Source organism: Bacillus sp. IBL03825 (assembly GCF_024712505.1).
Classification (GTDB): Bacteria; Bacillota; Bacilli; order Bacillales; family Bacillaceae_G; genus Bacillus_A; species Bacillus_A wiedmannii.
Genome location: NZ_JAMXKE010000003.1, coordinates 115,343 through 173,013 on the forward strand (window position 1 = coordinate 115,343; position 57,671 = coordinate 173,013).

45 protein-coding genes, 9 pseudogenes and 2 CRISPR repeat arrays (1 of these 56 cut by a window edge) are annotated in these 57,671 nt (G+C 34.5%); of the genes and pseudogenes, 34 read left to right on the plus strand and 20 right to left on the minus strand.

Features of this window, described 5'->3' with window-relative positions; genetic code table 11:
• From NHG49_RS31570 to NHG49_RS30085, 3 genes are all read right to left on the minus strand, one after another.
• Positions 1-113: the 5' portion of a hypothetical protein gene (locus tag NHG49_RS31570; RefSeq protein ID WP_308665792.1), read on the minus strand. Its footprint begins 556 nt before the window's first position; 113 of the gene's 669 nt are visible here — the first part of the coding sequence; it begins with the start codon at positions 111-113; the stop codon falls past the left edge of the window.
• A gap of 17 nt (positions 114-130) precedes the next feature.
• Positions 131-901 carry a hypothetical protein gene (locus NHG49_RS30080; RefSeq protein ID WP_258127100.1) on the minus strand — a complete coding sequence of 257 codons (771 nt, stop codon included), beginning with the start codon at positions 899-901 and terminating at the stop codon, positions 131-133.
• A gap of 240 nt (positions 902-1,141) precedes the next feature.
• Positions 1,142-1,315: a hypothetical protein gene (locus NHG49_RS30085; protein ID WP_258127101.1), complete on the minus strand. Its 174-nt coding sequence runs from the start codon at positions 1,313-1,315 to the stop codon at positions 1,142-1,144.
• A 671-nt stretch (positions 1,316-1,986) separates the two neighbouring features.
• On the opposite strand from NHG49_RS30085, the pseudogene NHG49_RS30090 reads away from it, so the two are divergent.
• A pseudogene (locus tag NHG49_RS30090) lies at positions 1,987-2,235 on the plus strand (hypothetical protein).
• Positions 2,236-2,349: 114 nt separating this feature from the next.
• Here the strand turns inward: NHG49_RS30090 and NHG49_RS30095 are convergent.
• Entirely contained in the window at positions 2,350-5,061 is a 2,712-nt protein-coding gene (locus NHG49_RS30095) for a hypothetical protein (protein ID WP_258127102.1), read from the minus strand.
• A 409-nt stretch (positions 5,062-5,470) separates the two neighbouring features.
• Here NHG49_RS30095 and NHG49_RS30100 point away from each other — a divergent pair, with 409 nt between their 5' ends.
• Positions 5,471-6,028 (plus strand): histidine phosphatase family protein, encoded by a 558-nt coding sequence (locus NHG49_RS30100; protein ID WP_258127103.1) that lies wholly within the window; start codon positions 5,471-5,473, stop codon positions 6,026-6,028.
• A 323-nt stretch (positions 6,029-6,351) separates the two neighbouring features.
• Here the strand turns inward: NHG49_RS30100 and NHG49_RS30105 are convergent.
• Positions 6,352-6,465 (minus strand): annotated as a pseudogene (locus NHG49_RS30105) (integrase); the annotation flags it as partial.
• A gap of 332 nt (positions 6,466-6,797) precedes the next feature.
• On the opposite strand from NHG49_RS30105, the gene NHG49_RS30110 reads away from it, so the two are divergent.
• On the plus strand, positions 6,798-9,224 hold the full coding sequence (locus NHG49_RS30110; RefSeq protein WP_258127104.1) for a hypothetical protein: 2,427 nt from the start codon (positions 6,798-6,800) through the stop codon (positions 9,222-9,224).
• A gap of 1,206 nt (positions 9,225-10,430) precedes the next feature.
• Here the strand turns inward: NHG49_RS30110 and NHG49_RS30115 are convergent.
• Positions 10,431-12,140, minus strand: coding sequence for a hypothetical protein (locus NHG49_RS30115; RefSeq protein ID WP_258127105.1), 1,710 nt, complete (start codon positions 12,138-12,140; stop codon positions 10,431-10,433).
• Positions 12,141-13,015: 875 nt separating this feature from the next.
• Between NHG49_RS30115 and NHG49_RS30120 the strand changes: the two are divergent.
• Positions 13,016-13,221, plus strand: a pseudogene (locus NHG49_RS30120) (hypothetical protein).
• 116 nt (positions 13,222-13,337) lie between these two features.
• Here the strand turns inward: NHG49_RS30120 and NHG49_RS30125 are convergent.
• From NHG49_RS30125 to NHG49_RS30160, 8 genes are all read right to left on the minus strand, one after another.
• A complete protein-coding gene (locus tag NHG49_RS30125; RefSeq protein ID WP_258127106.1) occupies positions 13,338-14,639 on the minus strand; it encodes a hypothetical protein in 1,302 nt (433 codons plus the stop codon).
• Positions 14,639-15,610, minus strand: coding sequence for a SagB/ThcOx family dehydrogenase (locus tag NHG49_RS30130; RefSeq protein WP_258127107.1), 972 nt, complete (start codon positions 15,608-15,610; stop codon positions 14,639-14,641). The genes NHG49_RS30125 and NHG49_RS30130 overlap by 1 nt, the downstream gene beginning before the upstream one ends.
• Before the next feature lie 12 nt (positions 15,611-15,622).
• A complete protein-coding gene (locus tag NHG49_RS30135; RefSeq protein ID WP_258127108.1) occupies positions 15,623-16,903 on the minus strand; it encodes a YcaO-like family protein in 1,281 nt (426 codons plus the stop codon).
• A gap of 6 nt (positions 16,904-16,909) precedes the next feature.
• Entirely contained in the window at positions 16,910-17,665 is a 756-nt protein-coding gene (locus NHG49_RS30140; RefSeq protein ID WP_258127109.1) for a SagB/ThcOx family dehydrogenase, read from the minus strand.
• Positions 17,646-18,743 (minus strand): SagB/ThcOx family dehydrogenase, encoded by a 1,098-nt coding sequence (locus NHG49_RS30145; RefSeq protein ID WP_258127110.1) that lies wholly within the window; start codon positions 18,741-18,743, stop codon positions 17,646-17,648. The genes NHG49_RS30140 and NHG49_RS30145 overlap by 20 nt, the downstream gene beginning before the upstream one ends.
• Positions 18,744-18,757: 14 nt before the next feature.
• Complete coding sequence (locus NHG49_RS30150; RefSeq protein ID WP_258127111.1) at positions 18,758-19,846, minus strand: SagB/ThcOx family dehydrogenase; 1,089 nt, start codon at positions 19,844-19,846, stop codon at positions 18,758-18,760.
• Entirely contained in the window at positions 19,843-21,231 is a 1,389-nt protein-coding gene (locus NHG49_RS30155; RefSeq protein ID WP_258127112.1) for an MBL fold metallo-hydrolase, read from the minus strand. The genes NHG49_RS30150 and NHG49_RS30155 overlap by 4 nt, the downstream gene beginning before the upstream one ends.
• Positions 21,232-21,295: 64 nt before the next feature.
• Complete coding sequence (locus NHG49_RS30160; protein WP_258127113.1) at positions 21,296-21,640, minus strand: hypothetical protein; 345 nt, start codon at positions 21,638-21,640, stop codon at positions 21,296-21,298.
• A gap of 156 nt (positions 21,641-21,796) precedes the next feature.
• On the opposite strand from NHG49_RS30160, the gene NHG49_RS30165 reads away from it, so the two are divergent.
• The 19 genes and pseudogenes from NHG49_RS30165 (at position 21,797) to NHG49_RS30255 (ending at position 46,133) form a co-directional block, all read left to right on the plus strand.
• Positions 21,797-23,491 (plus strand): helix-turn-helix domain-containing protein, encoded by a 1,695-nt coding sequence (locus NHG49_RS30165; protein WP_258127114.1) that lies wholly within the window; start codon positions 21,797-21,799, stop codon positions 23,489-23,491.
• A gap of 252 nt (positions 23,492-23,743) precedes the next feature.
• A CRISPR array of direct repeats spans positions 23,744-24,303; the repeat unit is 33 nt; unit sequence AGTCGCACCTCTTGTAGGTGCGTGGATTGAAAT.
• A gap of 143 nt (positions 24,304-24,446) precedes the next feature.
• Positions 24,447-26,876, plus strand: coding sequence for a CRISPR-associated helicase Cas3' (gene cas3 / locus NHG49_RS30170; protein ID WP_137057035.1), 2,430 nt, complete (start codon positions 24,447-24,449; stop codon positions 26,874-26,876).
• 168 nt (positions 26,877-27,044) lie between these two features.
• Positions 27,045-27,764, plus strand: a complete 720-nt coding sequence (gene cas5c, locus NHG49_RS30175) for a type I-C CRISPR-associated protein Cas5c (RefSeq protein ID WP_258127115.1) — start codon at positions 27,045-27,047, stop codon at positions 27,762-27,764.
• Positions 27,765-29,677 (plus strand): annotated as a pseudogene (gene cas8c / locus NHG49_RS30180) (type I-C CRISPR-associated protein Cas8c/Csd1).
• Positions 29,678-29,679: 2 nt separating this feature from the next.
• Positions 29,680-30,540: a type I-C CRISPR-associated protein Cas7/Csd2 gene (gene cas7c, locus NHG49_RS30185; protein ID WP_002166868.1), complete on the plus strand. Its 861-nt coding sequence runs from the start codon at positions 29,680-29,682 to the stop codon at positions 30,538-30,540.
• Positions 30,530-31,189 (plus strand): CRISPR-associated protein Cas4, encoded by a 660-nt coding sequence (gene cas4 / locus NHG49_RS30190; RefSeq protein WP_002166869.1) that lies wholly within the window; start codon positions 30,530-30,532, stop codon positions 31,187-31,189. The genes cas7c (NHG49_RS30185) and cas4 overlap by 11 nt, the downstream gene beginning before the upstream one ends.
• Positions 31,186-32,217, plus strand: a complete 1,032-nt coding sequence (gene cas1c / locus NHG49_RS30195; protein WP_137059006.1) for a type I-C CRISPR-associated endonuclease Cas1c — start codon at positions 31,186-31,188, stop codon at positions 32,215-32,217. The genes cas4 and cas1c overlap by 4 nt, the downstream gene beginning before the upstream one ends.
• 9 nt (positions 32,218-32,226) lie before the next feature.
• A complete protein-coding gene (gene cas2, locus NHG49_RS30200) occupies positions 32,227-32,517 on the plus strand; it encodes a CRISPR-associated endonuclease Cas2 (RefSeq protein WP_147740160.1) in 291 nt (96 codons plus the stop codon).
• A 169-nt stretch (positions 32,518-32,686) separates the two neighbouring features.
• Positions 32,687-33,580: direct repeats of the CRISPR family, unit length 32 nt; unit sequence GTCGCACCTCTTATAGGTGCGTGGATTGAAAT.
• A 92-nt stretch (positions 33,581-33,672) separates the two neighbouring features.
• Positions 33,673-34,158, plus strand: a pseudogene (gene cas7c / locus NHG49_RS30205) (type I-C CRISPR-associated protein Cas7/Csd2); the annotation flags it as partial.
• A gap of 1,442 nt (positions 34,159-35,600) precedes the next feature.
• Entirely contained in the window at positions 35,601-36,014 is a 414-nt protein-coding gene (locus tag NHG49_RS30210; RefSeq protein ID WP_258127118.1) for a DUF6018 family natural product bioysynthesis protein, read from the plus strand.
• Positions 36,015-36,035: 21 nt separating this feature from the next.
• Positions 36,036-36,188, plus strand: coding sequence for a hypothetical protein (locus NHG49_RS30215; RefSeq protein WP_258127119.1), 153 nt, complete (start codon positions 36,036-36,038; stop codon positions 36,186-36,188).
• A gap of 102 nt (positions 36,189-36,290) precedes the next feature.
• Complete coding sequence (locus tag NHG49_RS30220; RefSeq protein WP_258127120.1) at positions 36,291-37,382, plus strand: DUF6094 domain-containing protein; 1,092 nt, start codon at positions 36,291-36,293, stop codon at positions 37,380-37,382.
• Positions 37,383-37,397: 15 nt separating this feature from the next.
• Positions 37,398-37,625: a hypothetical protein gene (locus NHG49_RS30225; protein WP_002139789.1), complete on the plus strand. Its 228-nt coding sequence runs from the start codon at positions 37,398-37,400 to the stop codon at positions 37,623-37,625.
• A gap of 72 nt (positions 37,626-37,697) precedes the next feature.
• Positions 37,698-40,310: a DEAD/DEAH box helicase gene (locus NHG49_RS30230; RefSeq protein ID WP_258127121.1), complete on the plus strand. Its 2,613-nt coding sequence runs from the start codon at positions 37,698-37,700 to the stop codon at positions 40,308-40,310.
• A gap of 705 nt (positions 40,311-41,015) precedes the next feature.
• Positions 41,016-42,914: a group II intron reverse transcriptase/maturase gene (ltrA, locus tag NHG49_RS30235; RefSeq protein ID WP_258127122.1), complete on the plus strand. Its 1,899-nt coding sequence runs from the start codon at positions 41,016-41,018 to the stop codon at positions 42,912-42,914.
• Positions 42,915-43,072: 158 nt separating this feature from the next.
• A pseudogene (locus NHG49_RS30240) lies at positions 43,073-43,783 on the plus strand (hypothetical protein); the annotation flags it as partial.
• 16 nt (positions 43,784-43,799) lie between these two features.
• Positions 43,800-44,651, plus strand: a complete 852-nt coding sequence (locus tag NHG49_RS30245; RefSeq protein ID WP_258127123.1) for a YcnI family protein — start codon at positions 43,800-43,802, stop codon at positions 44,649-44,651.
• Between the two features lie 217 nt (positions 44,652-44,868).
• Positions 44,869-45,498 carry a hypothetical protein gene (locus NHG49_RS30250; protein ID WP_258127124.1) on the plus strand — a complete coding sequence of 210 codons (630 nt, stop codon included), beginning with the start codon at positions 44,869-44,871 and terminating at the stop codon, positions 45,496-45,498.
• Positions 45,498-46,133: a hypothetical protein gene (locus NHG49_RS30255; protein WP_258127125.1), complete on the plus strand. Its 636-nt coding sequence runs from the start codon at positions 45,498-45,500 to the stop codon at positions 46,131-46,133. Before NHG49_RS30250 ends, NHG49_RS30255 begins: the two co-directional genes overlap by 1 nt.
• A gap of 53 nt (positions 46,134-46,186) precedes the next feature.
• Here the strand turns inward: NHG49_RS30255 and NHG49_RS30260 are convergent, their stop codons facing one another.
• Both NHG49_RS30260 and NHG49_RS30265 read right to left on the minus strand, forming a co-directional pair.
• Complete coding sequence (locus NHG49_RS30260; protein ID WP_258127126.1) at positions 46,187-46,801, minus strand: hypothetical protein; 615 nt, start codon at positions 46,799-46,801, stop codon at positions 46,187-46,189.
• Complete coding sequence (locus NHG49_RS30265) at positions 46,785-47,369, minus strand: hypothetical protein (RefSeq protein WP_258127127.1); 585 nt, start codon at positions 47,367-47,369, stop codon at positions 46,785-46,787. The genes NHG49_RS30260 and NHG49_RS30265 overlap by 17 nt, the downstream gene beginning before the upstream one ends.
• Positions 47,370-47,493: 124 nt before the next feature.
• Between NHG49_RS30265 and NHG49_RS30270 the strand changes: the two genes are divergently transcribed.
• The gene (locus tag NHG49_RS30270; RefSeq protein WP_002139798.1) at positions 47,494-47,877 is read left to right on the plus strand and encodes a hypothetical protein; all 384 of its coding nucleotides are present in this window, start codon (positions 47,494-47,496) and stop codon (positions 47,875-47,877) included.
• A 16-nt stretch (positions 47,878-47,893) separates the two neighbouring features.
• The gene (locus tag NHG49_RS30275; RefSeq protein ID WP_258127128.1) at positions 47,894-48,532 is read left to right on the plus strand and encodes a nuclease-related domain-containing protein; all 639 of its coding nucleotides are present in this window, start codon (positions 47,894-47,896) and stop codon (positions 48,530-48,532) included.
• A gap of 216 nt (positions 48,533-48,748) precedes the next feature.
• Here NHG49_RS30275 and tnpB read toward each other — a convergent pair whose 3' ends face one another.
• Positions 48,749-49,870 (minus strand): IS200/IS605 family element RNA-guided endonuclease TnpB, encoded by a 1,122-nt coding sequence (gene tnpB, locus NHG49_RS30280; protein ID WP_258126134.1) that lies wholly within the window; start codon positions 49,868-49,870, stop codon positions 48,749-48,751.
• Positions 49,871-50,209: 339 nt separating this feature from the next.
• On the opposite strand from tnpB, the gene NHG49_RS30285 reads away from it, so the two are divergent.
• The 8 genes and pseudogenes from NHG49_RS30285 (at position 50,210) to NHG49_RS30320 (ending at position 55,291) form a co-directional block, all read left to right on the plus strand.
• The gene (locus NHG49_RS30285; RefSeq protein ID WP_258127129.1) at positions 50,210-51,031 is read left to right on the plus strand and encodes a hypothetical protein; all 822 of its coding nucleotides are present in this window, start codon (positions 50,210-50,212) and stop codon (positions 51,029-51,031) included.
• A gap of 436 nt (positions 51,032-51,467) precedes the next feature.
• Positions 51,468-52,113 (plus strand): annotated as a pseudogene (locus NHG49_RS30290) (thermonuclease family protein).
• A gap of 33 nt (positions 52,114-52,146) precedes the next feature.
• Positions 52,147-52,317 (plus strand): hypothetical protein, encoded by a 171-nt coding sequence (locus NHG49_RS30295; RefSeq protein ID WP_258127130.1) that lies wholly within the window; start codon positions 52,147-52,149, stop codon positions 52,315-52,317.
• A gap of 106 nt (positions 52,318-52,423) precedes the next feature.
• Positions 52,424-52,710, plus strand: a pseudogene (locus NHG49_RS30300) (hypothetical protein).
• A 144-nt stretch (positions 52,711-52,854) separates the two neighbouring features.
• Positions 52,855-53,526 carry a hypothetical protein gene (locus tag NHG49_RS30305; protein ID WP_258127131.1) on the plus strand — a complete coding sequence of 224 codons (672 nt, stop codon included), beginning with the start codon at positions 52,855-52,857 and terminating at the stop codon, positions 53,524-53,526.
• Positions 53,517-53,951 (plus strand): disulfide oxidoreductase, encoded by a 435-nt coding sequence (locus tag NHG49_RS30310; RefSeq protein WP_258127132.1) that lies wholly within the window; start codon positions 53,517-53,519, stop codon positions 53,949-53,951. The genes NHG49_RS30305 and NHG49_RS30310 overlap by 10 nt, the downstream gene beginning before the upstream one ends.
• An 85-nt stretch (positions 53,952-54,036) precedes the next feature.
• Entirely contained in the window at positions 54,037-54,330 is a 294-nt protein-coding gene (locus NHG49_RS30315) for an ArsR/SmtB family transcription factor (RefSeq protein WP_016078679.1), read from the plus strand.
• A 547-nt stretch (positions 54,331-54,877) separates the two neighbouring features.
• On the plus strand, positions 54,878-55,291 hold the full coding sequence (locus NHG49_RS30320; protein WP_258127133.1) for a hypothetical protein: 414 nt from the start codon (positions 54,878-54,880) through the stop codon (positions 55,289-55,291).
• Positions 55,292-55,864: 573 nt separating this feature from the next.
• Here NHG49_RS30320 and hfq read toward each other — a convergent pair.
• The 3 genes from hfq to NHG49_RS30335 are packed head-to-tail and all read right to left on the minus strand — an operon-like array spanning position 55,865 to position 57,053.
• Entirely contained in the window at positions 55,865-56,050 is a 186-nt protein-coding gene (gene hfq, locus NHG49_RS30325; protein WP_258127134.1) for an RNA chaperone Hfq, read from the minus strand.
• A 17-nt stretch (positions 56,051-56,067) separates the two neighbouring features.
• Positions 56,068-56,643 (minus strand): IS630 family transposase, encoded by a 576-nt coding sequence (locus tag NHG49_RS30330; protein ID WP_308665820.1) that lies wholly within the window; start codon positions 56,641-56,643, stop codon positions 56,068-56,070.
• On the minus strand, positions 56,607-57,053 hold the full coding sequence (locus tag NHG49_RS30335; RefSeq protein ID WP_258127135.1) for a helix-turn-helix domain-containing protein: 447 nt from the start codon (positions 57,051-57,053) through the stop codon (positions 56,607-56,609). The genes NHG49_RS30330 and NHG49_RS30335 overlap by 37 nt, the downstream gene beginning before the upstream one ends.
• Positions 57,054-57,142: 89 nt before the next feature.
• On the opposite strand from NHG49_RS30335, the pseudogene NHG49_RS30340 reads away from it, so the two are divergent.
• Positions 57,143-57,352 (plus strand): annotated as a pseudogene (locus NHG49_RS30340) (RNA-guided endonuclease TnpB family protein); the annotation flags it as partial.
• Positions 57,353-57,671: the final 319 nt, after the last annotated feature.

Consider the following 57,671-nt stretch of genomic DNA (forward strand, 5'->3'; position numbering starts at 1 on the left):
AGCCAATTACAATTGGCATCATTTCCTTTAATCCCTTGTTGTAATGGGGTATCAAAGTCGAATCCGTTCTCACCGTCTTTACCCAGGAGACCGTTTCCTATAATATTTGGCACTATTCTATCCCCTTTCCTTAGTTTTTTATAAGCCAAGAGGGCTTTTCACGTCTCCAAGCTTCCAAGTCTTCAACACTTAAATTTCTAAAGGTATGAATCGCACTAGCCCAAATTTTAAGATAACTACCTTGATGGATCATATTCGCAGTCTGATGAAACCAAATATTATGTGCTAATAGTGATGTGTTAATTGGTGGTATTATTAATGTACCACCACGATTAATAACAATATCCTTGAAAATTGTTGAAATAGCTATGTTATTTTCAGAACGCAGTCTATCCCACTTAGTTATGACTTTCTTTATATTTGAAGCTAATGGACTATCTGCAGAAATGCGAATACGATAAAATTCAGAGAGTAAGTTAGCTAAAGTAGGATGGTACCGTTCACGTATATTGTTGTATGTAGAGTGGAAATCTTGTTCAACTGACTTTGGATTTTCTGTCACATGTCCTACGCAGCTACACTTGCGAGTATTCCAGTTAGGTGTAGTAATGGCTATTCTATAAATTTCATCATCATCTTTGGCTATTGCATTACGGATTCTTTCTTCCTCCAGTTTATGTGGTATGAATCCTAATAGTTGTAAATCTCTAAAAGATTCAAGTGATACTCGAGAAAATGCACTTGCGAATTCTCGATTAGCTGGAGATAATATTAATGTTTTATTTTCTGGAACTTCTATGTCCCTTGTTTCCCGCCTTAAAGCCTCATATGCACTACATAACTTTATCTCATTTATATCAAAATCAAGATAATCTCTGTCTTCATTTTGAATATTCGACATAATAATTCCACCTCTTATCTTCAATAGGAATACTAACTAGGATAAGTTAAGCATTTGTATGTTTTCTGAGTCTATACATTTTATTTTTGTACTAGAAAACACCAAAAGAAAAACATGGGTGTTAGTTACATATAAAAAACACTAGGCTACTTGATTATCTCTTGATTTACTTGGAAGCTATGTTTTATTTAATAGGCAATATAAAAAGATCCATAATAAACTAGCCCTTTTTATAAATATTTATGCTTTCTGAGAGAATATATCCTTTGCAATAATATTAAATAGACAAACAGACACTCTAAGAACAGCAGCTTCTTCATTATAAAAAAGTGCTACAAAAAACAGGGAAAATAGAATCATCATAAGTAATATCTCATTTTTAGCTTGTTTTACACGCTTCATATGTTTCAACATAGTTAACAGCTCCTTGTATAAAAAATAGTTACTAGAGTACTAGGAATTAAAGCTAGACTCTCTATTTGCATATTCTACTTATCGAAGGTCTATATTTTAATAGTAAAATACTATTATTTTCGTATATATCAAAAAGATCGGCATAAAAATCTGAATTGTTTAATATATGGGTATATTGTTAGTTTATTTGATTACGTTTATTCCCACACCTTATTGTGTTGTCGTTGAGTTGTAGAAGCAAGAGTTGCATCTTATTTCATTTATGAAAGGGCTTCATTGAGCCGATTAGTGTTTATATAGCTTATTTTGCTATGCGCATTTTTAATTGAGTTGAAGAAGCCCTGTTTGTGTTGTCTTTAATTTAGGAATCACTTGTGCATAGACCTCCGAGGCTAATTTTATACTAAATGAAAATTGCACATCTATTGTTCTTTTTTGTTTAATTTAGAAGAGAAATCATATGGTTTTTTATAAATTATGGCATATTATTATTGTCAAAGGTTTTTGAATTCGACAAAAAAGAAAGAGATTAATTTCTAACTCATAGTAAACTAGATAAAGAGTAGAATATAAAAATTAAAAAATAGAAAATTAATCTAGATATAAGGGGATTTTTGCAATGCTAAAAGCACAAGGAATTAGAAAATGAAAAATGAAAGGAGCACTATAATATAATGACAGTTAACCGGGGATATATGTATGATCCAGATGATAAAAAAGTCTTAATTACTGAAATTTATTATGAAGCTGCTACCGATACTAAGTTAGGTAGTAATATGGGGAGTTTATCTTACTCAGTTGCTTCATTATCCTACATAGAAATCATTGAGATGTCACAGTAATTAGCTGTTGTATATCAAAATGAAATCAACATGTATGGAATACCGAATAAATGGCATTTTGAAATTGTAACTATTTAAATTCAAAGAGCGTCCAATCTTCTTAAATTTGAACGCTCTATACATACAACTTGATATTAAAAATGGTGTCGCTATAAATTTAGAAAGAATAGAGATACTAATGAATTCTTTTCATCACTCAGGTGCTGGTGAAGTTAAATTTTTATCAATTAAATATGTTACTCCTCCAATCCCTTGTTCATTTGCTTGCACAAACAAACCAATAGTTGGAATTCTATTCTCCTCATCAATATCTGCCATAGTAAATTCTTCACCTTCTTTTAGGCTAAAAACGATTTCCTTTACTGCCCCAGCCTCTAGTATAAATGACAAATTTTCCGGATTCTGAGTAATTACATTCCAATTGCGTTGATGTAAAAATGAAGGCATCTTTACCTCAATCTCTATTTTTGCTAATTTATTGAAAGGATTTTTAATTAAAACTTTACGCTGTCCAAATCCCATGGTAAGGTTCGCACTGCCTCCAGCTCCTGGTAGTGGAATCATACTACGCATTGCAATGTTGTTATCAAATGGAACTAAACGTGAAGAAGGGATTGAACCTTGTACAATTTCTGTATTATCTATATCACCTGGTGCAGAAACTTTGGCTAAGATGAATTCATGACCAGTAAACTGTGGGACCCATTCGAATGGTCCAATAATTGATTCTCCACCAGATGGTATTGAATCCGTAGTCATTTGATTTTCCGTGTTTGTTTCTTTCCAATCATCTGGCCAAACTAAACCTACTGCAGGGCGACTATGATATGTTTTTACCATTACTTGTTCTGCCGGATTTGTGCCTCGGTTTTTCACACGCACATATATATAGTTCTTTTCTCCAACAATAGGCGTTTCATGTTTTACACCATTATCAGCTTCAGTGCGGTTCCAAATATCCGGTGAGCACCAAAAATTTTGCTGATATTGATATTCACCATTACGTCCGTCATTAATATAGACATCTACCTTAGGAGGTTCTCCTACTGTTGTAATCGGTCTTTCTGTTCCTAAAGGTTGGTAAGCACCTTGCTTCTCAAAGCCCCAACGAATAATTTTTGAGACTGCTCCACCCTTGTTCCCTTCAAATTCATTGGTTCCTACATCAGCACTAATAAGTGTTCTTGCGAATTCCTCTGGTGTACGAGGATTAGAGATTCTTGTCAACATCACAATTCCTTTAAGTAGTAAGTACATAATATAGCGTGAGGCAAACTCTTTCTCTTTTTGTCCATTTGCATCTCCACCTATCGAACGATATATACGGAAGAGCGTGGTAGAGAGAATTTGTTCACTTCCATACTGACGGTCATCATTATTCCCTCCCCATGCCCAACTTTCTACGTTACGATCATGTCGTCTTACAATTGCTTGATTAAATGGAAACGTCAAGAAACGATCTGGTACTTTTGAAATAGGATCATTTAAAATTGCACCCATTGTATCACCGAAACTATGTACAAATTTCATATTAGGGGAATGAACATGATCCCATAGTAATGTATGTCCAAATTCATGCCACACTACCCGCTGGTCACAAGCAATTCCCATAGAACAATCAAGGCTAGCCAAAGCAAATCGAAATCCACCTGAACCGTTCATGAGAGCGTTACCTGGTGCCGCTGCATTGACAGTTGGTCTTATGGGAGAGTTTATTTGTCGTTTAAAACTTTCAAAATCAAAATGATCTACTGGAACTGGAAATTCTGTTCCGTCAAAATATTGTTCTATATCAAATCCCATGTCCTTTACATAACGAAATAAGGCGTCACAATGATAATAAGCATTCACAGCTGTAAAATCATTCGAATTCACTGGATATGAAAAGTTACCATCTACACTTGTAGGAACACTGATTGAAGGTAATTGGAAATCCTTTACCTCCACAAATTCTCCTTTAAGCTCAATTGGAGCACTTGGAGTATCAGGTGAGACAATCCCTTGAAGTTGTACATTATCAGTAAGCTCTTCAAGTATCACATTTGAGGAACAAGGAGCTATTTCCAAACTACCTGAACGTGTAACTGGATCAGTCGTAAATACTTTTCCCTGCACAAAAGCAAGGGAGTTACGCTGGCGTAAAATAACACCTGTCTCTACATCAATTAATACGCGAAAGTGTACTTGTTTCCATAATGGTAAATTTGCAGTGAAAACTACTTCATTTACTACATAATGGTTTCCATTTAAGAATTGTTCTGGTACTTCTTCAAGGGAAAGCATAGGTACATCCATATGTTCAGTATCATTATGCCCATTTGAATGTTCTTCTTCCTCAACCTCTGAGGAGAAGCGTTTCAAAGGGTCATATTTGTAAATTTGTAACCATGAACTGTTAATCTGAACGAGCTCACCATTTATTTTTTGTAAAACCCCTTGTAATAGAGTTGTAATATCCCTCTGCCCTGGAAGATATTTCGCATTCTTAGAGGGCTCTTGGACGGCCATCTCATAATGTAATGTACTTTTTGAATTTATAACTCGAAGAGGTTGATTCTGAATTGTAATTGTGATTCCTGCACCACGGACAGGGATACCCAGATAAGTCTGTGTATATGAGATTACAGTCGTATCACCGATAGTCTTCTTTTCTAAAAATTTTAGTTTACTACCTTCCTGTTTAAGTTCATCATTATTCAACTTAGTTTGCATATCACTTAGCATGTTTTGTTCAATTTTATAAATGTTTTTAACCGATTCAAGGTACTGTTCAACTAACTCCTCTGGACTAATTATCTCCTGCAATGCATTTGCCATGTATGGTTCTTGATGATGTTGAAGGTTGCGTACAATTCCGTCCTCATCAACAAGTGGAGAAATATTTGGTGAAAGATGCATTTCCATTTAAATTCACTCCTAATCATTTTGATACTGCTCTGTTTCTTTAATTCATTATTCTACGTCACTCAAACCGTACATATAAATAAGACGTTTTTCTTCGTATGGTTAGTTGTAGTCTTCTAACTACACGCTCTTTATTATTTGTTTATTAATTATATAAAATGCATTCTTGAGTTAAATTGCTGTAACTTCATTTATAAAATAGCTCCTTGAATTAAAGTATAAGTCTTGTAAGTAAATCATCTTTCAAAAGAACAAATTAGTACTCATATAATTCCCATCAAATTTTTTAAGAGTTAAATGCAAATTCAAGTACGTACAGCACTGATAATTTCAGAATTAAAGGGTATTTTTCTTTATCTTATGAGGAATGGTATTTAATAAAATACTGCATTCATATAGGAGGAACATAATGCCAGATACACAACTGTATATTATTCGTCATGGTAAGGCGGAAGGAAATGAAATAAATTCACCATTACATCCTGAGGGGAAAATTCAAGCAGAACGATTATCTGATTTTTTATCACAAAGAAACATCCCAAACATTAAGCAGTTAATTTCCAGTCCGTATTTACGTGCTACACAAACAGCCGAAGTTATTTCGAGAGAATTAAACATGGAGTATTCTATTAAAGATGCGTTAAGAGAAATAGATTTAGATGAGATAAATGATGATGAAAATTTAGTAGAAAAGATAAAAAAGCAATTTGAAGACTTTAACTTAAAACTCATAGGAAGAGAGTCAAACCAAGATGTTATGAATCGATTAGGGACTTTGAAAGACGATTTATTACAAAGTGGTGGAACTTTTCTTTTAGTTACACATAGTGTTGCGATGACACTTTTACTTCGGCATTTTGACAGTAATAAATTTGGGTTTGAACAATGGAAAAAATTAACTAATCCAGATGTTTATTTGGTAACTTTCACAAATAATAATATTAATATAGAAGATATTTGGAATTGAACATACGTATAAAAACAGATCTTTTTTTAACCATAATATCAAGTCGCGGAATAGATGAGGAATTCTCAGCAATTATAGAACAGTTCGTAGTAGGGTGGTTACGATTTCAATATTCGTTATCCGTATTTTTAAGGACTTTATGTTCAAAATATCACCAGATTTAGGAATTTTTTTAATGTTTTTCAACTGTATATACTTTACCAAAAGATATAGTTATTTCTCCAACTATATCTTTTGAGTTTTCCAATATATTATCAGATTTAACATTCATAATTTTTTTGTAAAAATGTATATTCCATCTTTTAAGCACAAAGTATATATATGAACAAACTATAATCGTATGTATAACGTTGGATCGTAGAATGTTTTCGCCCTTTTTCAGTTAAATAAGCAGAAAAAGCTTCTAATGTGTCTTCTGAACTTATTGTCTCGTGCATTATAATCACCTAATTTCTTTGAATATTATTATAACAGAAAGTAGATTAAAAACTTGCTACTGTGAATTTGATATAAAGTCACGATGTTTGTAAGAAAGATGCGATGCTTTATCGATTCATTCTACCTTTTTATAACCTACATTAGACACTTATTTTAAGTGTAGAAAGAACACAATCACTCTCAACATTCTCATTATATGAGGGACCTGGGATTTCTTTATCAAGAAATATATGCAAACGATTACATTACAAGTTTATAAGTATAATCAATTGATAAAATTAAAATTTCTGGGAAAGGTAGAGCTATAATTATTTTCTGGAGGGTATAGATATTGGAAGAATATAAAAAAATAGCGAGAAATGAACTGGATAAACGACAAAGTACGAGCATTATTTTCAGGGACAAATATGGATTTGTAGTTGATTATGAAGAGGGAAATCCTACAACCCTGGGAGAAGCTACTCTGCACACAGCAATTGCTGCTATTGCAATTGCCACCGGAAATTACAGTCAAGATGAGTGGGAGAAAGAAAATGGGAATCTGATACTAGCGGAATTGCTTAGAACCCTTCTTGATGAAGCATGGGGTAATAAGGACAACTTAGGACGCAAGCACCCTATTCGCCATCCAGATTGGCTTGAATACTATGGTGAAGACTTCAGATGTCGACCACTCTCTAGAGACAGCTTTGGGGCAATTATTGCTGCTATTTATTATTCCTATAAATGCCCTAATAGCAATGAGGAAGTAAGATTGCTCGCCCGCCAACTTGCCACAAAATGGGCTGAATATTTAGTTCTTTTTCAATGGAGGCTCCATTCGCAATATATTCCAGGTGAATTTGAACAGAAAGAGAAAAATTATAGGTACATTTTTAGCGATAAACAAAAAACGCAACCTGCTAAATTTTTAGGTCCTGGTGTGTTTATGCTAATGCCACATGAAATTTACGCTTTTCAAAATGTTGCTTCTTCAATTGGTATTCCCTCAGTATTGTGGAATCCTTGGGTAAACTTAACAATTGAGATGAAAGAAACTTTGAAGGACGTTGTAGCACCCTATGTAGGAGGACTAGCTGGGCTAGCGGTCTATGAACTTCTCGAGATGCTAAATATATCAATCCCATACGAAATACCCTTGGGTACCGATGATTGGAATTTAGGGAAAATTAAAGGAAGCTTTGATATTAGTATTTCCTCCGATATTCGAGATAAGATTGTCGGGACAGTGAAGGAAGGGATAACAGATGCCATCCGTGAGATTTACCGTTTGGAGACATATACTGGGCACCCTCAGCAAGTTATTGATTTACACACGCTTGTATTAAATCGGGTCATCAATTTGCTTCCAGAAGTGCTGGATAAAGATACTTGGCGGACTGTACTTACTGATGCTTTACAGAAGGTTCTTTCATGGCTGAATTACGGCGTTTTAATAGAAACAGGCACTTTCTTAGCGGCGTTAGCAATTGTATCAGACGAAGAAACGAGTGATATCAGCTACACTTGTTGGTCTGTTGCTGTGGAGTGCGAAACAAGAGTAGAAATTAGAGAACTTTTAAGATATGCAATAAAAAAATTCAATGAAAAGATTATCGAAAAGGATAATCAGAATGGATTATGGGCATGGCTAGCGGAAGACTCAGAGGCGGTTGGAGAGCAGCTAACACTTTTTGAATCCAGAAATCATCGGTACTGGGATAAATTCGCTTACGGGTCAACAAAATATAACGAATGGGCTGCTGAGGCGGATAAATCAGAAAGTCCCCGTAAATCTCCACGGATTGACTATCTCGTAATTGATGGACTCTTAGAGAAAGGAACACCTCCTGGAATTGGCGAAATTGTCCAAAATTGGTATGAAAAGGTCATGAGTATCATTCAGAATCTTATTAATAAAATAATTGAGAATATCAAAAATGAGTTTGACAAACTAGGTTATTATTCACGAGAGATATTAAATTCTGCTGGGGAATTGGTTCGCGAGACATGGAATAAAGCGATGGAGTATAGCATTGACCTGCTAAAAGACGGAAAAATCGTAGATCGTAAGGTATTTAATAAAGCTGGAGAGTCAATCTCACACTGGATGGAAGAAAGTGGTCAAATTATTGAGGAATATTGGAATCGGGCGACGGAGAAGTACTGGAAGGGTACTTGGAAAAAGATTGGTGATAAGTATGAAATGATTGAGCGCCAGATCACAAGTTCGGATGACATCCAGCAAACACTTGAGCACTGGCATCGTGAATCAGAGAAGTACTGGAAAGGTACTTGGAAAAAGATTGGTGACAAGTATGAAATGATTGAGCGCCAAATCATAAGTTCGAATGACATCCAACAAACACTTGAGCATTGGCATCGCGAATCAGAGAAGTACTGGAAGGGTACTTGGAAAAAGATTGGTGACAAGTATGAAATGATTGAGCGCCAGATCATAAGTTCGGATGACATCCAACAAACACTTGAGCATTGGCATCGCGAATCAGAGAAGTACTGGAAGGGTACTTGGAAAAAGATTAATGACCAATACAAAATGATTGAACGGATGAAAATTAATTATGATGCTAGCTCTATTAAAGAGGTATGGAATGAAGCAGGAGAGTGGGGGGAATCCGTATTTGACAAAGCTGGAACACTTATAAAAAAATCCGGCATTTTTAATACAAGTTGGATTCCTGAATTACCCACACTCGACGTACCTAAAATATCCGGTCCTAAGCTTCCAACTGTCAATATTCCAAAAATCAGGTGGTAGCTTTCAAAAAACGGGGAACGGTATTATTGTAGGTGGATAAGGATATTCTGATAAATTTATTAAACATTGCTATTCCCACACTAAATTTTCCATTTTAGCAAGATTATAATTCTCATAATAGAGCACCTCTTGTTAGAGATATGAAATTTACTTAATGGATAATGAAAATGCTTTTTGGTCTATTTTAAAAAGTCCTTTGAAAAAGTTACACTCATGGTATTTGCTAATTTTGAATGATATTCTTTCCTTAGTTCGGTCATGTCTGAACCTCCAAATTTTGAACAACTTATTTATAAATACAAAAAGGACAAACCTCGCCCTGGTAGGGATACGTAGGTTTGTCCTTTTGTATGTGGGTAATGATATGTTTAATTATCATTATCATAACGGGATTTACAAATATTCACAATTAGGTTAGGCATCTTATTAACAAGTATACTAGCTGTATTAAAAATCTAATATAAATATATATCTTATATATTAAAAAGAAATAAAGATAAAACTTTTATAGGTTATCAAAAATAGGAAGAAGACCTACTCCCACAAGGGAAAAATTCATGTTAGAACGTAAAAAATCATAAATAGTAGAAAATGTATCCGTAGATTCAATGATTAATAGACTTTCAATTCTACAAAAAAGCAGAAAGAAAATCATATGTTTCTACATGAAATCGGAAAGAAATTGATACTAATCTTATTATATTTATTCAACTATGGAAATAGAGCTTATTTTCTTTATTTGGGTAAATGGATCAGTATTTAGCGTCCAATTATCCACAATTTGTTCAGATAATGCAGCTATTTGTTAACATTACTCAGTATTTACACATAACTCACATTATTATTGATGATTTTTATTAGATAAATACAACAACATTAGTAATTACAATGATTTTAGAAAGAATATATTCACATTGAACCATATTTGTCCTCATATCCACTATTTTTATAATTTTCCTTTTGATTTTTTGTAGGTATTATGTGATAAGTTTTAATACATTAGAAGAATACCCCCTAGTATTATGTGGAAAGTTATGTATTAATAGAATCGAATTTGTATAGAAGTGCATAAAAAAAGACTCCATTTTACATGAAGTTCTTTCGATTTGGTATTTATAAATAGAGTAGTAGGAAGGTATTACTAATCAAAGAAACACGAATAGCCCTCCACTTTTGTTTTTTTCAAAAATAGAGAGCTCGTTGCTATTATTTTATGTCAATTGCGGTTAGCACCTGATCTGGAGCTGTTATTGTTACACCAGCACGTACTAAACGTTCGAATGTACGCATAAACTCTAGTAAATTAAACTGTTTTGGTAGCTCAATAATACGAAGTTTTTCTTGTGGCAGCTTATCAATTGCCTCGATAAACCATTCACGTACATCACTTGGAATCGTGCGTTCTTTATGGCCACGAACTTTTAATTTTTCACGCACTTCAATTTCTAAAGCGATATATGCATGGAGATTCACTCCCTGATCATATGCATATTTTCTAAATAACGTTTCTTCCTGGTATTTTAGATAATTACGGTGATAAGATTCTTCTGTCACTGGTACCGCAAACTTCTGCTTCAATAGTGCATGCACATTTTTAAACATCTTCTTAATGTTGCGAAGAGAGTACATTGAATAATGTAGACCGAAATGAAAGACAGCTTGTTCACGGTCACTATTTCTCTCTTTTGGTATATGTTGCGTAATAAGAGGGTAGATACCTTCTTTTGCTGCAGTATCAAGAATTTGATATTGAGATGTTTGATGCAATAATTTTTTCAATGTATATACAATTTTCGCTGGATATCCTTCTTTTCGATCAACCATGTCACGAAGTCCACGAATTACACTACGAATTTGACGATGACAAGTGTGTTTTAAAACATGAATGAATTTATTCATGTCTGCAGACAGTTCACCAATATTCATTTCTTGTAGGACTGATTCAATGAATTTCGCTTTACGAGCGTAGATAGCTTTTGGTGCAAATGGATCTCTGTGGTGCTCTTCTCCAGATTCTTTCGTACATAAGAAGTCCGAATGGATAGATAGATATAATGTTGTATATCGTTTGGTATGCTTTACACCTTTTTGCATTTTGCAAATTTTGAATAGGGGATTACCCGTACATGGTAATGCAGTTGTTAATTCTTCGATAACCGCACGGATCTGGTGCGGATATTTTTTATGTAAGAAACGATACATCCCACCAAAGTGAGTTTTGTTGCCTCTTTCATCCTGCTTGTCCAAAGAACGCTTTAACGTTGTTTCCGTATGTTGTTGCATCGCAATGTCTAAGAATAGTTTCTTAGCCGCTACAGATAGCTTAAAGAAAGCCTTTGTAAATACAACAGGACTAATATATACGTATGGATTAGCCTTTTCTGTTTCTTCATTCATAAAATGAGTAAGTTTGATTGTATAGCGGCCATCTACGCCATTTTCGATAGCGATTATGTTATGTATGCTTAATTTCTTTAGAGCGATATAGAATTGTGAGTGCTGGATATAAGCAAATTCTTCTTTATATTGCTTGTAATCTTCCCACATCATATGTATTGTTACATTTGGAATGACACCATTTGTATAGCATTTTTTATGTAGGTACAAGAATACTTCAAGATCAGCATTCGTAATACCGTATAATTTATGTTTTCTTCCTGTTTTTTCTGCAATTGCAGACATTGCGCGACGTGAAAAAGATGGTTTGGCTTGTTCAACAAAACCGTCAACATCAGCAATACGCTCTTCGTATGTCATGTGCTGCAGAATATCTTCTAAATATGTATCTTTATAGCTGTAGTATTTCTCCTCAAATGTTTCCACAAACTTTTGCCAAGATTTTAGTGTGACTAAAACTGCGTTTGTCTTTTCTCCATTTAAGCTACGTTGATTTTGAATAATAAATGATTTCCCCATCTTTTTCACCTCCGTTCTGCAAAATTCGAAATATATGCCAAAAGACTATAAAATATTCCAATTTTGATTATAGCAAAACGAATTTTGTAAAAATGTGCCCTTTAAGAGAGAATTTTAAAAAAAGCAACACCTTATGAGCCTTAGAGCCTCAAGGGATTAAAAAAAAGTTTGAATTTTTTTTTGGTACGCGACTTGGGAAGGGTTGTTGCTCTTTTTTTGTATGATGCTACTTTTCGAGGAAAAAGAAAATCCTTTAATATCAATACTTTATAGGCATTTAAATAAACTTTAGGTACTCAACTTGGGAAAGATGTTGCTTCTTTTTCGGAAAAATGGGTACGCGACTTGGGAAAGAATTTTTATGTAATATATAGTTTGATTTTTATTAAATATCCTAAATTACTTGATATAACAGCGTTTGTAACTGATTTCGTTAGCAAGATAGGTACGCGACTTGGGAAAAATGTTGCTTCTTTTTAACATGAAATTAAATAATTTAAATATTAGGTGTTGCTTGTTGCGAGAAATAAGTACGCAACACGGGAAGAATGTTGCTTATTTTAGTGAAAGAGTACGTGAGTTGGGAAAGGTGTTGCTTGTTTTGTACTAAAAGTACGCAAGATGGGAAAGATGTTGCATGTTTTACAGGAAGAGTACGCAAGGTGGGAAAGATGTTGCATGTTTCACAGGAAGGTTACGTGACTTGGGAAAGGTGTTGCTAGTTTAATTTAAAGAATATTTAATTTCCATATTAATCACCTTTGTCTATACATCTGGTATAACTTTCATTCCACTGAAATCATTGACTCCAAGTCAAATCCCCTGATATCCTCAAAATACAAAACAAAAGTACATATTTAAAACATTATATGTAAATAAATTATGATTCCTGTAAAGTACAATTAACAGGAAATGTAGTGAGTGTTCTACAGAATATAGTTGTTGTAGATATTACAGAGATACTGGAATTTAAAGTAGGCAAGTAGCAAAACATGGTTGCTATAATAAAGTGATTTATAAACAAATAAAAAATAATGTTTCACAAAAAATGCTCCTAGATAAATCTAGGAGCATTTTTTAGATGAAGTTACTGGATTTCTTGAGATGACAAATATCATCTGCTAGATAACACCATTTTTCATTCGTGATTTAAACAATTTCAAAAGTTCTACATTTTGAGTTTGTAGGTTTAATAAATTATTTTATCAAAAAACGTAGGTCAATATGTGTTGGATATTTTTTAAACTCATTTAAAATTGTTAAGGCTTTTAGCGGGTATTCAAAGTTACCGTTTGATGAGCTGAACAATCTCTCACGAAGACTATTAGCAAATTTAATTAATTGATTTTGTCCTAAACTTGAATTATTTGCTACTTGTGTTTCAACTATATATAGCTGCTGTAGAATTTCTCGTAAAAGGGTATCTACCTGTTCTACATTAATAACAAGATGTTGTTCATCCTTCTTTTGAATAGCACCTCCCTTTAATAAAAGAGTAAGCCATAAAGCTCCGTGTTCTCCATCAGAACTTTTTTGAATCCATCCGGATTTTGGATTAGACCATAGCCCACTACGTGCAGAGCGTAACAATCGTTCTGCTAGAATGATATGACGGGCAATCTCAGCAATATGACCAAATAAATCATGACATTGGCCCAGTAGCAACCAAACTGTCATATCTACTCTCATCTCTTCAATACCTGCATAACATAAACCCAATGATAGCTTTGAAATAGCTCCTTGAAAGAGTGGAAGTGGACCACTACCATGGATAAGTTCATGTAGTGTTAGCCATAGAACAATAGCCTTATCGATTTCTTCCTCTGTAGCTGACAGAAAGTTAGGAGATTTATTATCAATTTGAAGATGGTCAGCTGCAATTGGTTTAGTAAGTGTATTGAATCTTATTTTTATTAAATTATGAAAAAGAATAGAGCGGCGACCAGAGATTTGCCGATAGGTATCTTTCCACCCATCAAGATAAAATGGTGTAAATAAAGCAATATATTTACCTTCAGTATTTGCAAATGGTCCTGCAGCTAAAATAATATCGTAAAATTCTACATTACGTCCATGAAAATGACAAGGGAAACCAAAGATTCGAGTTCCAATTTCTGAAGCGTAAAATTCTACACTATTTACTATATCATTAGCTTCTTGTTTAGCCATTGTTAAAATAAATCCTAGGGATGAGGGCTGAGATTCCATCATGCGCATAGGTCCTAAATAAAAGTTAATGGGCCTTTTTTTCTGTAGGTTAAAAGACTCTACTGCATCATCCCATTCATTTAGTAATAATCCTTTTTGAATAGCTTTAAATAAAGAAATAGGAATTGCATGTTCTGTTAAGTCTTTAATAATATTAGAAAGTGCATTAGTTATTAAAGTGCTTTCAGATTGTAAATTAACTAACTCTGCTAAATTTCTCCAAGCTTTAATGTCTTTTAAAATATTTCGTTCATTTACTAATATGTCAAATGAATTAGCTTGCTTCTTCATTAAAATCCCTCCACTTTGTATGCAACAACGCATTCCTCTTCCAAGTATCTCCATCTGTATTTTAAGGTAGGAATAGGTATATTTTTCACTGATAAATTTAAGTTTTTACAAACTTCTTTAAACGTACCTTGCAGATGTCCTAAATCATAAAATATATCTTTATAAGCCCAACTATGCCGATATCTCCATTGGAAACGTTCAAATATAACTGTTACAATTAATACGATTGATTTATTTGAATTCAAGTCCTGGTGTACATCTATAAGAGACAAAGCATGATCAGATACATCATAGTGATATAGACCGGGTGCAATTTCAGAATGTTCTCCTACTATCAAATAGAATTCAAAGGGGTGTCTGGCTCCTTTTGATGGAACGGTTTTAAGTAAAGCTGGAATAATATCTAAGAATTTAGCAGTTCTAAGTTTACCAAAAGACCAAAATAAGAGTTGACTTAGAGTATCCTGATAACCAACTGTTTTTTTTGTAGCGGGATGTGACAAGGTTATCTGCGGCTTTCCTTTATAATGTTTGCAAACTGGTGGTGGTAATGATTCATCAATATAAGAAGTCATCAGAGAAACATCTTCTTTGAAAATTGTCGGCTTAGAATAATCACCATGGCAAATATTTTTGCGTGAGGATAGATATCTAATCACCTCTGCCATTGTGGTATTACTATATAACTCTTTTATTTTTGCCCAGGGTTCTTCGGATTCAATTGGAACAATTAAACCTACCTGATAAAGAGAATAAAATAAAGTTTTGACTTCATTCGAATCTATCCCACATCTTTTCAGCATACAATATATTTCATTTTTTGATCGATTTACTTGGCAAAAATCAACTAATTTAGTGAGTACTGCATGTGGAAAATCTACTTCATGCAACTTATCAAGACAAGGATTACTCAAAAAGCATATCCCATCAATATATACTAGAGTAGCGAAGCGGCTAGTGCGAAATAACATTATTTTTCCTCCTTAAGCGAAAGGGTGAGGTAGTCCATCTGAACCGGGAGTATCCATCTCTAACAGAGGTAACTCAGGTACCATTACTTGTATAGCGGATAAACCTAAATAATCAGTAAGAACATTGCCACGATCTATAGTGAGAATATCAGTACCTATATGTAAATTCTTAATATTAACTTCTGATTCTATTTCCACTATATTATCTATTGAAACTTTAGGTATATTTCGTACACACCATGTGTCTAATAGCATATTAGCTCGTTCCATGTCTAAATAATATAGAAAATGGTCGTAAAGTCGTGGCAGATTAGGCTCTGGTTCACAAGGCCAGATTTCTAAGGCATGTAACAATTGAGCATATGCCTCGGTAAGGCCTCTATTTATTGCTTCTGACGTGTTCCAACCACCACCTGATCCACATACAAGAGCAGGGCCCAACCCACTTTCTTTGTTGCGATGCAAAATGACTATACATGATGTAAATCCTATAATAGGATTAGTAATTGCGGTTATGATTTCATACCCTATCATTTCACAAACCTTAGCCAATTTAGTTGTTTGGGTAGGGAATGTATGGGGTGACCATACATTAGATAAGGGCTTACCCCAGAACTGAACTAATCCAACACGTTCTAGTACTTCAGTTATTCCTACCTTAAGACATGCTTCATAATCAGGATGTACTGCCATCCCGGTAGAATCTCGCTTTACAATCGGATTTTTTACTGTACATAAGCTTTCTAACTGAACATATTCTAAGGGTATCATTACTTTATTTGGAGTTGTTAGATTGTTTGCTTCACACCACCAACGTGGTGAAGGGTCATTTACAATAACTGCTGTTGAATCTTGAAAATCAGTAGGTGTACCCCAATGTAACCTTGCCCGAGGAGGTGAACATGCGCAGTAACGTTCCAATCCTTCCATAATTGCTTTTTTTTCAGCTAAATCGAGATCATAATCAACGCCTCTTCCTACTAATATTGAATTTTGGGACATATGTAGTGGAGGATCAACAAGGGCAAGTACAATATAAGGAGCACCTGGAGGTACTTTTTTATACCTAATCATTTTTATAGGACCAAAAGGGCTTGGGCGTACTTCAGTTTTAACCTGTGTTAGTGTTGGTATATGTACCTTACATTCTGGATGCGGATAATAAGAAAAATCAACTTCTTTAAAAGTGTCATGGTCAAAAGTATAGTTTGACCAGTTTCTCGGCAACCAAAGTTTAATGCATATTGGACAAAATTTTTGATGAGAATTTTTTTTAAATGATCTTGGTATCATCTGACATCACTTCTTTCCCAGTACAAAACTATATACTACAACTTCTCTATCATTGGAAGAGCATAGAGCATTGTTTACCACTTGATCATCAAAACCTCCAACAGGTAAATGTGGTATGCCCAAAGCTGTTGATGCTAAACACAAGTTTTGGGCAGAATGGCCCGCCTCTAATAAAAGATATCTATAGCCTCTTTCTCCGTATTTAGGACATATTCGAGAAAGGTTTCCAATCATAAATATTATTGCTGCTGTTTTTTCATAATTTACATGTTTAGTTCTAAACCATGAACTAACCGGTGATGGTAATGGTATATTGCTTGTTTTTAGTTTTCCAGTATGCGTTTCATATGTGTAAAAGCCCGGTTCTAAACCTTTGACTGATAATGAGAGTAGTATTAACCGTAACGGATAAATGGCACCAGCTGAAGGAACGGTATGACGATATAAAGTATTAACTTTTCCGTATGCAGACCACATAAGGAATATTAATTCTTTTTTGAATAATGGATCAGTGCCGAATTCCCGGCAAGATAATCGGTCAATTAGAAGTCCTCCTAGCGTGTGACAAATAGAATTTGAGGGGAATTCACTTCGAATTTTATCCACATTCAATTCAGTATTAGTATAAGTTTCTTCTGGAGCAAGTGAGAAAGGCGGAAGAGGCTCTTTAAAATAGCCAAAGCTACTGATACGATGAAAAGTAGCAGCTGCCCAACCATAATCATGTGGAATGGGTTCGTTTTTATCCAATGGCGACGACATATAATGGTGCCTCCTCATAACCATTTACCCCCAGTAGCTCATCTGCATATTCATCTTGTAACGCCGGGGTTAGAAAGTTACTAAAATTCAAAGCTGTAGCTAGTAGAATATATTTTTGTGCTAGTTCAGCCACGTTCACTAATAATGTTCTATATGCTCGTGCATGACGATAACGATACATATATCTTTTCCAAACAGAAGATATTACAAAGGTACAAGCTGCACCTTTTGGACGATCTTGTCCTATACACATACGTACTACTTCGTTTTCGAAATGACCCTCTTTTATTAATGTCACCTGATGTTTACGGGGGTCATAATGATAAAGTCCCGGTGTCAGTCCATCTACTTTAAATACAAAAAAATAGGTTTCGAGGGCTGAGAATGCAGAGTTTAAAAGTAATTCTGGATTAGTATTATAATTTTTCTCTGCTTCAGTACGAAGAAAGTATGTCTCTAGATTTGCATAATAAAGAATAATACTTAATTGCTCTATAGTTAAATGTCCAATACACCATGGGCGATTGGATCGGCGTTGTAATAATACATCTTGTAAAGTTTTATCCGATGGTGGATTCTTAGGCTTTGGTAAGGCAAAATTCGTTTTATCAGGGTATTCCTTCCAAAAATTAGGGGTTCCTTCTTTGTCAATTAAATTGGCTAGTACTTTAGCATTATAATTATCAGGATCTGCCACTAAATCATCATCAAAGGAAATATCTTTACTTTTAAGGTGTAGCATGAGAGCCTCTAACCACCCTCGATTTACCCAATGTTTAACGCTAGACATCTTTGGAAATTCTTTCTCGCTAGGTACCAATAGTTGTTGTTGAATCAAATCCGTTAAAACTTCTTTTGCTTCTGTCCGGTTTAAATTCAAGGTACAAGTAGTTAGGGCAATTAGTGCAAAAAATGGCTTAGGGGTTTTGAAATCGTTTAATAATTGTAAATACTGTGAATTCGGTAAAATCACACTTTTGTTTTCTAAGAATAATTCGCAGGTTATTGGCGGACCAAAAGATACTCTGAAAAACGGATTGAGTTTAAATGAGGATTTCTCCGTTAATTCTACTTCCATATTAACCTCTCCTATCATCCAATAATTGTAAAAGACATTACAGATTCATAAATTCCATCAATATCTAAAAAATCATCTAAAATACTATCATGTAAAGAATACCCTCTGTATGAACTACGGTTGATAGCACTTGCTAAATAAGCCGTAGTTTGCATTAAATGTCCAAGATCATAATTCATCACACGGTATGAACGTGGTTCTCTATATCGATACATACTCCGCTCAAATATCGTAGTATAAAGATACACAACCGTGGGTTTAAAAGCAGGGCGAGAGGGGTGAGTAATAATATGTTTCTTTACAAATTCCTCATAAAAATTTTCTCTTAATAATTCAAGACTATGATTTTTTACATTGTAATGATATAGACCTGGAATTAGGCCATCTACTGATAACACTATAGGGTACACTTCAGTTGGATGGCGACTACCTCCAGATGGACTTGTCTTCGCTACATGGTTTCCGGTAATTGGAAGTCGCCTGTTTGCGGTTTGGCCATAACCCAAGTACGTAATCCAGGAAAATTCATCTAAACTTAGAGGACCTGAATAGCGTGCAGATCCTACCCAGTCAGTAAAAACTTCTGTTAATTTTTGTTGCTTTACCTGTGGGTTTTTGGGCAAATAGATTTGTATACGAGTATTCATTTCTTTATAGTTATCAGGCAATTTTTCTATTTTTAAGTATTTTTCCATCAATGCTTTATCTTCAAAACCTTTAGGATCAGTTTTATAATCCATTTTAGGTAATTGATTAGTGTGTAAATGAAAAAGAAATGGATCCTCCCAGCCATAGTTACGCCAAATGACTTCTTGTGTTTCAAAATGCTTTTGTAAAGATTGATTTTCTTGAATTAAAATTCCTGCATCTAACAGCTCCATAATAATTTTTTTAGCTGTATCTTCATCACAGTTAATTAAAAGAGTTAAATATCGAATGACTAAATTTTTATCCAGCCATTTATTACAGTAAGTAAGGAGAGATGCTATTGATTCTGTGGCGATAATTTCTCCGTCCCATTGTTTTAACGTTCCTGAATCATAGAGTACCAAGCCGGCAGGAGAGTTAAGCAGTACAATTCCTACTGGACGTCGAATTCTCATATTAATTTTCCTCCTGTATATCTTGCAATCTGTTTTAATAACCATGGGTGATAAACACGGTTTACATCGCTATTAAAATAAAGGGAAAGTAAATCTCGAGATTCTAACTCTTCAACCTTTACCGTACCATCAGACAAACAACCGGTTCTATAAAGGTTTCCATAAGGGCGTGCATAATAATATACATAATAATAAGGTATTTCTGCACGAATCCAGCGATCTAGAATAGAGGCCGCGATTCGCACTCCTATCTGTGTAGGATACTTAATATCATCAAATGATTCTGCTTCTATTGTAGGTTTATTAAATTCCATTTTTACCAACCAAGATTCTTCTATTTCTTCCTGAAAAACTATAATAATTCTAAATCTCACGTTTAATTTTTGGTATAAAGATAAAAGTGAAGATTTCTTATTACTCTCTGTTTGTAACCATGATATGAAATCTTCATTTAAAAAATTTGTTATACGTTTTCTAAGATTTTCATATGACAACCCTTCTGGATTAGGATCTTGAAGGGCAGGTAACTCCAATGTTGGATCAAATAGTAATGGTTGTACTTTATTACATTGGGATTTTACGAACTGAGAAGATGCTTTGTGTATAACTTGTGTATCAGAATTTATTTCTATTTCGTCACCAGGTTGAAGGCTCGCTGCACGTTGATTTGGTCTAAGGCGCAGAATCTCTTCTATGAATTGATCCGCTGACATGGGAAACATGAATCTATTAATCCAATCAGCGTTACCTAAATACTGAAGTCCTGTATAGTTAGGGATTAGTACATCGGGTTTAATTTCTAAAACAGTATTAAGAGTATTACTTAAGTCATGTAGGGGGAAATCTAGTTGAAAGTTAGTGAAAAATCGATGATGATAACCAGGGAAATTACATATTAGTAAATTAGGGTTTCCAACATTTTGGAGTATTCCCTCTAACATTACTTTATCAATTAACGTATCTCCTATGTACCAGCAAGAAGAATTGTCTTCTTGAAAGAAACATCCTATTTCTGGCCATCCACTTGAAGATCCTGTAACAGTAAATTTCACACCTGAAAAATGCACTACTTCACCTGGTTCTAATACAGTCCTTTGAACAAATCCCATGTTCTTGAGCACAAGTTCTATTGTTGAATCAGACGGATAAAACACAGAGGTACTTCTTGGAAGGTAGGATAAAGTTGGAATTTCTAGATGACCAGGATGTGAATGAGTAATAATTAAAGCATCTACTGGAGGTAAATGGTCGAGTTCTAATTGACATGGAGGGTATACAGCAGCGGTACCATTTTGAAAAGTTTTAGTAAGAATGGGATCTATCAATATATGCACTCCAGCAATTTGAATTGAATAGCCAGCATGTCCCATATATGTGATTTTCATTGGTAAACACCTCTCTTTGATTTAAAAAACCTGATCATTAATCGATCAGGTATATTTATATATATTAACGAATACAACACTGTTCAATAACTACGGGAACAGAAATAGAATCAGGACGCTCTACTCTAAAAATAACTTCCCGTCCGGTTTTCTCACGATACTGTTCAACAAAAAATTGTACCCCTATCATTAAATCTGAAGGAGTAGCCTCAGGATTCATCAATGCACTATCTATATAAAAACGATAAGCTTTATCTAATGACATTACTGCTGATTTTCCTTCTGATGTGTTAATCATCATATCACGTTTGTCAATTAGAAAATTTGTGTTTGGTATGGTATCACTAATATGTTGTTGTAACGCATTAGTAAAGTCTTTAAAATCTAGAATACGATCTTCTGGTTTCATTACAATGCTCCTTTTTTTTAGATTGTTATTATGTTTCCCAAAAAAAGAAGTAATATACATATTAATAATCTGAAATTTTAAAACGATATATCCAATGGTATGAATGGTGGATAGCAATTGATATAATTGTATTAGAAGCAATTAGGAGGATTATTAGTGGAAAAGTTAAAAGTACTATTTCAAAACACTTTATATATAGCGTACCCTCTATTTACTGGAGTTGAGGGGAGTGAAAGAGTTTTAAATAAATGGCAACAATTCTATCAAGATGTAGAAAAAGATTTACAGAAGATATACAACTCAACTTATTCATCACAGACTTTTGAAAGGTTAGTGAAATGGGTTTCTAAAAAAGAAGCCTTAGGATTATCTGCGATAGACATTCTTCCTAGATTAGATAATCATAAAGAAGAAATTTTTGAATGTTTAAAAAACGATTTATTTATGGAATTTGGGATTAAACTGCCTGTTGTCGCAAAAGAGGTACCTTTAGATTCAGAGGCTAAGAGTGAGTATATAGAACGAAGTAATGCAGGATTTATGTACCATTTATCAGACACCATTGCTAAGAATAAGTTTACAGATGACCAAGATAAGAATGTTCGTATTGCTCAGTTGCAGGATAAACAAAATAGTCTAGTGGTAGTATCTGCACATGATGATGGCGATATGAAATTACAAAGAAAAGAGCTAAAAAGATGGAATACGCTAATTGATTCTACTTTTTTAACTCGAGTAATGGATGATTTGACGGCGGATTGCCTCGATATTGTAACGGAACTATGGGTAAAGAGTGCGGAAAATGATAAGACTATTGTGCCTGTACATTATGAGCAGATATTAGAGATGTGTAATATGAAGCAAATCAAGAACGGTAAAGCTTATTATCGAAAAGAGGACAGATTAAAGATTATGGAGCGTTTAGCTGCCCTTGCCAGCATTTTTATTTATGTAAATGAAGATAATGAGATTGTGATATTAAATGAAGAGGATCCAAATGAAACCTTAGCTTATAAAAAGCAAAGAATTAGAAGATTATTTGTAATGGATGAAATTATCATTGCAAAGGATATTGATACGGATAAAACATTGGGAATAGAGAGTATGAACGTTACACCAGGTAGTTTTTTATCGAAATATCTATACGGTTCTGAAAAGCTAACAGGTTTATTATCTAAGAAAGCACTGGAGTATAACAGCAAGCAGCAGAGATACCATAAAAGAGTAACCAGATATCTAAGTTGGCGTTGGCGCATTCAACAATCATATCAACATCTTACTCATTCATATAGTATTGGTGGTCATAAAGGACTATTACAAGTTATGGAGATAAGTATGAATAGAAAACCAAGTCTAATAAGACAAGTTTTTGAAAAAACGTTAGATGATCTTATGAGGGACCAAGTAATTCAAGAGTGGAAATACTCTCCTGAAATTGATGAAGAGAAATGTAAGGGGAAAAATTGGTTTGAAAATTATTGGTTAAAATTGAAAGTAATTATTTCTCCTACAAATGAGCTAGTTAAACTACAACAAGAGTTGATTACTAAGAAAAGTAAGCAACAGCCACCATTAGTCATCGAGATGGAAGAAAAGCCACTAGTAATTGAAGAGAAGCCAATTAGTATTTTAAATCAAGAGACTCCTAATAGCATCGAGTTTTATATTGAAAAGATGAATACGTATAAAGAAAAGAATAATAAAAGTATACGTGAGTTAGCGAAAGAAATTGATATTTCGTATTCAACGCTTTCTAGGATGTTATCCGGTAAAAGGAAACGATTAAATGATGATACAAAGAATAAGCTTGATAAGTGGATAGAGAGACAAGAGGTAGTTAATTTATTGTAAATTATGACTTAATATATATAGGCTATTGTCGAACATATTGGTGTAAAAGAATCAATTGATTTAGAAAGCTCTTTAATTTTTTAGGTGCGAACGTATAGTACACATAAAATTCCTAGTACATTCGCACCTGGAATTCTCATAATTTATGATTGGAATTTATGATTTTTATACAAATTACTTTATAAAATAAAAATATTTGTATACTTTTGAATAGAATTACCGTATTTGTGTGTGATTTTGAACACAAATCGGGGTCGCACCTCTTGTAGGTGCGTGGATTGAAATTTATAGGAGTGTGACGTTAATGTTAACCGAAAGAGTCGCACCTCTTGTAGGTGCGTGGATTGAAATTTTTTCTCCTGCTTCTGTTTGATATAGGTAGTTAGTCGCACCTCTTGTAGGTGCGTGGATTGAAATCCTTAAAGAAGAGGGATTCAGTCCAGTAGTTGCAGTCGCACCTCTTGTAGGTGCGTGGATTGAAATAAAATGATCCGGTTGCAATGATTTGGGAGAGTAGTCGCACCTCTTGTAGGTGCGTGGATTGAAATTTAAATGTAACGGTCTTATCTTCTGCATTGTAAAGTCGCACCTCTTGTAGGTGCGTGGATTGAAATCTACTGGGTCTTTCAGATGACCCTAAGCTAAGCGGTCGCACCTCTTGTAGGTGCGTGGATTGAAATTTCTTATGTTCGGCCCATCGTAAACGATAGTATGTCGCACCTCTTGTAGGTGCGTGGATTGAAATGTAAATATAAGGTCAGCATTTGCCGACGGCCCATGGTCGCACCTCTTGTAGGTGCGTGGATTGAAATATCACAAGATTGAGGAAGAAGGGGTTTTTAAGGTAATGCTTTAACTTCAAAACAGTCTTCAGCTCATTAGATACTCAAATCGGCGCATCTCTACCTGCAGTATCTAACACACATGTTAAAACTATAAAATGGAGGGAGATAGAATGACCCACATTGCTCATATCCGCGAAAAAGACAAGCAAGTTCAAACTGTTGAGGAGCATTTATTAGGGGTAAAAGAACTAGCCGAAACCTATGGAGAAAAAATTGGTATAAAACATTTAGCTGGTTTAGCGGGCATGCTCCATGATATAGGTAAATATACCATTGAGTTTAAAGAGTATATATTGGAAGCAGTAAATAACCCTGATTCTCCATCTAAAAGAGGAAGTGTTGATCATTCAACTGCAGGTGGAAAATTGTTATATCAATTATTCCATACTGAAGATATCATTCCTTACAAAGGGATACTATCTGAAATAGTAGGAAATGCTATTATTTCTCACCATGGATACCTTCAAGATTTTTTAAATTCAGACTTAGAATCACCTTATTTAAATAGAGTGCGAGATAAAGAATTAAATGCATTTGATATGACAAAGCAATTCTTTTTTAAACATGTCATGAACGAGAAAGATTTTCATGAATATGTTAACAAAGCTACTGTAGAACTAGAAAGTTTTTTACGTAAAGAATCCCCCGAAAATATTGAAAAACAATTAATGTTTTTAACTAAATTTATCTTTAGTACATTAATTGATGCTGATAGAACAAACACCCGATTATTTGAAGAAGAAAAAAGTGTAGAATCCGTAATAAAATCTGGTGAGTTATTCGAGATATACTACGAGAGGCTCATGTCAAAAATCAATTCTTTTAAAAAACAGCAGAATGCAAATACCCCTATTAATATTCTAAGAACAGAGATGTCAGAGCAGTGTGATCAGTTTGCTGAGAGGGCATCAGGTATATATACGTTATCTATTCCAACTGGTGGTGGTAAAACATTAGCTAGTTTAAGATATGCACTAAAACACGCCAAAATCCATAATAAAAAACGAATTATTTATGTTGTACCTTACACAACAATTATTGAGCAAAATGCGGAAGAGGTCCGAAGAATATTAGAAGATGAAGAAAATATTTTAGAACATCATTCAAATATAGTTGAAGAAGTGAATGATAATGATGAAAATGAAGACGGTATGATTAGCGTACAACAAAAATTAAAGCTAGCTAAAGATAATTGGGAATCGCCTATTATTTTTACAACCATGGTTCAGTTTCTAAATGTGTTTTACGCAACGGGAAATAGAAATACTAGAAGACTCCATAATTTAAGTGAGGCAATTATTATTTTTGATGAAGTACAAAAAGTTCCTATTTCATGTGTTTCATTATTTAATCAAGCCTTGAATTTTTTAAAAGTATATAGTCGTTCCAGTATAGTCCTCTGCACTGCCACTCAACCTGCTTTGGACTTTGTAGAACAGAAATTAGACGTAAATACAGATGCTGAAATGATAAATAATCTCGATCATGTAATTGAAGCATTTAAAAGAGTAGAAATCATTGATCAAGCAACTAATGAAATCTTTAATAAAGATAAACTCACAACATTTATACATACAAAAATAGAGGAAGTACAAAGCATCCTCATTGTTTTGAATACAAAATCAGTTGTGAGAGATTTATATACGCAATTACAGAGTCAAGAATTAAATATTCCAATTTACCACTTAAGCACAACAATGTGTGCGGCCCATCGACATAAAATTTTAGAAGAGGTTAGGAAGTGTCTCAAGGATGGAAGAAAAATCATTTGCATTAGCACACAGTTAATCGAAGCTGGTGTGGATGTGAGTTTTGAGTGTGTTATTCGCTCCCTATCTGGGTTAGATTCTATAGCACAAGCTGCAGGAAGGTGTAATCGTCATGGAGAAAAGGGTATACAGAATGTCTATGTGATTGATTATGAAGAGGAAAACCTAAATCGTTTAAAGGAGATTAAAATCGGAAAGAAAATTACGAAAAAAATTCTTATGGATTTGAAGCGTAACAACAAATCGCATGGTGGGCATATTTTATCAAGAGAGGCAATGAAAAGGTATTTTAAAGAATATTATACAGAATTTGAATCTGATCTAAATTATTTTATTCCAAAACTAAAAAAGAACATGACTGAGCTATTATCTGCACCGAGAATAGAAAATAGCTATCGTCGAGCATATATTCATAAACACGCCAAAAAGGATATTCCGTTATTTATTATAAATAGCTACCAGACAGCGGCCAAACATTTTAACGTCATTGATGATCTAACCACTTCAGTTATTGTCCCATATGAAGAAGGAAAGGATATTATCGCAGAATTAAATAGCAATAGTTCCATTGAGGATCTAAGTCGATTATTACGAAAGGCACAGCAGTATACAGTTAACTTATTCAACTATGAAAAAGAACAATTGATAATAAACGATGGACTTGTATACTATCTTGATGGGAAAATTCTAGCCTTGAAGGAAGGTGCTTATAATGACGAATATGGTTTGAATTTGCTTAATGAGAGCGATTTTAAGACAGCTATATTTTAAATCCTATCTTTGTTTGAGATAGGGTTTTTAATCTACACGTTTATACCACATCTGAAGAATTCTCAACTTTCGTATAATATATAATCGTAAAATATTGATATTGTTACATAGGGAAGGTATCATTAATTTACTAGAAAAATATAGAAAATAAAAAAGGAGGGAGAATCTTTGAGAAATTCTATTGAATTTGAAGTGTTTGGTGATTACGCTCTTTTCACAGATCCTTTGATGAAAATGGGTGGAGAAAAGTTAACTTATCAAGTACCAACTTATCAAGCTATTAAAGGGATTGTCGAATCAATCTACTGGAAGCCAACTCTCCTTATAATTGTAGATAAAATAAGAATTATGAATGCAATCAAAATGGAATCAAAAGGTATTCGTCCAATTGAGTATGGTGGCGGAAATACACTCGCAAATTACACATATTTAAAGAATGTAAGATACCAAGTTCAGGCTCATTTTATCTTTAATCCTCATCGACCAGATTTAGCTTTTGACCGTAATGAATTTAAGCATCATAACATCCTAAAACGTTCACTTAAAGTTGGGGGACGGAGAGACATTTTTTTAGGAACGAGAGAATGCCAAGGATATGTGGAGCCTTGTGTTTTTGGTGAAGGAAAAGGCTTTTATGATAATTATGGTGGAGATATTCATTTAGGTACAATGGTTCATGGGCTCAATTATCCTGATGAAACAGGTAGAAATGAACTAGAGGTTCGATTATGGAATCCGGTAATGAGAGATGGGATTATTCAATTTATCCGACCAGAGGAATGTACACAAGTTCGTAAAATATCTAAGATGGAGCCAAAGGTTTTTGACCGTTCAAACGTTGAATCAGTTGAGGAGCTTATTAAACAATTAGAAAAAGGTGGTGAATAAATGAGTTGGCTATTAAATTTGTACGAGACATATCAATCAAACTTAGATCGAGTCGGTAAAATTGAAAAAAAATATAATGGCCAAGAATATACATTACTACCTATTTCTCATACCACTCAAACAGCTCATATCGAAGTTTCAATTACAGAAGATGGTGAATTTCACACCGCGGAAATCATTGATAAAATTGATGCCAATACATTGATTCCATGTACTGAAGATTCCGCAAACAGAGCCGGTTCAAAAGTAGCTCCTTATCCATTACATGATAAGTTGAGTTATGTGGCAGGTGACTTTGTTAACTATGGGGGGAAAATCAAAAAAGAAGAACCTTTCTCAGCCTACATAAGTCAATTAAAAAAATGGGCAGTATCTCCCTATGCTACAGATAAAGTAAAGAGCATCTATAATTATTTAAGCAAAAGACAATTAATAAAAGATTTAGTCGAACAAAAAGTTTTGCATGTTGATGCAAATGACCAATTAATTGAAGCATGGGATGAAAAGGCTGAGGCTTTCCTTGGTGAAAAACCGCCCATTTTTTCAACAGTTACAGGTAAGCAAGAAAGTGCTTTTATTAGGTTTAATGTATATTCTCCGAATGAGATGCTAACAAAGGTCTGGAAAGATTCCCTAATGTACGATTCTTTTATCAAATTTTATAATGATTTTTTGGGTAAAGATGACTATTGCTATGTAACAGGAAAGATAATGCCAAGTACGGACAAACATGCCAATAAAATAAGGAATGCAGGGGACAAGGCAAAATTGATTTCTGCAAATGATACAAGTGGATTTACATTTAGAGGAAGATTTCAAAAGGCTAATGAAGTTGCTAACGTTAGTTATGATGTGTCCCAAAAAGCGCATAATGCATTGAAATGGCTTATTAACAAGCAAGGGAAAATCATTGATCAACGTGTATTTCTTGTCTGGGGCAATGATGCAGAAGATATTCCAGATATTGTAGAGGACAGTTACAACATTTTTTCAATGGATTTAAGAGTAACGAAAAAGCGAGAAGTCAAATCTTATACACATGAACAATTTGCCAATGAAGTTGCTAAGGCGATTGATGGCTATAAAAATAATTTATCGTCCAGTGAGAATGTAAATATTCTCTTGCTTGATTCAGCGACAACAGGTAGATTAGCAGTTCTTTATTATCGTAATATGGATAAAAAACTTTATTTAAACAGGTTAAAGAACTGGCATTCTACTTGTGTATGGGAGCATAGCTATCGTAAAAGTACAGATAATGAATTTGTTAAATTTTATGGAGCACCATCAACGAGAGATATTGCCTTTGCTGCTTATGGGCCAAAAGCAAACGAGAAAGTAGTCAAGGGTTTGATGGAGCGTATGCTGCCTTGCATCATAGATGAGAGAAAAATCCCCTTCGACATTGTTAGAAGTGCCTTTCAGCGTGCATCAAACCCTCTATCAATGGATAAATGGGAATGGGAAAAAACACTAAGCATTACATGTGCATTAATTAATACAATGGAGGGATATCAATTGGTATTAGATAAGGAAAATATTGATCGTGATTATCTATTTGGTCGTCTTCTTGCAATTGCGGATGTTTTGGAAAGAAATTCTTTAAATACCGGTGATCAACGTGCTACAAATGCTAGAAGATATATGAATTCCTTTTCTCAACATCCAGAAAGAACATGGAAGACGATTCAGGGGGCTCTACAGCCATATCAAGCACGTTTGGGAGAGAAAGTTTGGTATTATAACAAATTAATTGATGAGGTTGGCTCAAAAATAAAAATCGAAGATTTCAATAATAAACCACTATCAGGAAAATATTTGTTAGGATTTTATAGTCAACGGCATGAGTTGTATCAAAAAAAGAAAAGAATGTTTCACTAGATGATGCAGTAAATAATGGAGAGGAGAATTAATAATGACAACTTTAAACCATAAAATCGATTTTGCAGTTGTTCTATCTGTTACCAAGGCTAATCCAAATGGAGATCCTTTGAACGGGAATCGTCCAAGACAAAATTATGATGGCCACGGGGAAATCTCTGATGTAGCCATTAAAAGAAAGATTAGAAATCGTCTGCAAGACATGGAAGAATCCATTTTTGTTCAATCAAATGACAGGAAGGTAGACCAGTTTAATAGTTTAAGGGAAAGAGCAGAAACAAATGTAGATTTAGTCAAAGCGTTAAAGTCAAAAGAGAATCCTCATGAACAATTTGCTGCAATCGCATGTAAAGAGTGGATTGATGTAAGGAGCTTTGGACAAGTTTTTGCATTTAAAGGAGGAGCTGGAAAAGGTGTCTCTGTTGGAGTAAGAGGACCTGTTTCAATTCATACGGCAACTAGTGTTGATCCAATTGACATTACTAGTATGCAGATTACGAAAAGTGTAAATTCTGAGCCTGGGAAGGATAAAGGTTCAGATACGATGGGGATGAAGCATCGTGTTGATTTTGGAGTCTATGTTTTTTATGGAAGTATTAATACACAATTAGCAGAAAAGACAGGTTTTACTAACGAAGATGCGGAAAAGATTAAAAATGCATTGGTTACATTGTTTGAAAATGATGCGTCAGCAGCACGTCCTGAAGGAAGTATAGAAGTACATAAAGTTTGTTGGTGGGAGCATAATTCAAAACTTGGCCAGTACTCTTCCGCAAAAGTACACCGTTTACTGGATATTAAGCGGAACGTTGACGAGCCAAAAACAATTGATGACTATAACATTTTGGTACATGAATTAGATAGCTTAAAAGTTGAGACTATTGATGGACTGTAATGAAGAAAATAGTTATTTAATGTTATCCGGTATTCAACATTTTCAATTTTGTAAACGACAATGGGCTCTCATTCATATTGAACAACAATGGGAAGAAAACGTTAGAACGATTGAAGGAAAGTTTCTTCATCAGAAAGCTGATCAGCCATTTATTAAGGAAAAACGAGGAAACAAACTCACTGTGCGTGCGATGCCCATAAAATCAAATGAACTTAGAATTACAGGTGTTTGTGATGTGGTAGAGTTTATTAAAGATAATAGTGGGATTGAAATAAATGGTGCCAAGGGAAAATATATTGTTCACCCAATCGAATATAAACGCGGGAAACCCAAAATAAACGATTCGGATGTTTTACAATTAACAGCACAAGCTATATGTCTAGAAGAAATGCTGCTTTGTGAAATAAAGACCGGCTTTATATTTTATAATGAAATAAAACACCGAATCGAAGTACCCCTAACAGCACATGAAAAGAATAAAGTTAGGTCAATTGTCAAAGAAATGTATGATTATTATAAACGCAAGTATACTCCTAAAGTAAAAACTGGATCGTTTTGTAAAAAATGTTCCCTTCAAAATTTATGCTTACCAGGATTAATGAATAAAAGATCTGTAAAAAGTTATATTGAAGGGAAGATTCATGAATGAAAAAACTTCTTAATACATTATTTATAACTCAACCAGATGTTTATTTATCGTTAGATGGTGATAATATCGTTCTTCTTAAGGAAAAGGAGAAGATAGGAAGGTTGCCACTTCATAACTTAGAATCAATTGTGTCTTTTGGCTATACTGGTACAAGTCCTGCACTTATGGGTTATTGTGCAGAAAAAAATATTTCATTGGTATTTTTAACAATGTATGGACAATTTCTTGCTAGAGTTATTGGAAAAAGTAAGGGGAATGTCATTCTAAGAAAGAAACAATATCGTATATCAGAAGATGAAGTTATATCGGCTAAAATTGCGCGCAACTTCATTGTTGGAAAGATTTACAATAACAAATGGATAATTGAAAGAATGACTCGAGATTATCCATTACGAATAGATGTGGCTCAATTCAAAGTAATCTCTCAACACTTATCATCTATCATTCTTGAAGTAAGGGAATGTGAGAATTTAGAAAGATTAAGAGGATTGGAAGGGCAGGCTGCGACAAGTTATAATAAATTATTTGATCAAATGATCCTACAACAAAAAGAGGATTTTTATTTCAATAGACGTTCTCGAAGACCTCCATTAGATAATGTGAATGCAATGCTATCATTCGCTTATACATTATTAGCAAATGATATGACATCCGCATTAGAGGGTGTTGGATTGGATGCATATGTTGGTTTTTTACATCGAGATCGACCAGGAAGGGTATCTTTGGCTTTAGATATCATGGAAGAGCTGCGAGGGGTATGTGCAGATAAATTTGTCTTGTCATTAATTAATAAAAAAGTCATAAACAAAGGAGATTTTCTAAAAAAGGAAAATGGAGCTGTTATCATGACAGATGAAGCTAGAAAAAAATTTTTAGCGGCTTGGCAAAATAAAAAGCAAGAAAAAATAACACATCCATATCTTGGTGAAAAAATATCTTGGGGATTAGTACCACATGCACAAGCTTTGTTATTGGCTCGTTATTTACGTAATGACTTAGATGAGTATCCACCATTTTTATGGAAGTAGGTGTAACATTTGCTAGTATTAATTACGTATGATGTAAGCACTGTTGGCGGTGCAGGACAAAAAAGACTGCGGAAAGTTTCAAAAGTATGTCAAAATTATGGTCAACGAGTCCAAAACTCAGTGTTTGAATGTGTTGTTGATGCAGCTCAACTTGCTACTTTAAAAATGGAATTAATTAAAATTATTGACGAAGATAAGGATAGTCTCAGATTTTATCAGTTAGGTAATAACTATAAAAATAAGGTTGAACATATTGGTGTAAAAGAATCAATAGATTTAGAAGGTCCTTTAATTTTTTAGGTGCGAACGTATAGCACACATGAAATTCCTTGTACATTCGCACCTGAATTTTCATAATTTATGAGTAAAGTTTATGATTTTCTATGCAAGTTTCTTTATCTAATAAAAAAACTTGCATATTTTTGAACAGAATTAGCGTATTTGTGTAGGATTTTGAACACAAATCGGAGTCGCACCTCTTATAGGTGCGTGGATTGAAATTTTTATAGAGCGCCAACTCAATCAATTATGGAAGTCGCACCTCTTATAGGTGCGTGGATTGAAATTATCTTCGGCTCAACATATTGATCACCGTACTTAGTCGCACCTCTTATAGGTGCGTGGATTGAAATTTCGGAACGTTTGGTATTGCTATAGCGATGCTATTGTCGCACCTCTTATAGGTGCGTGGATTGAAATCCTAAAAGAATCTTTTTCATATGCCCTTTGAATTGTCGCACCTCTTATAGGTGCGTGGATTGAAATTATCAAAGAGGGCACAGTCTAGCGAAACACATAAAGTCGCACCTCTTATAGGTGCGTGGATTGAAATCTAATATTTCACCAGCTAAATCTCTAGGATCATTGTCGCACCTCTTATAGGTGCGTGGATTGAAATTTTTAAAATGTATTCTTTAAAACGGTTAAACTTTGTCGCACCTCTTATAGGTGCGTGGATTGAAATATTAATGATTTGAATGGGATCGTATACAACTAGAAGATGCATTCCTCTTATAGGTGCGTGGATTGAAATATTAATGATTACCGCTTATGAACATGGATTACATGTCGCACCTCTTATAGGTGCGTGGATTGAAATTCAGAAGCTACTCCAGAGGGTGAAGACTTAATCAGTCGCACCTCTTATAGGTGCGTGGATTGAAATACCACTTATAGCATATTTTCTAAAAACCATCTTTGTCGCACCTCTTATAGGTGCGTGGATTGAAATATTAACCCATGCATAGGGGTTTTTAGGAGGGTTGGTCGCACCTCTTATAGGTGCGTGGATTGAAATCAAACAGAAGCATAACAACAAATAATAAACTAAAGTCGCACCTCTTATAGGTGTGTGGATTGAAATGCAATTGGTATTCCGTTATCATTCTACATTATTGTCGCACCTTTCGTAGGTGCGTGAATTAAGACTGATAAGATGCTTGATAGTAATTTAGTGTCTCTGTTGGAGTAAGAGGACCTGCTTCAATTCATACAGCAACTAGTGTTGATCCAATTGACATTACTAGTATGCAGAGTACGAAAAGTGTAAATTCTGAGCCTGAGAAGGAGAAGGATAAAGGTTCAGATACGATGGGGATGAAGCAGCGTGTTGATTTTGGAGTCTATGTTTTTTATGGAAGTATTAATACACAATTAGCAGAAAAGACAGGTTTTACTAACGAAGATGCGGAAAAGATTAAAAATGCACTAGTTACATTGTTTGAAAATAATGCGTCAGCAGCACGCCCTGAAGGAAGTATAGAAGTACATAAAGTTTGTTGGTGGGAGCATAATTCAAAACTTGGCCAGTACTCTTCCGCAAAAGTATACCGTTTACTGGATATTAAGCGGAACATTGACGAACCAAAAACAATTGATGACTATAACATTTTGGTAAATGAATTAGATAGCTTAAAAGTTGTGATTATTGATGGACTGTAATGAAGAAAACGTTAGAATGATTGAAGGAAAGCGTATTTATTAAAAAGCTAATCAACCATTTATTAAAGAAAAGTCGTACCTCTTGAAGGTACGTGGATTGAAATAAAAGATGTGTTATATTTTATGTAAGACTTGCAGGTCGCACCTCTCGTAGGTGCGTGGATTGAAATCAGGCTGTCGCTTAACGGTGTGGCCGGAGCGTTTTGTCGCACCTCTTGTAGGTGCGAGGATTGAAATCGTCAAGTGCTGGAATCTGAACAGCATGACATGGGTCGCACCTCTTATAGGTGCGTGGATTGAAATTGATTATAGCAAAAAAAGGGGACAGAATATAAGAAGCCGTACCTCTAGTAGGTGTGTGGAATGAAATATTGCTCATTCATCAAAAGTTTTCAAAATTACTTTTCGCACCTCTTATAGGTGCGAGGATTGAAATTTAAAGAATATCCGAAAAAAACCAATAATATTTGTCGCACCTTTCGTAGATGCGTGGATTGAAATAACAAGCCAATGGTGAACAAAAAGAAGTCTGTCAGTCGCATCTCATGTAGGTGCGTGGATTGAAATCTTAGTGTTATAACATCGTTATCCATAAAACCACGTCGCACCTTTTATAGGTGTGTGGATCGAAATACATAAATATTTCATCCATACCGGATTATCTTCAATTACATCCCTTATTGGTGCAAGGATTAAAATCTTAGTAGGTGAGAACGTATAGCACACATGAAATGTCTCGTACATTCGCACCTGAATTTTCATAATTTATGAGTAAAATTTATGATTTTCTATACAAATTTTTTTATCAAATAAAGAAATTGTATATTTTTGAACAGAATTAACGTATTTTTGTATGATTTTGAACAAAAATCGGTGTCGCATCTTTCATGGGTGCGTGGATTGAAATCACTTATCTTTTTAAATTCTCCTTATAATACTTGTCGCACCTCTTATAGTTGCGTGAATTGAAATCGCTAGTGCTAAACGTCTAAAGGAATTGTATGGGCGTCACACCTCTATTAGGTGTTTGGATTGAAAGTGGTAAGACACTTGATAGTATTTTATTAAGCCTTAACGCATTACCCAAATACCTTTTGACTAACGTCCTTCACAATCTTGAGGAAGAAGGATTCTTTTGGTAATGCGTTAACTTTAATTAAAACTTCTTGAAATATATAACGATATTATATAATATATAGGTATATTGTTAGTTTAATTGATTCCGTTTATTCCCACACCTTATTGTGTTGTGGTTGAGTTGTAGAAGCAAGTTGCGTCTTGTTTCAATTGTGAAAGGGCTTCTTTGAGCCGATTAGTGTATATATAGCTTATTTTGCTATGCACATTTTTAATCGACTTGAAGAAGCCCTTTTTGTGTTGTTTTCAAGTTCGCAGGCGGGGTTATGAATTATAACAAATTACAAAATAGAGGAGATAGTAAAATGAAAAAAGATTGTAGACACTTACGATTAGTACCAACAGTAAAGGAACATAAAACACGAATGGAAAAAACTCAGAAGTCATATGCTTTATCTGCACTGTTAACCGAATCTAGATCGAGAATTAATCAATTACGAGGTTGTTTAGAGGCAGAAATCATATTACCTGATGGTAAAAAGCAATATTTTAAACCAAACTCTATTCATGAAAAAGAAGCTACTCAAGAAATTGCATTATTTATTGAGGGCATCCAGGAAACAAAAGAAGGCTATGTCATCTTATGGCGCTTTGTCGGGCAACAAAGTTTTTACCATGGTACAAAGATTGTAGCTGAACCGAAGTTTCGTAAATTCATGCGTAAGATGAAAGATTATTTTTTCGATTATGAAGAAGTGGTTTATGAAACTGAAAAATAAGAAGGATAGAGGGATATAGATATGAAAAAAGATAACATTTGGACAGTATTAGATGATCCAAAAGAGCAGGAAACAAAAGAGCAGGAAACAAAAGAGCAATCCAAAGAGCAGGATGACATATTTGCTGGTATGGATGAGCTATCGGAGATTACAGATGATGAACTACCATTTTAAGCAAGTCGAGGTAGTGTATAGAGGGTAAAAGGAAGAACTAAGTGATGTATATACTTGGATCTTCCTTTTTTTATTGCAAAATAGAACTTGGAGGGAAAGATTATGCGTATAGGAAATGATTTAGCGGCGGGATTTTATCCAACACCACTAACAGAAGGGAAACACTTAATACAACTATTACAAATGGAACCAGGGCGAGCTTATGCTTGCTTTGACCCATGTTGTGGGGAAGGCACTATTTTACGAAGTTTTGCAGACGAGGCGAAGCAAGTTGGCATAGAACTTGATACATATGGTGTGGAATTAGATGCAAATCGGTATGACAAAGCAAAAGAGCAATTAGATGTAGCGGTACGCTCAAGCTTTGAGAACATGATGATTAGTCATGACTATTTTCCGCTTATTTTTTTAAACCCTCCTTATAATACGGAGCTTCGTACAGAAAAAGCAAAATCAGAGAAAATGGAATTCAACTTCCTAAAGCGTGCTCACCTATATTTACAAGATGGTGGGATTATGGTGTATGTCATTCCGTATGATCGTTTTGCTAGAGACGACATTAGTTATTTCTTAGCAAAAAATTATGAGGAAATAGGCTTGATGCGTTTTGGTGATGAAAATAAGGAGTTCGATGCATTTAAACAGTGTGTCTTCGTTGGACGTAAGCGTGCTGCTACGAAAAATGACACGTACTTCAACGATCGGTTCGCTAATTTCTGTGAAAACATGTCTGACCTTACTTTCGTCAAAAAACATGTGAATACATTAGCAGAAATGGTAAATCGTAAGGATTGGTCTATACCTGAATTGCGTCATCAAAACAAACTTATTTTCACATCACGAGTGGATTATAAAAGTGCTTATGAAGGAGTGGGGAAATCGGAAGGTATCTCGACATTCAAAAAGCGTTTAAATAGAGGGAATGGTTACTCACTTCAAGATGAGAAAACAGCAGCTGAAAGAGCGAAAATGCCGATTGCTTCCGGACAATTAGGACTATTGCTGATAACAGGTGTGGCAGATGGTTTGCTTGGTGAAGGCGATACACTCCATGCTGTTCGTGGATCTGAAAATGTGTTTTTTGAAACTTCATTCGAGCAATTGGAAAAAACAACGAAAGAAGTTGTTTTACAAAAACGTCGCGCTAAATTTATCATTGCAACGCCAATAGGTGAAGTCAAAGAACTTGTCTAGGAAAGGAAGAAGGCTATGTCTGTACTATTAGGAATAGGAGCATTATATATTGCTTGGGAGTTTAGTAATCGTGTGCTCCGAATCGCTATTGTTCTAACGGTAGTTTGCCTTTGTGCATCTCAAATCAGTACAGGTACGCATTTGGGAGTGTTAGAACAGTTTTCACTATTCCAGGGTGTAGACGATATTTTACATGCAGCTGAGCAGTCATTACCAGAGTGGAAACAGTTTATAGATTTTTAAACAATAAATTATATGAGTAGGACATGAAACGTATCGAATAAGGTGCGTTTTTTATTTTTAGGAGGGAAACTTATGATAAACGAAATGATTCAACAACATACATTTGACCAGGAACAAACACCAGCGATGTTGCAATTGGAGACGGGCACTGCCTCACATACGGCTTTTTGTTTTGCAATGGCAGTAAATCTTCAACATCAAATGCAATTTGCAGTATTAGGCGCGAATGACAGTACATTAAAGTCATTCCGTGCTGCCATATCAATGGGTACTCGTCGTTTGTATTTTGGAGAGGGACAAAAAGAAGAATTACATTATGCATTAGGTAAAAAAACGAATGTAATTTCAACAGGGAAATTTGAGTTTATTAATACACAAACAACAAATAGAAAAAAAGCAATTATTGCGTTTTCTAAGGAAATAGAAGAAAAGTATATTGTTGCAATTGATGAAGCACCAGAAATGCAAGTAAGAGATTTCTTAATGGCTCCTCCTTATGGTCTGCCAATCTTAGAAGAATGGGCGAAGCCAATTTATGAGGAGATGCTAACAAGAAATCTATTACAATCATTAGATGTGTATTTTGATAAGAATGAATTTTCTTCTCTATCTATTGCGCAAGTATTGCTAAAAGAAGAGGATTGTAAAGAGTTTTTATCAGAAATGATTCGCTCTGGAAAATGTCAATTTCCGCAAGAGGGTACAGGTGAAAAAATCAATGAAATTAATGGTTTAAATGAATACCTATTGGAATATTCGCCTGTCATGCTTGATAAGGTAACAAAATTGGATGAGCCATTACATCAACCGATGAAAGACCAAGCATTATCCCATTTTGATACGTATGAAAGACCATTATTCCCTGTACAAGCACATGTAGCAACAGGTGCTGCTAAAGCATTACAAGTGCAAAAAGGAATCATTATACAGGGTGAGATGAGCACGGGGAAAAGTGCGTTTATGACAGCCGCAGTAGATGGGTATTTTCATTTAAAAGGACAAAAAGGGTATCGTACATGCGTTTTCGTTCCACCAACCCTTACGGAAAAGTGGGCAAAAGAAGAAATAAGACACTTATTACCAGATGCAGAGATATACCTTATTAAACGTACAGAGGATCTTATTCGAATTCATCAATCTTGGATTCAGGCTGGAAGACCGAAACCACAAAAACCAACCTTCTTTGTCATTAGTTTTACAACAATGCGAGGGGATTCTATTAAACAGATGCCATTACTTTATAAGCAGATCGCACTTTCTAAGAAATCTGAGGAAGAGGTGCAAAGATATTATAAGAATGGATACTACTGTTCAGATTGTGGCGCTAAGTTACGCAAAAAGACTTCTTCTATGATGGTTCAAAAAGCTAACGGTGAACAACAAGAAGTTTGTCAGTATAAAGATTTTACAGTCAGTGACTTAGAGTCAAAGACGAATAAAAACAGTGAATGTGCCGATTGTCAGTCTCCTATTTGGAGTCCAAAAGTAAAAACGAAATATGCGAGTTTTAGAGATTGGACGAAATATGAAAATAAATTAGTGCAAGCAATAAAAGAGGGAAATAAACCGTTGCAAAAACAACTAGAATTAGAGAATCGTGTAAAACCATATGATGCGAAACACACAGGGCGAGCATATCGAAAGGTAGCTACTGTTGAGTATATTCGTAGGAAAATGAAACACTTCTTTGATGCTCTTATCGTTGATGAAGTCCACGAATTAAAAAGTGAGACAGCACAAGGAACGGCTTTAGGAAGTTTAGCGAAGGTTTGTAAGAAATTTGTAGCGGGTACAGGTACGTTATTTGGCGGTAAAGCGAGCGACGTATTCTATACATTATGGCGTTTATTCCCTCAAAAGATGGTGAAGAGTGGGTTTGAATATAGTTCTTTAATGGAATGGAATGAAACCTACGGAAACATTGAGAGAACGTACTACCATGATGGTGAGGTTGTATCTAATGTAGCTTCACGTGGCGCACAAGGAATGCTAGATAAGACGAAAGTTGTCCCTGGTATTTCACCATATGTGTTTACTCAATTCTTAATGGATACAGCAATTAATGTGCGTTTTAAAGATGTATGGCCAAATCCAGTTGAACTAATCAACGTCCCTACAATTCTTGTTGATATGTCTGAAGAGCAAAAACAAGCCTATGAGCATATGAAAGAGTCGTTTGAAAAAGCAATTGAAGCAGCGAAAGGTACACCAGATGCTGGGAAACTATGGCTTTCTTATATTCGTACAGGGAATGCATATCCAGATAATATGATCCATTATCCGAACTATTACCTAGATAATGCAGGAAAAGAACTGGTTTGGTCCAATGCAGAATTTAGATTCGATGAGGATTGTATACAGCCTAAAGAGGAGAAGTTGCAAGAGATATTGCGTACTGAAATTTCTGAGGGCCGTCCTACCATCATTTATGTATCGGATACAGGATCTACAGTGAAAGAACGAGACATTCAGCCTCGTTTACAGAAAGTTGCAGAGCAAGTACCTGGTGCGAAAGTAGCTATTCTCCGTACCAATACAGTTAATCCGTCAAAACGTAGTGCATGGTTAAAAGAGCAAGTGAAAAACGGTGTGAATGTAATCATTTGTTCGCAAGAACTTGTGAAAGTGGGCCTTGATTTGTTGGCAACGCCGACCCTGATTTTCGTGCGAAACGTTCATTATTGAAAAGATGATGCACTATCAATCAGAAGTTTCTATGCAAATAGCAACACAGAATGATAGGAGAACTTTTATTCCAAGAAGTGGAATGACGGAGTAACGCCCCGAAACGCTTCCCCTAAAGCTACGACGTGCATTGAAAGGTGTGTTTATTTCTTTGTACGAGGCTCGTTAAGGTCGGCAGAAGTTTGCCGTAAATTCATTTTTATAAATGAAATACGAAAAGGCGCTGGAGGCAGTGTCCGTAGATGATATGCCGGGGGTCATAAAAAACTAGATATGGCGAGAATGTGTGGGAACACTGACGAACTTGTGAATGTACGGCTCCTGAAGTGACCATATAGAAACTGTATGGCACGCAACAAAAGCGTGGTATCTGTGGTTTAGTACGATTGAAGATTAGGAAAAACCATATGTAGTTATAGGCTACATCAAGGATACGGGGTTAAAGCAAGCGCCTAAGTCTAGGTCTGATAGGAATAAAGGAACGTTGGAAGCTATGGATGTGGAGGGAACACACCTGTTGAAGCAGTACAAGGGAATTCATAACCTTGTTTAATCATAGTGAAAGTAGTGGCACGACCGTTGAAGTCCTTGTAATGAGGATGGAGGAACAGCCACAAGTCGTACCTAATAAAATTGAAACCTCACACTTCATGGATTCTCGTAAGACTTAAAAGGTCACAGATCCAGAAAGGAGTGTGATAGACCATGAGATTCAATTTGGAAAACAAAGCAAGAAAAAATGCTAACCTTCGCCACGCAGAGTATTACGATATGCAAAGCGAATTTGATGCACTATACCAAGATAGCAAGGATGGTAAGAGCTTTAAGAATTTAATGAAACTCATAACATCTGACAATAACATCATACTCGCCTATCGGAATATCAAAAGAAACACTGGTAGCCCGACACCTGGAACTGATGGAATCACTATCAAGGATATAGAGAAAATCGAGACTAATGAGTTTCTTATAATGGTTAAAAAACGGTTTAACTTCTACAAACCAAGAAAGGTAAGAAGAGTAGATATTCCTAAAAGTAACGGTAAAACAAGACCTCTTGGCATACCGTCAATATGGGATAGAATCGCTCAACAGTGTATCTTGCAGGTAATGGAGCCAATTTGTGAAGCTAAATTCAATAGACACAGCTACGGTTTCCGACCATTCCGTTCAACCGAACAAGCCTTTGCCGATGTTTCACATCGAGTCAATAGTAGCAACATGCAATATGTCATTGATATTGATATAGAAGGATTTTTCGATAACGTGAGCCATACAAAGCTAATGCGTCAAATATGGTCACTAGGAATACAAGATAAACAACTATTGGTCATAATCAGACGGATGTTAAAAGCACCAATCGTCATGCCCGATGGTAAAATCACTTACCCAACAAAAGGTACTCCGCAAGGTGGGATTCTTTCACCCCTACTAGCAAACATCAATCTAAATGAATTTGATTGGTGGATTGCCAACCAATGGGAGGAAAGAAATCTAAAAGAAATTACACCGCAATATCGCAAAGATGGTAGAAGAAATCGTAAAAACGAAAATGTGAAGCTAAGGAAATCGACCAATCTTAAAGAAATTTACCTTGTAAGATATGCAGACGACTTTAAGATTTTCTGTCAAACCAGAAAGGAAGCAGTCAAAACATATCATGCAGCTAAATTATGGTTGGAAGAAAAGTTGAAACTAACCATTTCCAGTGAGAAATCAAGAATCACTAACCTCAAAAGAGAACCCAGTGAATTCTTAGGTTTCACATTCCGAATGGCGCAAAAGGGAAAAAGAGCATCAGGCGAAACAAAATTCGTCATACGCTCCAATGTCTCACCAAAAGCCATAAAACGAATTCATAACCAACTACGCGACCAAATTAAGAAAATTCAAAAGGCAAACAGAGGATACAAAGCCCTAGCAGAAATGAACAAATACAACAGCATGGTAAACGGTATTCACAACTACTACCGTTTAGCTTCTCATGTATCAAGAGATTTCGGCACACTAGGGGGGCACATTCTAATAACCTTATATAACAGGTTAAATGGACTTAGTAAGAAAGGGAAATATGAAGGGAAGCATAAAGGTATTCTCGCATATATGGAATCATCCGGTGTGAGATACTACCGTAAATATCCCATCTTGCCCATTTCTTATGTTCAACACAAAAGTCCAATGAATGCCAAAGTTTCGATCAACAAGTATACAAAAGAAGGTAGATTAGGAATTCATAAAAATCAGTTAATCATTCCTGAATGGAAATTAAAGTGGCTGCGAGAAAATCCTGTAGTAAACAAAAGGGTATCCATTGAATTTGCAGATAATAGAATATCCAAATTCATAGCTCAGGGTGGAAAGTGTGCTATTACTGGAATCGAATTAGACCTCGAAACCATGCAATGTCATCACGTCAATCCTTACCATAAAACGAAGGATGACTCGTATAAAAACCTTGTAATTGTAAGTTACGAAGCCCACGCACTAATCCATGCAATCAACCTTGAAGTTATTAAGAAATATCTAAAGGCTCTGAAATTAAATGATGAGCAACTAGACAAGCTTAATAAATTGAGGAAAAAAGCAGGGAATGAAAAAATTTAAAATCTAATCACCTAAGATGTTAGGAAAAGCAAACTATCCAAATTAAATTGTTGTGAGGAAAACAGATATTTTATTAGATACGAGGGAGCGCCGTATGTGTTGAAAGGCGCAAGTACGGTGTGGATCGGGGGAAAAGGTGGAGATTACCTCAAAGCCTTACCTATCGATATTATCAACTATCATTTAGCTTATTTACTTTAAACCAAGCAGCAAGAAGACATTGGCGTATTGGTCAAACCAATCAATGTAGAACATTCTACCTTGGATATCGAGAGACTTTCCAATCGCAAATGGCACAGTTGATAGCTCAGAAGAATAAAGCTTCTGAAGCAATGAATGGTGATGCGACAAGTGATGGTTTAAATGCAATGCTCGGTGATACAGGGGATTTACAGACTTTATTAATTCAAAACATTAAGAGTGGGAACCAATTAAAAGGCTCAACAGAAGAATGGACAAAAGCGGCATCAGAAGAATCGAAACGAGTTCTTGCAAATATCGGTAATGTGATTACACCTGTGTTTGAATCGATTGAAATTCAATTTACGAACTGGGTGGAAAAATTACCAGGAACAATGGATGTTGCATTTATGAAAGATGCCCAATTTGTACAAAAGGCTGTTGAATTTATTCAACAAGGGAAAGTACCTGGTGTTCAAGTGAAGAAACGTGACCTTGAAATAGATGGGGAAGTAGAAGGTATCATTCGTACATTAACAACGCTGAATACAGATAAGCGTATGCTGGTTCAAAAACAAGATATTGCATTCTGGGATGAAGTGATTGTTGAAGTGGATACTGCTAAAAAGAATGGGAAACGAAAAAGCAAAGTAATCGAAGGACAGTTTGAGTTCGATTTATTTGCATAACCGAGAGGAGAAAATCATGTTTACAATGATTTTTATCGCTTTATTTTATTATATGTTTTTTGTAGTTCGCAAAGTCAGAAAAAATATGCTAATAGAAGAAGCAAAGAAAAAAGAAAAGGAACAGGAACAGGCACCGGTGGAACGTCCCGTTTATTGGTGCCCGCGAGAAAACAGACCAATTGGTAGGGAACAAGAGCGTGTTACTGTTCCAACAAAAGAAATTACCTTAGAAAAAGATGTAGCAAGTATATACGATTTAGTTGCTACATCGATTCAAAAGAATCTGTGTGAAGAAGCGAGTAACAAATTAGAACAGGAAATTGAAGCTGTAGAAGAAGTGGAGTATGTTGAAGATTTTCATCATACTCCTGCTTCTGAAGCAGTATATGATATCCCATTCCTGAGTGGTGAGGACATACCGTTTCCAAGCGATATGGATACACCAGAGGAATTCTTAGGATATGAAGATACATTTCCAGAACTAGAACAGCTGCCGGCTTCATTAGAAACAGAACTTATCCTTCCTGTTCAACAAGAAGTATCAGAAGCACAGGATGGGAATGTGGTAAAGTGGACCGCAAAAGTGATAGAACGAGAACATGGACTGACACGTGTGATGAATATGTCTAATAGGAAGCGCTATTGGATACACACAGAGGGAGAGATATTACCAGAAAATAAACTAATGTATATAGAATTAGAGTTCGATTCAACTTATTCCTATACATTAGTTGGGTGGAGTGATAGACAACTAGGGAGTATATATCTATTTCCTAGTTGGTATTTTCTTAGTTATATAGCATTAAACACACTAGCTTCTCACTCATTTGTACAAGGACAAAATATTTTTTTGTTTTTGTACAAATGAGTGGGACGGAATGATTCACCATATAAGGATATTCAACTATAATGAGACCTTGTACGCCATTGTAATATTAAATTATTCTAAGATTGACGTGATAACCAGTCTTAGAATAGGAGAATTGAGAACTCTTCGCCATATTACAATGTTTAAAATAGATGAGATTGTATGAATATTTCTGTGTTAAAAAATTTTTATTATAATTACTGGAGGCTGATGAAATATGACAATAGATCATATGAGCAACAATGTAGTGGAAAAATTAGAACAGACGGTGCGCTACGAAAAGAAACAAGTAAAGGTATTGCGTGTAAGTAAAAGTAGTTCAAATATACACGCTTACATGATTTTCCCGGAATTCTCAGAGGTTAAAATTTCAAATACCGAACTGGATGAATATATAGAAAACCTATCAACAAGCGTGAAGTATGTCATTGATCGCAAGTTGAGTCAACAAGAAATTGAAAAACAAAATCACTCTTTCATTATGACGTGTGCAGTCGAGGAAGATGGTGTGTTAGATGATGAAACTATTCATTTTAATACGACGTATGTCAAGCCACCAACGATTGCGAATAAGGTATTTAAGCTAGTGTGTGGCTTAGAAAATCGTCTAAATAGCTTAAAAGAGCTACATATCACAGTATTAAATAATAATATTAATCGAATTGAAATTGAATTTTACAATGAAAATGAAACATATGTGGCAGTAGAGAAAGAGGAAATCGCGAATGCAATTATGAGGGCATATACAAAAGCGAATATTTACTATTCAGCAGACCTCTATTATGTTGCAGAAGGAAATGAAATCAAATTAAAGAGCATTAAACCAAAATTAGCGGGTGATATGTAATGAAACAAGAAAAAGGGAGGATTGGTGTCTTATGTACACTCATCTTAACGGTCTTATTACTTATACCATTACAAGCAGCTCATGCATCTGTAAAAGTGGACTTTAATGAATTAAAAGGGAATGATGTTTCGTCATCCTTTAAAGAGGGATTAAACAATCGAACCAAAACACCAGAGAAGGATGATTCATTCGGTTCATCATTAATACAAAAAATTGAGGGTATGTATGCACCTGCCTTTAAAGTAGGGGTAAATATCTTTTCTATCTCTTTCGTATTAGGCGTTATTGTCATGGTTATGGCATTAATTACGAAGAATGGTCAATGGATGAAGTGGGCGACAGGGAGTATGATTTTTTCATTCGTTAGTATGATGGCGATGAGACTAAGTGTGTACTTCTTATTCAGTTCCGATGTAGTTTCGTTTATGAACATCTTTACGGATTTTTTAGACCTGTTTAAATCAACAGCACTTATTTTTACACCATTTATGTTAATTGCAGGTATTCGTTTACGAAAAATTCATGAGAGTACGAAACAACCTGAGTATTATCGTTGGTCCAATCGTGTCATAACAGGATCTTGTTTACTTTGTATGTTAGCAATACTCGCTCCATGGTTATTTGCGAATATGTAAAGAAACACATATAAGGGGAATGAAAAAGGTACTGAATCTATATTCAGTACCTTTTATCTACCCATATGATTTCTTCTTTCGTATTCTTCAAATACTTCCGGTGATATAGGGGATAATATGCCACTTAGATATACAGCTGTATATAAAAAGTATTGTTCATCTTTTGTTTGAACTGTAAGAGTGCCGTGTTCCTCGTTATTAGGGATAATTCGTTCAATTTTCAGTTGTTTTTTGGCGCAAATAATTGCCTTGATTTTATAGACGTTATGTATTGGTAATCTTTCGATATACAGACAACTACGCTCTAACAGATAGAAAATGAGTGCCATTTGTAGAATGAACACAATTTGTAGTAGAGCTGGTATGCCTGCAAAACAGACAAGGAAAATAGAAACTAAAATAATATTTAACTTCGAAAACCATTTCTCGTATTGCTTCATAGAAAGAATACTTTTTTTCGTTTGAAAGACTTGGAATCTTGTTATGAGGAACAGGATCGTAAAGATTCCTTCATAAATAAGCCAAGTATGCCATTCCGACTTAGAAAGATCTAGTACTAAGTATATGATGCCGGTAAAGATAAGGATTGGTACCAGATGTACCAGGCTAAATAATATCGTATGTTCTAACATTCTTTTCTTGTAGATGTGATTAGTAATTGAATCCAAGTTTCTTAACTCCTTCTGCAATTTTCATGATGACACCACCAATAAGTAGATGGTATTCGCCTATTCCTTTTTCGTTTACATACCAGCACATATAGTGCCTAATACCTTCTTTTGCTCCATGATCATGTAAAGGGAAAGGAGATGCGTATTTTTCAGATGACATATTATTATCACCGAAAGGAACCTGTCCTGCAAGAGCAAAACGTTTCTTTGCATCATTTACAATCCAACAACCATAATCTGCTGTTCCATACCATAATGCTTCTTTATGAATCGGATCAATAGAAGGTTGTGCTGGATAATTTTCAGCTAGTATTTGTGCTTTTTCTTCACGAAGTTGTTGATGAATATGTGAATTCAATGGATCTTCCGTTCCGATTTCATAGGTTTCCTCAAAATTCCCACATTCATAAGTGATAAGGGGATTATTTGAATCAGCTGCTAATAGTAGACTGCAAGAATCCGATTTTGAAAGATAGTATACACAGTCTTTGCAGGTGAAAAGGTTTGAAAAAGCTGAATCTGTTTCTTGTTCTGTTAACGTATTATCTACTACAAGTTTTAACATGTCTATCACAATCCTTTTTAGGCTAGTTCGTAAATTAATATAGACGTATCATATCATGCTTATTTTTAAATGTAAATATTTACCATTTAAAATGTGCTAATTTATTTTGAAAGGACTGTTTGTTTTGAAAAGAAATCGAGAATATATTGCTTTGCGAAATTCCATTTTGGTAGGTTGGTTGCTCACAATTATTGTTATGGGTCTATCTATCTATTTTTCTTCTATTGTGTATTTACTAATTGGATGTTTCATTCTGTCGCTTAAATATGGATTAGTGGGTACCGTAAAGAATGTGGAAAAGCGTTTACCTACCTGGGCAAATTTTGGTGTTATTGAAAAACCAGTAAATCGAAGAGTGACAAGACCGTTTCAATTTCGGGGTGGGCTCCTTGTTTCATTAGCGTTAGGATTTGTAGAGATGGTGATAAAAGGCTTATGTATCTCATATTTTATTTTAGGATTAGAAACGTATGTATATCGTTTGATACGCAAAAACGCAAGAGTGTGAAAAGGAGGGTTTTATTATGAAAGTATTGATATTCGAATTAATTCTCATTGCGATTCTGATTCCATTGAATATTGTTGTAAAAAAACATGTACCTAAATGGAAAGGGAAAGCTGGAGAAAAACTGGTGAAATGTATATTAAGTAAATTAAATCCTGAAAGCTATTATGTGTTACATGATGTGACGGTTCATACGGAGTATGGTGATACAACGCAAATTGACCATATTGTTATCGCGGAAACAGGTGTATTTGTCATAGAGACGAAGAACTACGAGGGCTGGATCTATGGAGATGAGAAGGCGGCAAGATGGACACAAGGTATTTTCAGAAAGAAACACTCTTTTCAAAATCCATTTCGACAAAACTATAAACATACGAAAGCAATTGAATGGGTGATGGAACAACAGCTGCCGTGTATCTCTATTGCTGCGTTTCATCCAAAATGCAGTCTAAAAAGGGTACATGTTCACTCTAAAGATAAACATGTCCTATATTATAACGATCTACAAAAATGTATTGAATCATATACTGACGTGCAACTAACAAATGATGAGGTCCAGCATATCTACCAAACAATATTACGAGCGAACATTACGGATAAGGATATTGAAAAGAAACATGTGAAGTATTTACACAATAAGTTCGCTAAACAATAAGAAATGGAGAAAGAGACATGTTATATGTAATAGGGTTTATCGTAACATCTGTAATAGCTATTCGTCTTAACATGAAGTATTACAAACTAAAAGGAGATCCAACAGATTTTGTGATGAAAAAGAATGAATAATTAAACAAGATTGAACTACCCCCACTTTCACTTCGTTTAGAAGTGGGGGATTCCTAAGTAAAGAGTTCTATCGAACTCTAATTTATTAGGCTATCTCCGCAGTCCTTGCGGTTAGAAGCCTTATCGCTTCATTCTTTAGATTGATACTTGCGTTAATATCCCTATCATGATGTGTACTACAAGAAGGGCATTCCCATTTACGTAGGTTTAGATTTTTAACGTCTTTGTTTTGATATCCACAACAAGAACATAATTGGCTTGAAGCAAATGTTTTCGATACGACAATGACTTGTTTGCCGTACCATTTTGCTTTATATTCCAACATGGTTCGAAACTGTGACCATGATACCTCACTAATTGCTTTTGCTAACTTATGATTTTTTAACATATTCGATACTTGCAAATCTTCTATACCGATAACATCGTGGTTTTTGATGATTTCAGTTGAGATTTTGTCCAAGTAATCTTTTCTAGAATTCATTATATATTCATGAATTCTAGCTACCTTAATTCTTTGTTTATTCCAGCGAGAAGATCCTTTCATTCTTCTAGAAAGAACACGCTGTACTTTTGCCAACTTCTCTTCTAACGATCGAAAAAACTTCGGGTTTTTATAGGTTGTTCCATCTGACAAAATCGCGAAGTCTTTTAGCCCTACATCCATTCCAATGTAAGAAAGTGTTTTCGGGAGTTTTTGCACTTCTGTTTCCACTAACAATGACACAAAGTATCTACCAGAAGGGTTCCTTCTAACCGTAGCATTTAAAATACGTCCCTTTACTTCACGACTTTTGGCAAATCGAACAAGACCTAGTTTTGGCAATTTCATTTTGTTGCCTACAACGGCAATGTTTTCATTTGTTTGTTTTGTGGTATAAGATTGTACGTTGTTCTTCTTAGATTTGAAACACGGGGCGCTGTTTTGTTTTTTGAAAAAGCGTGTATAAGCATCCGCAAGGTTGCGAACAGACGACTGAATAGCAATACTATCCACTTCTTTTAGCCAAACAAACTCTTTCTTCATGGCAGGGAGTTTGGCAGAGCATGTACCATATGTCAAACCTTTTCCTGTTTCCTTGTATGCATTATCCCATAGAGATAGGAAATGATTGAATACAAAACGAGAACAACCAATCGTTTTATTGATTAGAGTTGCTTGTGCTTTATTTGGATATATACGAAATTTATATGCTTTATTGATAATCATAAGTTTCACCTCCATTTCAATATATATCTATTATACACCGAACGTACATTCGGAATATAGTGAAATGATCATGACAATTTGTCAAGTAACACTTTACTACCTGTCGAACAATTAAGATGGCTCTTGCCATCCCTTGTCCGAAGCCAATTCATCTCCCACCTACTCACTAGGCTGTGGCCCTTCACGTTCCTTGAGGAAGGAGTCTTCTTGGCTAAAATGATAAAATGTAAATTCATAGCAAAATATTATTAATCTTGGTATTAATATATAATAAAAACTCTAAAGTAATTAGTAATTACTTTAGAGTTTTTATTAATTTTTGGAGTGGGGGGAAGAATTATGACAGAAGAGGTCAAACGACTTAAAATCTCTGATACTGTTTTAAGAGAACTTTATATTTTTTCAGGCAATCAATGTGCTTTTCCTGAGTGCTCGCATAAAGTAGTGAATGAGGATGGTACATACATAGCTCAAATTTGCCATATTGAAGCTGCTAGTGAGGGTGGACAAAGGTTTAACTCTAGTATGACAAATGATGAAAGAAGAGCGTTATCAAATCTCATGTTATTGTGCTATGAACATCATAAGACTACAGATAATACTGAAGTGTATACCGTGAAAAAAATGCAAGAAATGAAGGCGAAACATGAAGCGAAATTTAAAAATCTGTTTGATGATATGAATAAGGAATTAATAACAGATATAACAAAGAATCAAGAATTTTATCCACCAAAGTCTTTGGAAGCAATAAATAACGTGTTAAAATGGGAGATTTGTGAGGAAGATTTGCAGGGAACCATAGAGGCGTTAACTTCCATAGTTAATCAAACATTGATGAAAATTATTCCAGAAGGAAGAGTAGTATTTTGCACAATGCTCGAACGGTTGGATGGAAGATTTGTATTACTAGATGAGATTCAAGGGGTTTTAAATTTAAATAATAATCAAATGGGTAAAAATATAGATGAATTAAAAAAGTATAGATTAATTACCGAACCATTCCAAGACTATTTCATTACAGATTGTAGCGGTCCTGTATGCGAGATTAGAGAAATGGATCCATGGGATAGAATATGGTTTGATTTAAAAGAATATTGTAGTATTACGGGAATAAAACTAGGAGATTTAATTGTCAATTTGAAATTCAACTTACTAGATTAAAATAGAGAATAAGTGTGTATCTAGAAAATAATATAAAATGTAATTAATCATATGTTATGATATAGGTAATCTAATATTAAAAAAAGCAAATTGCAAAAGGACACACCTACGCATACATATGCCATAGGTGTGTCCTTTTTTATTTGTTTTTAAGATTTCAAGATTCAAAAGGGGGATATATATTGTGTACCAGTAATATAGCATCTACTAATGTAGCTTTTGAAAAATTGAAAAGTCAGGAAGAGAATGAAAAAGGCATGGTGTCAATATGCCCGAATTGTAAGAAACGCTCATTTAGAGCACTTTATAATGATCATCCAAAATGGATATAGTTTTGCCTATGTTGTAATTATCGAGAAGTAAATACAATGGATAGTCCGTTTGTTTATTAGATGCAGCTATTTACGTATTTTGAGTAGGAGGAAGAAATTTCGATATGAAAATATGGATTAAAGCTATTTGTATAACATCATTCGTATTTCAAATGTCAGCATGTAGCGGTACCTCGCAAACAAAAACTGATTCGAGACCCGCCCAAACAGTACAAAAGGGAATACAACAGCACGCAGAAGGGAAAGGTATTAGTTGATATTCCAGAAGCTTATAAGGGGAAATTAAAAGGCTTAGAGACCGTTAAAGGGAAGGTATTACATATAAGGGACGGAGATACGATAGACGTGAACGTAAATGGGCAGAAACAGGCGGTAAGGTTACTGTTATTGGATACCCTTGAGTCTGTATCTCAAAAAATCCCCCCACAAAAGATGGGAAAAGAAGCCTCTTCCTTTTTAAAGAAACAGCTAGAAGGGAAAAGTGTAACCTTGGTTTATGATCGGGGACCAAAAGAAGACAAATACGGTAGGAAATTGGCTTATGTATTTTGTGATGGAATACACATCAACGAATTAATGGTCAAGTCGGGTTATGGAATTATAGCCTATATTTCTAGACCTAATACTACATTTCTACCTGAAATGATAGAAGCAGAAAACGAAGCAAAAGAATCAAAGGCTGGCGTGTGGAGCATTAAAGGATTTGTAGATGAAAAGAACCGGCATTATAACCTCAATGATGCAGCTTAATATCAATACTTATTCAAAAAGGAGGTTTCATGAATGAATGGGAACAAAAGAAACATGCTCTTATCTTTTTTTATTTCCACTTTCTTTATTTTTTTGAGTCTATTTCCATTTAGTAGTAATGAATATGTATATGTTATATCAAAAGTTGGAGCTGCAGCTGGTGTAATGAATATTGTCATGATGAGTGTGTTTTTGTATTTTTAAAGCAAAAAAATGAGACATCTCTTAAATTAATACAGCAAAAACGCTAGTTTTCCTTACTTGTATGCAAAAGAAAAGGGTAAGGAAAGCCAAAAGGAGAATGTTTTAGATGAGTCAAATACCAGGGTTCTTGAAGTTTGTTTTAGCAAAGGAAAGACGATATGTATATTTGGTTGTAGCAGAAAAGAAAAATAAACGAGTGAAAACACATATTGTATATAGATTCGGTCCACTAGAAGAAGCATTAGAAACTATGTACGGAATGCGTGACGATTTTGAGAAATGCTTTCCACCAGAGTTAAAAGATAAGGGATATGACTGGGAGGATATAATGATTGGATACTATCCATAGAAACCGGTTATTCCAAATACGGAAATAAGTTAGTAACATTCTAAATAGATAATAAGTGAGGTAATATCACATGCTTAATATGAAATCTTTAGAACAGTATTTTTTTTTCTAATTCACCAGGTATTCAGTATGTCGGAACTTATTGTACGGATTATTCTAGAGAAGAATATAAACATGTAAAAGATTTTTTGCGAAAACTCATAGATTGCCTTTCGCATGTTGAACCAGCATACAGTCATGAAACTATATTAAGATTTTTACAGGATAAAACATATCAACATGAGATGCTATCACATGCAAATTTCCAGTCCATGTTTGATGAACAAGCAAAAGATTCTATTATTCATGTACTAGCAACTGAATCTGAAGTAATAGAAACAGTGAGTACTAGAATGAAACAGTTAATAAATCGAATAAGAAAGCCGTTGTCTCATGATCATTATGCGTTACTAGATTTTATTCAAAAGGCAAGTACGTATTTTATACCGATAGATGATGGACATACGTTTGAGGCTATGACTAAAAGTGGACTAATTGGTTTTCTGCTTGGACAAGAGTGGACATTTGATTTTGGCGAGATGGACGAGCTTGAATGGACTCCATTCATCTCTATTCAATTCTCAGGGGCTATGGCGCCATACAATGAGATATTTGTCTATATACCCAAAAATGATTTTCTGAAATTAAGAGGAACGGACTTAGAAAAGTATGTAAGTGAAAGATTTTTTGACATAGCGACCCAAAACTCAATTTTTGAAGTAGATTTCATGAACACCGAAAACAAATCGAAACATATATGCTTGAGAAAAGAATGTAGCATGCAATTAAAAATGTATGAGGTGAATATAAAATGGAACTGATTCGTAAGTACCATATTTTCTGTACCTGGACGATCGCTACAAGTGCAATGTTAATTAGTTTGTTTTTTAGTGAATGGATGAAGCTACCGCCATGTGATTTGTGCTGGTACCAAAGAATGGCCATGTATCCATTAGTATTAATATTGGGGGTAGGAATGTATAGAAAAGATTCGCATGTAAGTACGTATGCATTCCCGTTTGCATGTATTGGCTTATTAATAGCCGTATATCAAATTACGATTCAAGCTTTTCCTACAAGTGAAATGAAGATATGTTCAGTAGGAATAACTTGTACAGAAGATTATTTGAATTTATTCGGTTTCATCTCGATACCTATGCAATCATTTGTTGGATTTTTAGCTATTATATTATTTCTGTACATAAAACCTAACAGTAAATTAAGTCTTAGTAAAACAGTTCACTAAACAAGAGCAATTTACATGTAAGTATAATTAAACGCATTCAAAACTGAATTTAAAAGTAAAAAATATGAAAAGGGAGATAACAAAAATGAAAACAATGCAAGTAAATAAAGAAATGAACAAAATCCCAGAGGCAGATGTAGAATTACTTAAGATCATGGCCCACCCAGTTAGGCTACAAATTGTAAAAGAGTTAGAACATCGTAAGATTTGCAATGTAACTCAGTTAACGGAGCTATTAAATATACCTCAATCTACCGTATCTCAGCATTTATCTAAAATGCGCGGGAAAATTCTTCGTGCAGAAAGAAAAGGATTGGAGATGTACTACCATGTTGCGAATGCTAAAGCATGCCAGATTGTCGGAGTATTAGGTCTGTAGTTCTAACTCGTAATAGGATGATAGAAAGATTGTTGTTAAATATAGCTGTAACAGCTGCTGTACTGCAGAATGATAAATTCACAAGCTTAGAGTGTAGTCCTTCTAATGATGGAGGAGCTGACTGTGGTGAAAAATTGATATAAGAGTTAATAAAAAAGAATGCAGAACATGTCTGCATTCTTTTTTATTGTGCCCTAGCTACAATAGATAAAGTATTTAAGTATTTGTAATAAAGATAGGTGTATATATCTATCAACTTAGATTTGGGCTAATTTCTCCATTTTTCAAGCAAATATAATATTAAGTTTATTTATGTGTATAGTGAGAATTAAAGTTTAGAATATTCTGTGTCAATATTATCAATTTACTATAGTTTACAATTATGTAAAAATGGAACTGATTATAATTTTCCGTAAATAGTAGATTAAAAGCTATCATAAGGGTAATGTGAGCAGTTATTGTCTGCTTATAAACGGTGACTGGGGATACAGATAATATGGGATCAAGTACTGGTAGAATTTATCAAACGAAATGAGGTGAATGTAACTTGAGAGAAATTGCGAAAAAAGTACAAATGATACGTTTACAGGAGGAGCATTTTGGGCGTAGGGCAGACGCAGAACAGTATTCTGCCAAGCGATGTAAAATAGAACGAGAGAGTATTAAATTAGAAAAAAATATAGTTAAAAAACGAACTCAAAAATTTCAAACGACAGAAGAAAAATGGGACACAAAATGTAAAAAAGCAGTACAATTATTTAATCAAGGAGAGGAATATCCAACTATAGCAAAAAAACTGAGGTGCAATGTGAGTAGTTTGTATAGAGAACTCAAGAAACGGGGCGCATTACAAATACCAAAGCAGGTAGCAGCATCTAAATCATTAAAATCACCCGTAACATCAACACAAACAAAAAAATCGAATTTCGAACGATATAAAGAATATTATATGTACAAATAGAAGAATTCATGGCTATAAATCTATACCTGATTCTTTAGTGTTAACAAACTCAGATTATAAAGGGTACAATGAAAAAATGCATATTTAGCAGCAAATCTTGTTACAGTATTTATAGAGCATCTTTTTATTTTTTTAGGATATTTATTCTCTGATGATAACATCCAACAAATATTGAAGGCTATTACCTGTTGCTTAGATCAAGAAAATATTCATAAAACTAAATCCTGACTTATATTTGTTGAGTGGTTGATTAAGAAGAGGATTTTTTTGCAAATGTTAAAATAAGAATAATTTGTCTAAAGTAAAAGAATCCCCATGTCATAAAGGATTCTTTTAGAAGGGTTAGAGAGCTGTTGTTACTTGTCTCATATTCATTTTACGTCAAATAGTAAGAATATTCATTCTTATTTTATGTTTCTCAATATATTTCGTTCGTTTTTATATTATAATATAGTTAATTCTTTTTATTTATGTATATCTCGCTATATATCTTCCTGAGGTGAATCCTTTTAATAAGGATTCCTTTTTTATTGCTTCATATATTAATAATGAGCCACTGGAGTTTACGATAGTTTATACAGCAACTGTTGAAATCGCTTGCTTATAAAGGAATTGTTGTTTTCCATTGCTGGAGATTAGAACTGAAAATTTATCCACAGTAATAATGATTCCAGGTATTCTAACTCCGTTGATTAGAAAAATATTTACTACTCTTTGTTCTTCAATTAATTTTTTATAAAAATTGTCTTGTGTATACATTAATATATAAGTCCTCTTTAAAAAATCGACATATCTGCACATTGAATACGACTGAGAATTGCCTCAGGATTTTTATTAATAGATTCTGTAAACTGATAGATTGAATCCATCAAATGATCCATCGTTTCATGATAACAATTTGCTAACACATTTTCTTTCATTACCTTCCATACACGTTCAATCATATTTAAGTTTGGAGAATATGGAGGTAAAAATAGCAAATTCAGACAGCGGTTATTTTCTCGTAAAAAAGATTTAAGTCGCTTAGCATAATGATACCTTGCGTTATCTAATACAAGCACAACGTGCTTATTTTTATATTCTTTTAATACATAGTTTAAAAATTGTTGAAATGTTTCAGCATTACATGTATCTGCTTTTGTACAGAGAAATTTACCACTGCTTGCATCAATCGTACCGAATAAAGACGTCGAAATACGCGTTCCTAACACTGCAATTTTCTTTTGTTTCCCTTTTGCCAACCATGTAGCATGAACGGTTTGACTATCTCTAAAGTGACATGCATCTTGATATAAGAGTACGGTATTTTCATCAATTAAGTTTTTTTTATCATATCTAATTGTTTTTGAAATTGTATTTGCTTTTCTTTATTCGCTTGTTTCAATACGTAAGTAGCATTTGTATAGGAAAAATTCATCCGATGTAACATTTTTCGGATGCCTTCACGCGACATACAAATAGCAAATTTCTCTTTGATGACGTATTGGATATTGCGTGTATTCCAGAAAGCTTCTTGACCGAATTGCAACTCCGCTGGAGTTGTATTTAAAATAAGTTGTTTCAATTCTCCCTGTTGTTGCTTAGTTAAATGCGGCTTTTTACCTGGGATTTTTTTACGAGTGAGTAATCCTTCCAGTGCATGTTCTTTGAATTTTTTCACATAACTAGAAACGCTTTGACGAGAAGTTTGTTTTTCTTTTTTCTCTAATTTTCGTAAATCTGATATTGTGAAAGGTTGTGATTTTTGTATTTTATGTGGCATAGCGTATCTTTCTCCCCTTATGCTTTTTACAAACATTATCGGGTATCCTGAAACGATTTATACATGATGATATTTTATAGTGGACTTATATAGTACGTATCAGACAGCATAGAGAAATATCACAAGACCATATTATCAAGTCATGTACGATCTCGATGACACCTACTGCTAAATACGATGTGTCCATCTTGACTGCATACGAAAAAGAGATTGTACAAAGTTGAAACATGTGTTGGATTAAACTTTGCGAGGGATCATACGTTAATTCTGAGGATGAGAAAGCTAATAACAAAGAGTTTACCGTAGATATACAAGGAGTGTCCTGCGAACAAGAAGCTTATGAGAAAATGACAGGATTTCTAGAAAGAATTATAAAAAGCCTTATACAGTTCTCTATATTAAACAGACAGGAAGAACTTTAAAGATAGTTAAAAGTGAACAAAATCGTTATTTCATAGTCAGTAAAAAGAGCATACATATAAGCATGCTCTTGGGTAAGAAAGGCGGATTTCTATGAGTGGAGAGTCTCCATATAATAGCATATGCTTGTCTAGTTAAAAGGTGAAAACAATTTAACCAAACGCTATTTGAATGGAAAAGAAGAACGTGTGTTGTATA

Bases quoted from the DNA above. Each gene is read 5' to 3' on its own strand.
- NHG49_RS30080 (WP_258127100.1), bottom strand. From the start codon at position 901: ATGTCGAATATTCAAAATGAAGACAGAGATTATCTTGATTTTGATATA.
- NHG49_RS30085 (WP_258127101.1), bottom strand. From the start codon at position 1,315: ATGTTGAAACATATGAAGCGTGTAAAACAAGCTAAAAATGAGATATTA.
- NHG49_RS30095 (WP_258127102.1), bottom strand. From the start codon at position 5,061: ATGGAAATGCATCTTTCACCAAATATTTCTCCACTTGTTGATGAGGAC.
- NHG49_RS30100 (WP_258127103.1), top strand. From the start codon at position 5,471: ATGCCAGATACACAACTGTATATTATTCGTCATGGTAAGGCGGAAGGA.
- NHG49_RS30115 (WP_258127105.1), bottom strand. From the start codon at position 12,140: ATGGGGAAATCATTTATTATTCAAAATCAACGTAGCTTAAATGGAGAA.
- NHG49_RS30125 (WP_258127106.1), bottom strand. From the start codon at position 14,639: ATGAAGAAGCAAGCTAATTCATTTGACATATTAGTAAATGAACGAAAT.
- NHG49_RS30130 (WP_258127107.1), bottom strand. From the start codon at position 15,610: ATGTTATTTCGCACTAGCCGCTTCGCTACTCTAGTATATATTGATGGG.
- NHG49_RS30135 (WP_258127108.1), bottom strand. From the start codon at position 16,903: ATGATACCAAGATCATTTAAAAAAAATTCTCATCAAAAATTTTGTCCA.
- NHG49_RS30140 (WP_258127109.1), bottom strand. From the start codon at position 17,665: ATGTCGTCGCCATTGGATAAAAACGAACCCATTCCACATGATTATGGT.
- NHG49_RS30145 (WP_258127110.1), bottom strand. From the start codon at position 18,743: ATGGAAGTAGAATTAACGGAGAAATCCTCATTTAAACTCAATCCGTTT.
- NHG49_RS30150 (WP_258127111.1), bottom strand. From the start codon at position 19,846: ATGAGAATTCGACGTCCAGTAGGAATTGTACTGCTTAACTCTCCTGCC.
- NHG49_RS30155 (WP_258127112.1), bottom strand. From the start codon at position 21,231: ATGAAAATCACATATATGGGACATGCTGGCTATTCAATTCAAATTGCT.
- NHG49_RS30160 (WP_258127113.1), bottom strand. From the start codon at position 21,640: ATGAAACCAGAAGATCGTATTCTAGATTTTAAAGACTTTACTAATGCG.
- cas3 (WP_137057035.1), top strand. From the start codon at position 24,447: ATGACCCACATTGCTCATATCCGCGAAAAAGACAAGCAAGTTCAAACT.
- cas7c (WP_002166868.1), top strand. From the start codon at position 29,680: ATGACAACTTTAAACCATAAAATCGATTTTGCAGTTGTTCTATCTGTT.
- cas4 (WP_002166869.1), top strand. From the start codon at position 30,530: ATGGACTGTAATGAAGAAAATAGTTATTTAATGTTATCCGGTATTCAA.
- cas1c (WP_137059006.1), top strand. From the start codon at position 31,186: ATGAAAAAACTTCTTAATACATTATTTATAACTCAACCAGATGTTTAT.
- NHG49_RS30210 (WP_258127118.1), top strand. From the start codon at position 35,601: ATGAAAAAAGATTGTAGACACTTACGATTAGTACCAACAGTAAAGGAA.
- NHG49_RS30215 (WP_258127119.1), top strand. From the start codon at position 36,036: ATGAAAAAAGATAACATTTGGACAGTATTAGATGATCCAAAAGAGCAG.
- NHG49_RS30220 (WP_258127120.1), top strand. From the start codon at position 36,291: ATGCGTATAGGAAATGATTTAGCGGCGGGATTTTATCCAACACCACTA.
- NHG49_RS30225 (WP_002139789.1), top strand. From the start codon at position 37,398: ATGTCTGTACTATTAGGAATAGGAGCATTATATATTGCTTGGGAGTTT.
- NHG49_RS30230 (WP_258127121.1), top strand. From the start codon at position 37,698: ATGATAAACGAAATGATTCAACAACATACATTTGACCAGGAACAAACA.
- ltrA (WP_258127122.1), top strand. From the start codon at position 41,016: ATGAGATTCAATTTGGAAAACAAAGCAAGAAAAAATGCTAACCTTCGC.
- NHG49_RS30245 (WP_258127123.1), top strand. From the start codon at position 43,800: ATGTTTACAATGATTTTTATCGCTTTATTTTATTATATGTTTTTTGTA.
- NHG49_RS30250 (WP_258127124.1), top strand. From the start codon at position 44,869: ATGACAATAGATCATATGAGCAACAATGTAGTGGAAAAATTAGAACAG.
- NHG49_RS30255 (WP_258127125.1), top strand. From the start codon at position 45,498: ATGAAACAAGAAAAAGGGAGGATTGGTGTCTTATGTACACTCATCTTA.
- NHG49_RS30265 (WP_258127127.1), bottom strand. From the start codon at position 47,369: ATGTTAAAACTTGTAGTAGATAATACGTTAACAGAACAAGAAACAGAT.
- NHG49_RS30275 (WP_258127128.1), top strand. From the start codon at position 47,894: ATGAAAGTATTGATATTCGAATTAATTCTCATTGCGATTCTGATTCCA.
- tnpB (WP_258126134.1), bottom strand. From the start codon at position 49,870: ATGATTATCAATAAAGCATATAAATTTCGTATATATCCAAATAAAGCA.
- NHG49_RS30285 (WP_258127129.1), top strand. From the start codon at position 50,210: ATGACAGAAGAGGTCAAACGACTTAAAATCTCTGATACTGTTTTAAGA.
- NHG49_RS30295 (WP_258127130.1), top strand. From the start codon at position 52,147: ATGAATGGGAACAAAAGAAACATGCTCTTATCTTTTTTTATTTCCACT.
- NHG49_RS30310 (WP_258127132.1), top strand. From the start codon at position 53,517: ATGGAACTGATTCGTAAGTACCATATTTTCTGTACCTGGACGATCGCT.
- NHG49_RS30315 (WP_016078679.1), top strand. From the start codon at position 54,037: ATGAAAACAATGCAAGTAAATAAAGAAATGAACAAAATCCCAGAGGCA.
- hfq (WP_258127134.1), bottom strand. From the start codon at position 56,050: ATGTATACACAAGACAATTTTTATAAAAAATTAATTGAAGAACAAAGA.
- NHG49_RS30335 (WP_258127135.1), bottom strand. From the start codon at position 57,053: ATGCCACATAAAATACAAAAATCACAACCTTTCACAATATCAGATTTA.